Genomic DNA, 57147 nt, shown 5'->3' with positions numbered 1-57147 from the left:
CGGCGGCGGGAGGGGCGTCCGCACGGACCGCGGCCATGCGGGCCGACGTGGCCGGACGAGGGGCCGGCGGGGGCGGGTCAGGTGCCGCGGGGCTTGGCCCGGCGGGTGGGGGGCGCGGTGGCCGGGTCCTCCGGCCACGGGTGGCGGGGGTAGCGGCCGCGCAGCTCGCTGCGGACGGCGGGGTAGCCGGTGACCCAGAAGCCGGCCAGGTCGGCGGTGGTGGCGACCACCCGGGCGGCGGGGGAGAGCAGCTGCAGCCGCAGCGGCCGCCCGGCGACCACCGGGGCCGCCGCCCAGCCGAACACCTCCTGCACCCGCACCGACAGCGTCGGCACCTCGGGGTCGCCGTAGTCGACGCGGACCTTCGAGCCGGTGGGCACCTCGACCCGCTCGGGCACCAGCTCGTCGAGCCGGCCGGCCAGCTGCCACGGCAGCAGCGCGCGGAGTGCGGCGACGACGTCGACCCGGGCCAGGTCGCGGCGGCTGCGCGCGCCGGAGAGCGCGGGGCCCTGCGCCAGTGCGGCGAGCAGCGCGTCGTCGTCCACCGCCGGCCAGGGCTCGCCGAGCCCGGCGTGCGCGGCGGCCAGCCGCTCGCGGAGCGCCCGGGCGGCCGGGGTCCAGCTGAGCAGCGACAGGCCCTCGCGGCGCAGGCCCTCCGCCAGGGCGGCGGAGACCGCGGCCGGGTCGGGGTCGGACAGCGGCCGCTCGGCCAGCACGATCGCGCCCAGCCGGGTCAGCCGGGCGGCCACCACGTCGCCGTCCCGCCAGGTGACCTCCGGCCCCTCGGTGTGCGCGGCCGCGCCGGCCTCCAGCGCGGTCGCCTCGTCGACCGCGACCGCGGCGCGCACCCGGGCGTCCCGTCGCCCCGGCGCCCGGTCAGCCGCGGCGACGGCCAGCCACGGTGCCCCGCTCAGCGCGGTGCCCGGCGCGAGCTCCGCCCCCGTGCCCGCGGCCAGCAGGTAGGTGCGCTCGGTGCCCGGACGCCGCCGCGCCAGCCACTCGGGATGGGCCAGCCCGACCACCAGTCCGGCAGCGACGTCGTCGGGCAGTCGGGTGTCGGGGGAGTCCGGGGCGGCACGGGCAAGCCGGGTCACCTCGTCGCGCCAGCGTCCGTCGCGGGACCGCCGCACCTCACGCCACTCGGCGACCAGGTCGTCGCCGCGGGTCGGGAGGTCGGCCGACAGCAGCGCCACCACCTCCGCGGCCCGCCGCCGGCCGACCAGCGGCGCCCCGTCGAGCAGCGCGCGGGCCAGCCGGGGGTGCGCGCCGACCGCGGTCAGCGCCCGGCCGCGCGGGGTGACCCGGCCGTCGTCGTCCACCGCACCGAGCTGGCGCAGCGTCTCCCGCGCCACGGTGAGCGCAGCCGCCGGCGGGGCGTCGGGCAGCGCCAGGCCGGCACCGTCGGGAGTGCCCCAGACAGCCAGCTCGAGGGCCAGGCCGGTCAGGTCGGCGACGGCGACCTCCGGCTCGCCCGCGGCCGGCAGCCGGTCGTGCTCGGCGGCCGACCACAGCCGGTAGACCCGGCCGGGGGCCTCCCGGCCAGCCCGGCCGGCGCGCTGCACCGCCGATGCCCGGGAGACCCGGACCGTGACCAGGGCGCCGAGCCCGCGGGCCACGTCGAAGCGCGGCACCCGGGCGAGGCCGGCGTCCACGACGGTGCGCACCCCCGGCACGGTCAGGCTGGTCTCGGCGACGTCGGTGGAGAGCACCACCCGCCGCCGCGGCCCCGGCGTCAGCGCGGCGTCCTGCTGGTCGGCCGGCAGCCGGCCGTGCAGCGGGCGGACGTCGGCGTCGACCCCGGCGAGCAGCCCGGCCACCCGGCCGATCTCGTGGGCGCCGGGCAGGAACACCAGGACGTCGCCGGTGGTCTCGGCCAGCGCCCGGCGGGTGGTGCCGGCGACCGCGGTGAGCAGCCGCGGGTCGACCGCGCTGCCGTGCGGCGGGGCGACCGGCGGGCTCGGCGGGCACCACACCGGCTCGACGTCGTGCAGCGTGCCGGTGGCCGCCACGACCGGCGCGCCCCCCATCAGCCCGGCCAGCCGGGACGCCTCCGCGGTGGCCGACATCGCCAGCAGCTGCAGGTCCGGCCGCAGTGCGGCGCGCACGTCCAGGGCGAAGGCGAGCGCCAGGTCGGTGTCCAGCGACCGCTCGTGGCACTCGTCCAGCACCAGCACCGACACCCCGGTGAGCTCCGGGTCGGCCTGCAGCAGGCGGACCAGCAGCCCGGTGGTGACCACCTCCACCCGCGTGGCGGCGCTGCGCCGGCTCTCACCGCGCACGCGGTAGCCGACCGAGGCGCCCACCGGCTCACCCAGCAACGAGGCCATCCGGCGGGCAGCGGCCCGGACGGCGACCCGGCGCGGCTCGGCGACCAGCACGGTGCCCGGCACCCGGCCGGCCAGCGCGAGCGGCACCAGGGTGGTCTTGCCGGTGCCCGGCGGGGCGACCAGCACCGCACCACCGGAGCCGGTGAGCGCCGCGTCGAGCGAGGGCAGCACCCCGCGGACGGGCAGGTCGGCGCCAGGCGTCCCCGGGGGTGGCAGCACGGCGGCCAGTGTCGCCCGTCGCCCACCCGCCGCGCGCCGGGGGCTTGTCCGGCCCGGCGTGCGGGGCCAGGGTGGGCACCTGGGACGACGAGGTCCGGAGGTCCGCGTGGCGACGCACGGCGGCAGCAGCAACGGAAACCGCACCGGCTCGGGTGCACCGGCACCGCGCCCGCCCGACCGGGTGCGCAACGTGGCCCTGGTCGGCCGCGCCGGGGCGGGCAAGACCACCCTGGCCGAGGCGCTGGTGGCGGCCACCGGGGCACTGCCCCGCTCCGGCCGGGTGGAGGACGGCACCACGTGCCTGGACACCGACGAGGTCGAGGTCCGGCTCCAGCACTCGGTGTCGCTGGCCGCGGCGACGGTCGAACACGCCGGCCACCGGGTCACCCTGCTCGACACCCCGGGCGCCCCGGACTTCGTCGGCGAGCTGCGTGCGGCGCTGCGGGCCGCCGACGCCGCGCTGTTCGTCGTCTCCGCCGTCGCCGGGGTGGACGCCGGCACCGTGGCCCTGTGGGACGAGTGCCGCGCCGTCGGCCTGCCCCGGGCGGTCGTGGTCACCCAGGTCGACCGGCCACGCGCCGACGTCCCGGCTGTGGTGCGCAGCTGCCGGGAGCAGCTCGGCACCGGGGTGCACCCGCTGCACGTGCTGGACGCCGACGGTGGGCTCGGCTCGCTGCTGGAGCCGCGCCCCGGCGACCCCGAGCGCGACCGGCTGCGCGCCGAGCTGATCGAGGGGGTGATCGCCGAGAGCGAGGACGAGACGCTGATGGACCGCTACCTCGCCGGCGAGCCGATCGAGGTCGGCGACCTGGTCGCCGACCTGGAGACCGCGGTCGCCCGGGGTGACTTCCACCCGGTGCTCTGCGCCGCCGCGCCCACCGGGCTGGGGGTGCCGGAGCTGCTGGACCTGCTGGTCAGCGCCTTCCCCTCACCGCTGGAGCGGCCCTGCCCGCCGGTCGACCGGCCGGACGGACGGCCGGCCGGTCACCTGCCCTGCGACCCGTCCGGGCCGCTGGTCGCCGAGGTGGTGAAGACGACGACCGACCCCTACCTGGGCCGGATCTCGCTGGTGCGGGTCTTCTCCGGGACCCTGCGCCCCGACGTCCCGGTGCACGTCTCCGGCACCGGCTGGCGCGGTCAGCACACCGGTCAGCACGACCTCGACCGCCGGCCCCTGGACCACGAGTCCGACGAGCGGATCGGCGGCATCGCCTGCGTGCTGGGCAGCGTGCTGCGGCCGGTCGCCGAGTGCCCGGCCGGTGACCTGTGCGCGGTCGCCCGGCTGACCGGTGCGGAGACCGGCGACACCCTCTCCGACCCGGCGCACCCGCTGGTGGTGCCGCCGTGGTCGCTCCCGGAGCCGCAGCTGCCGATCGCGGTCGAGGCGGCCTCGCGCAGCGACGAGGACCGGCTGGCCGGCGCGCTCACCCGGCTGGCCGCGGAGGACCCGGCGGTGCGGGTGGAGCGGCGCGCCGACACCGGGCAGCTGCTGCTGTGGTGCGTGGGCGACGCGCACGCGGAGGTATTGCTGGACCGGCTGCGCGGCCGCCACGGCGTCGCCGTGCAGACCCCACCCGTGCAGGTGCCGATGGTCGAGACCCTCGCCGGCCCGGCCACCGTGACCGGGCGGCACGTCAAGCAGTCCGGCGGGCACGGGCAGTACGCCGTCGTCGTCCTGGAGGGCCGGCCGGGGCCGCCCGGGTCGGGGGTCACGTTCAGCCAGCGGGTGGTGGGCGGGGCGGTGCCGGCGCAGTTCCACGGCAGCGTGGAGAAGGGCGTCCGCGCCCAGGCCGCCCGTGGGGTGGCCGGCAACCGGCCGCTGGTCGACGTCGAGGTCGTGCTGGTCGACGGCAAGGCGCACTCGGTCGACTCCTCGGACGCCGCCTTCGCCGCCGCGGGCGCGCTGGCGGTGCGGGAGCTCGCCGCCGCGGCCGGCACCCGGGTGCTGGAACCGTGGTGCGCGGTGGAGGTGACGGTGCCCGCCGAGCACGTCGGCCCGGTGCTCGGTGACCTCGCCGGCCGGCGGGCCCGGGTGACCGGCAGCGTCGCCGACCCCGAGCGGGACGAGACGACGGTGTACGCCCAGGTGCCCGAGCGCGAGCTGCTGGACTACCCGCGGGCGTTGCGGTCGGTCTCGCACGGCAGCGGCCGGTTCACCCGTCGTCCGCTGGGCCACGAACCGGCGCCGGCCGCCGTCGTCGCCGACCTGCAGCCGGCATGACCGCACCGGCGGGCGGGTTGGCCCTGGGCACCACCTCCTGACCCCGGTGACCGTTGCGGTCTGCACCCAGCCTGCGGGTGGTCACCGACCCCGGTAGGCATGCCCCATGACGGTGATCGGCTTCCACAACTCCCACGAGCAGGTGCACCCCAGCGACCTGCTGCGCGCCGTGCAGCACGCCGAGCAGGTCGGCTTCACCGCCGCCATGTGCTCCGACCACCTCGAGCCCTGGAACGAGCGGCAGGGTCACTCCGGCTTCGCCTGGTCCTGGCTCGGGGCGGCGCTGGCCACCACGGGTCTGCCGTTCGGAGCGGTCAACGCCCCCGGGCAGCGCTACCACCCGGTGATCATCGCTCAGGCGATCGCCACCCTCGGCGCGATGTTCCCCGGCCGGTTCTGGGTCGCCCTGGGGTCGGGCGAGGCGATGAACGAGCACGTCACCGGGCACGTCTGGCCGAACAAGGAGCTGCGCGACGCCCGGCTGCGGGAGTGCGTCGACGTCATCCGGGCGCTGCTGGCCGGTGAGGAGGTCAGCCACGAGGGCCTGGTCACCGTCGACCGTGCCCGGATCTGGACGCTGCCCGAGCAGCAGCCGGCGCTGATCGCCCCCGCCGTCAGCGCGAGGACCGCCGCCCGGCACGCCGAGTGGGCCGACGGGCTGGTCACCATCAACCAGCCGCACGACGTGCTCCGCGAGGTGATCGCCGCCTACCGGGACGCCGGCGGCAAGGGCACGCTGACCATCCAGGTGCACGTCTCCTGGGACCCCGACCCCGACCGGGCGCTCGCCCTGGCCCACGACCAGTGGCGCAGCAACGTCTTCCCGCCGCCGCTGTGCTGGGACCTCGACACCACGCGCGCCTTCGACCAGGCCAGCGCGCACGTCCGGCCCGAGGACATGCACGACGCCGTCCGGATCTCCAGCGACCTCGGCCAGCACGCCGCCTGGATCGCCGAGTACGTCGACCTCGGGTTCGACCAGGTCTACCTGCACCACGTGCCCAAGGAGCAGCTGCCGTTCCTCGACGCGTTCGGTGAGCACGTGCTTCCGCAGCTCGACGTCACCGTGCCCGCCCCGGCCGTCGCCATCGACCCGCCCGGGCCGGCCGAGCCGCTGCGGCCGGGGCAGCAGCCGCAGCCCGCCGTCCTGCCCTGACCTCGCTCCACCCGCCCCGAGAAGAGGAGCGACATGCGCATCACCGACACGTCCGACCTGTGGTGGAAGAACGCCGTCGTCTACTGCCTGGACGTCGAGACGTTCATGGACTGGAACGGCGACGGCGTCGGCGACCTGGAGGGCCTGGCCCAGCGGCTGGACCACCTGGCCGACCTCGGCGTCACCTGCCTGTGGCTGATGCCCTTCAACCCGACCGCCGGGCGGGACGACGGCTACGACATCACCGACTACTACGGGGTCGACCCGCGGCTCGGCACGCACGGTGACCTGGTGGAGATGATCCGGACGGCGAAGGACCGCGGCATGCGGGTCATCGCCGACCTCGTGGTGAACCACACCTCCGACCAGCACCCGTGGTTCACCTCGGCCAAGGCCAGCAAGGACTCCCCGTACCGCGACTTCTACGTCTGGCGGGAGGAGGAGCCGCCGGACACCAGCGACCAGGTGGTCTTCCCCGACGCCGAGGGCGGCATCTGGACGCACAGCCCGGAGACCGACACGTGGTACCTGCACCGCTTCTACTCCGAGCAGCCCGACCTCGACGTCACCAACCCCCGGGTGCGGGACGAGATCGCCAAGATCATGGGCTTCTGGCTGGAGCTGGGCCTGTCCGGCTTCCGGGTGGACGCCGTGCCGTTCCTGCTGGAGACCGCCGGGGTGGACGACGACTCCGCCGCGCACTTCCCCGACCCGCACGAGTACCTGCGTGCGCTGCGCGCCTTCCTCGGCCGGCGCACCGGCTCCGGGGTGCTGCTGGGGGAGGTGAACCTGCCGTTCGAGCAGCAGGCGGAGTTCTTCGGCGGCCAGGACGGCGACGAGCTGACCATGCAGTTCGACTTCAACACGATGCAGCAGATGTACCTGTCGCTGGCCCGCTGCGACGCCGGGCCGCTGGCCGCCTCGCTGGCCGCCCGCCCGGAGATCTCCCCGGACAGCCAGTGGGGCACGTTCGTGCGCAACCACGACGAGCTGACCCTGGACAAGCTCGGCGACGACGAGCGCGCCGAGGTGTTCGCCGCGTTCGGCCCCGAGGAGGAGATGCAGGTCTACGACCGCGGCCTGATCCGCCGGCTGCCGCCGATGCTGGCCGGTGACCCGCGGCGGGTGCGGATGGTCTACAGCCTGCTGTTCTCCCTGCCCGGCACCCCGGTGCTGTTCTACGGCGAGGAGATCGGCATGGGGGAGGACCTCTCGGCCGGGAGCCGGCTGTCGGTGCGCACCCCGATGCAGTGGACCAGCGGCGCCAACGGCGGGTTCTCCGACGCCCCGGCCGACCAGCTGACCCGGCCGGTGGTCGACGGCGGGTTCGCCCCCGAGTTCGTCAACGTCGCCGACCAGCGCCGCGACCCGGACTCGCTGCTGTCGTTCATGAAGCTGCTCATCCGCCGCTATCGCGAGTCCCCGGAGCTGGGCTGGGGCGGCTTCCAGCTGCTGGAGCAGCCGCACGCCGCCGTCCTGGCGCACCTGTGCACCTGGGACGACGGTGCGCTGGTGGCCGTGCACAACCTGGGCGCCGAGCCGCTGACGGTGCCGATCACCGTGCCCGGCTGCGGTGCCTCCCACCGGCTGGAGGACCTGCTCGCCGCCGGCGCTGCCGCGCTCGCCGATGACGGCTCGGTCGAGCTGGCCCTGGAGGGTTACGGGTACCGCTGGCTGCGGGTGGTCGCCGACGGCAGCCGCCGGCTGCTGTGAGGCAGCGGACGGGTGGGGGAGACACGGACCACCCGTCCGCTGACTGTCCGGACGTGAGACGCCACGGTGGGTCACTCCCCGCCGGGGTCCCGCCGGTCCCACCCGCCACACCCGACCGCCTGCGGCGGTTCGTCGGAGGGGCGACCTAGCGTCCGCGCCGAGGTGATCGCACAGATGAGCGACGAGCAGGACGTGCCGGCGGCCGGATGGGTCGACCGCGACCGACGACGACCCGAGGACGGCACGACACAGACGACCCCGGCGGCGGCTCCGGCAGCGACGACGGCGGCTGCCACGGGGGCCACCGCGGCGGGGGCCGTGCCCGACCAGCGGAGCGCGGGCGGAGCGGCCGAGGACGCAGCGCCCCCGACCGACGGGCCGACGGAGGCGCCGCCCGGCGAACCGACGACCCGCGAGCCGGGGGCGGCTCCGGGCGCGGGAGCGCCGCCGGTCCCCGGCCCGGAGCACCCGGGCACGCCGTACCCGACCACGCCGGTCAACGTCGGCCGGCCCCGTCCGCGACCCAGGATGCCCCGCCCCGGCGACCCGCTGATCCGGATGGGCCCGTGGGCACCGGTGGCGGGCGCGGCCCTGGGCCTGCTCCTCGGCGTGGTCGTCGTGCTCTTCCTGGCCCCCGCGGTGGACACCTTCGACCAGCGGCTCTCCCTGGTCTTCGTCGTCCTGGGTCTGTCGCTGCTCGGCGCCGGCGGGACCCTGCTGGCCGACGAGGTGCGGCTGCTCCGTCGCGGTGCGCAGGCCGCCGAGGTGCGGGCGTCGAACGTCGGGGTGATCGCCGGCCTGCTCAACGGCCTCACGCCGGCCCGGCTGCTGATCACCGCCAGCGCGTTCGTGCTCCTGCTGTCGGCCTACGTCACCGGCGGCAGCTGACCTCGCTCGGTCGGCCATGCCCCCGCCGACCGAGCCTCCCGCCTCGCACCCGCCGACCGCTGCTCAGCGGTCGCTGTCGGCGGAGGGACGCAGCTGGTCCAGGGCGATCCGGCCGGCGACCAGGTCGTCGGCGACGTCGTCCACCACCCGGTCGGTGGCGAAGGCGTGCGCCTTGAGGACCGCCAGGGCGTCGACGGTGTCCAGCCCGAAGGCGACGTCCACCATCCCGGTGGCCTGCCAGACGCGGGCCCGGCGGAGTGCGTCGGGGCCGTCCCACCACCCGCGCCGACCCTCCACCGCCGGGGCGCCGAGCGCGGCGGCGACCATCGCCCGGGTCAGCGCGATGGTGACGTCGGCGACGTCCTCCCGGTCGGTGGCCGGCAGGGCGAGCGCGTCCCGGACGTAGAGGTCCAGCACGACCAGCGGCCCCAGCGGTGGCAGCAGCGGCACCGACAGGACCGCGGAGAAGGGCGTGTCGCCGATGAGGGCGCTGTGCAGCTCGGGCCAGTTGCGGGCCAGCTCGGCAGGGGTGAACGCGATCGCCGTGCCGTCGTCGTGCGCCCGCAGGGCGGGGCCGGCGCCGTGGGTGAACTGCAGCCGCTCGGCCAGGGCGGTCGTCGGGTCGCTGGCACCGATCGGTGTCCGCAGCCCGTCCTGGTCGTGGATGCTCAGCCCCGCCCCGTCGATCGGCAGCGCCGCCAGGCACGCCCGCGCCAGCCGGACCGCGAGCATCTCCGGCCCGCGCAGCTCCGGCGGGGGGAGCTGGTCGAGCGCCTGGACGAAGCGGTGCGCCGCGGAGCCGGGGCCGGGGCCGGTCATGGTGCCTCCTGTCGATGTGCGTGCCGCCGTCGGCACCCGGGTCACCCTGCCCGCCGTCGCGCCCGGGCACCACCGGGACCCGATCGACCCACCGGGGTGAGGCGGCCGACCGGACACGGCCGTCCGGGCCACCTGCGCACCGAGCCGATCAGCCGAACGCGTCCAGCCCCAGGTGGAGGGCCAACCCGAGGCCGGCGACGGCGATCACCCGGCGCAGCAGCGTCTGCGGCGCCCGGCGCACCACCCGCGGACCGAGCCGCCCGCCGACGAACAGCCCCACGGCCAGCGGCAGGGCAGCGAGCCAGGCCACGTCGGCGAAGACCGCGTAGCCCACGGCGGCCACCCCGTTGGCCAGCCCCAGCACGGCGTTGCGCAGCGCGTTGCTGCGGGCCAGGCCCTCCCCGGTGGTGAGCAGGTAGACCGCGAGCATCATCGTGCCGGCCGCGGCGCCGAAGTAGCCGCCGTAGATCGAGACGAGGAAGGTCACCGGCACCACCAGCCAGTGGTCGCGTTGCGGGCGCTCGGCCCGCAGCTGGGCACCGTCGGCGGCGAGCTCGGCGGGCGGTCGCTGCACCAGCAGCAGCAGCGAGGCGCTGGCGATCAGGAAGGGCACGACCCGCTCGAAGGCCCCTGCGGGGGTGAGCAGCAGCAGGACGGCGCCGGTCGCGCCGCCGAGCACTCCTGCGGTGCCGAGCCGGAGCAGCCGGTCCCGCTGCCCGGCGAGCTCGGGCCGGGAGGCGCTCACCGAGCCGACGCCGGTGAGCACCAGCGCCACCGTGTTGGTGACGTTGGCGGTGACCGGGGGGACGCCGGTGGCCAGCAGCGCCGGGTAGCTGAACAGCGAGGCGAGCCCGGCGATGCTGCCGATCAGGCCGGCGGCGAACCCGGCCGCCACCAGCAGTGCGACCTCGGCGACCGTCACCGGCGCAGCAGCACGGTGATGGCGACCAGGCCGAGCACCACGATGGCGGCGCGCAGCACCGTCGCGGGCAGCCGCCGCCCCAGCGTCGAGCCCACGTACCCGCCGACCAGCGAGCCGCCCGCGACGAGGCCGGCCGCCCGCCAGTCGACCCGGTCGGTGGCGACGACGACGTAGGCCAGCGCGGCGACCGCGTTCACGCCCAGGGTCAGCACGTTCTTGATCGCGTTCAGCCGCTGCAGCGGCTCCCGCAGCAGCAGCCCGAAGATGCCGATCTGCAGCACGCCCTGGCTGGCGGCGAAGTAGCCGCCGTAGCTGCCGGTGACGTAGGCGCCGGCGAACAGGGCGGCGACGCGGCCGCGGCCCAGCCGGACGGTGCCGTCGACCAGGTCGTCGCCGGTGCCCGCCCGGGCCCGTCGGGCGGCCAGCCGGCGCTGCAGCAGCGGCTGCACCGCGACCAGGACGACGGCCAGCGCCACCAGGCCCGGGACGATCGCCTCGAAGGCCGCCGCGGGCAGGTGCAGCAGGAGGAAGGCGCCGGTGAGCGCGCCCAGCACCGAGGCCGGGAACAGCCGCAGCAGCAGACCGCGCTGGCCGCGCAGCTCCCGCCGGTAGCCGATCGCGCCGGTCAGGTTGCCCGGCACCAGGCCCAGGGAGTTGCTGATCGTGGCGGTGACGGGCGGGAGGCCGACGGCCAGCAGCACCGGGAAGGTGACCAGGGTGCCCGAGCCGACGACGGCGTTGATCGAGCCGGCGGCCAGCCCGGCGGCGGCCACCGCGACCATCTCCCACCCGGTCATGCGGACATCGACGCGAGGGTGTCACAGGCCCCGCTGTGAGCCTGCACACCGCCGGGCGCCGAGGCGGGGCGGGCACGGGTCCGGGCAGCGGCGTGGCGGTCGGCGAGCTGCCCCGCCCCCGGTGCGCGGGCCGGCGGGGGCGAGCTGCCCGGCACCGGGCGCGGGGGTCAGGCGGGTGCGAGCTCGCCGGTGTCGGACCGGCGGCGGTTGTCCGCGAGCCAGGCGGCGAACTCGGCCAGCGGCCTCGGTGGCAGGTGGAGGTAGCCCTGCAGGCCCCCGATGCCGGCCTCCTGCAGGAAGGTCTGCTGCTCCACGGACTCCACGCCCTCGACCACCGTCTCCAGGCCCAGTCGGGTGGCCATCTGCACGATCGCCTGCACCACGGCCTGGTCGGCGGCCTGGGTGAGCACGCCGGCGACGAACGACCGGTCGATCTTGACGATGCTGATCGGCAGGCTGCGCAGCGTGGTCAGTGCCGAGTAGCCGGTGCCGAAGTCGTCGAGGGCGATGCCGACGCCCAGGTCGACGAGCTCGCGGAGGGTGGCGGAGACGACGGGGGAGTCGAGCACCGTCGTCTCGGTGACCTCGATGACCAGCTGCTCCGGCGGCAGCCCGGCGTCGGCCAGCGCCGTCCGCACCAGCTCCAGGAACCGCGGGTGCGCCAGCTGGGTGGGGGAGGCGTTGACGTGCACCGCGACCGGGGCGCCGTCGACGGACCAGCCGGCCGCGTCGCTGCAGGCCCTGCGCAGCACCCACTCGCCCAGCGCCACGATCGCGCCGGTCTCCTCGGCCAGCGGCAGGAAGGTGTCGGGCCCGAGCAGCCCGCGCAGCGGGTGCGCCCAGCGGACCAGCGCCTCGACGGCGGTGCAGCTGCCGTCGGTCGCCGACACGACCGGCTGGTAGGCGAGCACCAGCTCCTCGCCGTCGACGGCGGCGCGGAGCTCTGCCTCGGCGGCCTCGGCGTCGGCCACCTGCAGCAGGTCGGTGGAGAAGAACTGCACCCGGTTCTTGCCCGCCGCCTTCGCCGCGTACATGGCCAGGTCCGCACGGTGGACGACGAGGGTCTCGGTCGCCCCGGGCGGCACCCGGGTGGCGCCGACGCTGGCACCGATCCGGGCCAGTCCCTCGGCCAGCTGGACCGGGGTGGAGATCAGCTCGAGCACGCGCTGGCCGATCTGGCGAGCGTCGGCCTGACTGGCGCCGCGCAGCAGCAGGGCGAACTCGTCGCCGCCCAACCGGGCGCAGACGTCCGAGCGACGCAGGGTGGCGGTCAGCTGGGTGCCCAGGTGGGCGAGCAGCCGGTCGCCGGCCAGGTGCCCGAGGCTGTCGTTGACCACCTTGAAGTCGTCCAGGTCGAGGAAGAGCACCCACGACTCGGTCCCGGGCCGGGCCAGCGCCTCGTTCAACGCGGTGGAGAACGCCGACCGGTTCGCCAGGCCGGTGAGCCCGTCGGTCAGCGCGCGCGTCTCCAGTTCCTGGTGTGCCCGGCTGGTGCGCAGGGCCTGCGCCACCTGGTTGAGCATCGACTGGGCGGCCAGCACGGCCTCCCGGGGGACGGTCGGTGCGGCCCCCAGCAGCATGTGGCTGCCGGGCGAGTCGGGCATCGGCAGGCACAGCCACTCACCTCGGATGCCCGAGCTGAGCACCAGCGCCGCCGACGGTTCCACCGGCCGGACCTCGTCCGGGGCCAGCGCCGGGGGCACCAGGGTGCCGGGCAGGGCGGCGAGCGGCCGGAGGAAGCCGCCGGCGGAGCCGACGACGCGCAGCACGTCACCGTCGGTGTGCAGGACGGCGGCACGCAGACCGCAGACGCAGAACAGCCACCGGGTGTGCTCGACCAGGTCGGCAGGCCGGTGCACCCGGGCAGCGGCCCGGCGCAGCGGGGTGGCCGCCCGGTGCAGCAGCTCGGCTGCCTCAACTCTGCTCATCGGTGCCCGTCCTCGGACCTGGAGGTCGGTCCGCCGGTGCGGCGGCCCGTGTGTCGTCCCTGTCCCTTCGGACCGCCGGGCCCGCTGCTTGATCACCCATCCGGGTCGATCCGCAACGAGATCGGACGCGTGGCCACACCGCATCCGCCCGCATCGGCCCGGCAGGTGGAGGAGTGGCCCAGCGTGTCCGGCTGGCGGCTCCTCGGATGCCGATGAGCAGGCCGCGCGTGGACGTGTGACCCCAGCGTGTCTGGCTGGCGGCGCACGGGGCGCCGACGAGCGGGCGTGCGTGGACGAGCGGGCCTGTGGCGAGGAGAGTCCGACGGGTGAGCTGGGACCCGAGCTACCACTTCGTGACGACCTGGCGGGTGGCCGGCACCGTCGCCGAGGTGCGGGCGGTGCTCAGCGACAGCCCGTCGCTCCCTCGCTGGTGGCCGGCGGTCTACCTGGACGTGGTGCCCGTCGCGGACGGCGACCCCAACGGCGTCGGCCGGACGGTCGAGCTGGTCACCACCGGCTGGCTGCCCTACACACTGCGCTGGACGCTGCGGATCACCGAGACCATGACCGACACGGGCTTCGCGCTGGCCGCCACCGGTGACCTGGTCGGCACCGGCCGGTGGACGTTCACCCCGGACGGACCGGAGGTGGTCATCACCTACGACTGGCGGGTGGCGGCGGCCAAGCCGCTTCTCGCGCGGTCGAGCTGGCTGCTGCGCCCGGCGTTCGCGGCCAACCACCGGTGGGCCATGGCCCGCGGTGAGGAGAGCCTGGCGCTCGAGCTCCGCCGCCGGCGCGACCCGGCAGCCACCGTTCCGCCCCCACCCGGCCCGACCTTCCGCCGGCTCACGCGCGTGCCGCGACCTGGGCCCTGATCCCAGACTCCCGGCCTGACCAGCTCGTGCGAGGCTCCTGGGCGGGCGACGGCCCCTGGAGTACGCCATGACCCGGGATGTGGCTGGAGCCCTCATCGGCATCCCTGGGCGGGCCACGGTCTTGGCGGGCCACGGTCCTGACAGGTGACCGTCCGGGGAGGTGACCGTCTTGGGCGGGTGACCGTCCCGTCGGCCGGGGCCTCCCTGGGCATGGGCAAGTCGGTCCGAGGAGGTCCGTCCTGACAGGCTGTTCCCCGAGAAGGTCGGTGGGACCAGGACCGCAGCTAGAACGGTGGCGGTCGGTCGTCCGGAGGCGGTGGCTCTGGGATCAGCTGTCCCGGGGGCTCCGGAGGTGGTCGCCGGGAACCGGGTGGTCGGGTGGTGCGGGTGACCCCGGACGGGGTGGTGACGTGCAGCGCGCCGTCGCCGTCGAGGTGGAACCGCCAGCCGGGGGCGAAGGTCTTGAGCCGGTGGTGGGCGCGGCACAGGCAGCAAAGGTTGGTGCAGTCGGTGGCTCCGCCGCTGGCGTGGGCGGTGACGTGGTCGAGATCGGTCCAGCCGACGCGCTGGCCGCAGTTGGGGAACCGGCAGCGCTGGTCGCGGGCGGTGACGAACGCGCGTTGTCGGGCGGTGGGTGTGTAGCCGCTGGTCGCGGGTGGTGGCCCGAGCACCGGGCAGACGCATGAGGCGCCAGGGTGCTGGGGGCAGCCGCGGTGAGCCAGGCGGGCCAGCTCGGCGGGGGTCACGGTGGCCAGGAGCTGCCCGTTCGGGCCGGTGAGGGCGTAGGTGAGCGTGCCGCCGTCGGGGGTGGTGAGGCCGAGGGCGCCCACCCGGGTCAGGAGGTCGCGCAGGTGGGCGGCGGTGATCGGCAGCCCGTTGACCTCGCCGATGGTGCTGCTGGCGCCTTCCAGGGCGCTCAGGTCGGCGGTGATCGTCAGGTTCCCAGCGACCGATGGGAGCCCGGAGTCGGCTGGGCGGCGGATCAACGCCGAGAGGACGTGGGCGCGGAGGGCACCGATGGGGCGGGGATCTCCGTCGGCCTTGAGCATCGTGGCGAGCTGGTCGACCAGGTCGTGGCACTCCACGGCCTCGTCGGTGGGCAGGTCGGCCGCCAGGGTGGACCGCCCGTCGATCGGGGAGGGGTGCACCCGCACATCAGCGGTCTTCTCCGCCTCCGCGCGGAGCTCCTCGGCCGCGGCGGCGTCCAGCTGCAGCATCAGCTCGGTGGCGCGCTTTTCGAGCCGGGCCACCGACAGGTCGCCGGCTTCGGCCAGGAGCTGGTCCTCGATCTGGCCGGCGACGGTCGGACTGGTGTGGGCGAGGGTGTCGGCCAGCTGCTGGGCGCGGCGCTCGTCGAGGTCGCCGGCCTTCAGGGCCGCGAAGGTGGCCGGCAACTTCTGGGCCCAGGTCAACGCCCGGCGCAGCTTCACCGCGGCGGTGCCACGCCCGAGGTTCAGCACTGCCGAGAGCTCGCCGACGAAGAACTCGCTGATCTCGCCGTCAGCTGAGTCGTTGTTCCAACCCGACCGTGAGGCACCGGGCGAGTCAGCTGGTGGGTCGTTGCTGGCGGGGCGGTGGCCGGCCAGACCCAGGATCAGCTCGGCCTCTTCCGCGGCCAGCCTCGCCCGCTGCCGCTGCACGCTCCGTAGGCCGGCGGCCAGCCGTTCATCCGACCAGGCAGCGTGGTTCGGCGTGGTGTGCGGCGCGCCGACCCAGACGATGTCGATGACGCCACCGTGCGGGCCGGGTGGCACCGCGGTCGTCGTCATGCCCGGAACCTACGGGCGTGGTACGACAGTTCCGGGCCGTCCGACGACCCTGCGGAGTACCACCTCGGGGGAGACCGGCCGTCCTGGCGACGGTCGCCGCATCGACGAGGCAGTCCACTCCGCCGAGCCGGGCAGCCACGTCGGCGGAGCCGGGCAGCCACGTCGGCGAAGCCGGGCAGCCACGTCGGCGGAGGCGGGCAGCCACGTCGGCGGAGGCGGGCAGCCACGTCGGCGGAGGCGGGCAGCTACGTCGGCGAGCCGGCCGGACTCACCGACGGTCGGATTCCGCAGTCCGCGGCCCGCGTCGATGGGGCCGGCTGGACAGTCCGTTCCCCGACATCGGCTCGCGCGCCAGACCGGCCCCGGGGGACCCGCGAGTCCCGGTGGTCGGCGCAGGACGGCTCGGAGGTCAGTCGCGGCGGCCGGCGTCGAGGAGGCGCAGCACGAGCGCGCCCTCCTCGTCGGAGGCGTCCAGGTCGACCTCCGCGTCGAAGCCCCAGTCGTGGTCGCCGGCCGGGTCGTCGAGGATCTGCCGGACCCGCCAGAGTCGCGGCTCGCTCTTGTCGACCACGAGCAGCGCCGGCCCGCGGGCGTCGGCGCCGGTGCCCAGCTCGGCGTGCTCCGCGAAGTAGGCCTGCACCACCTCACCCCAGCGGTCGGCGTCCCAGCCCGCGGCGGAGTCCAGCTCGCCGAGGTCGTACCAGCGTCGCCGGGCGATGAGCTCGACCCGGCGGAACAGCGCGTTGCGGATCATCGCGGTGAAGGCCCGCTCGTTGCCGGTCAGCGGGCGGGGGCGGGCCGGCACGCTCACCGGGGCGTCCAGCGGCTGGTCGGCGCTGGTCAGCTGCTCCCACTCGTCCAGCAGCGAGGAGTCGACCTGGCGCACCAGCTCGCCCAGCCACTCGACGATGTCGGTGACCTCCTCGGTGCGGGCCTCGGTGGGGACGCCGGAGCGCAGCGCCTTGAACGCGTCGGACAGGTAGCGCAGCACCGCGCCCTCGGAGCGGGTCAGCCCGTAGTGGTTGACCAGCTCGCGGAAGGTCATCGCCTGCTCCCACATGTCCCGCACCACGGACTTCGGCGACAGCTGCGCGTCGCGCGCCCACGGGTTGCCGGCGGAGTAGACCTCGAACGCGTGGTCGAGCAGCTCCTCCAGCGGCTTGGGGTAGGTGACCTCCTCCAGGAGCTCCATCCGCTCCTCGTACTCGATGCCCTCGGCCTTCATCTGCGCCACGGCCTCGCCCTTGGCCTTGTTCAGCTGCGCGGCGATGATCTGGCGCGGGTCGTCCAGCGTCGCCTCGATCACCGAGACGACGTCCAGGGCGTAGGTGTCGTTGCCGTCGGCGTCCGGGCCGGGGGTGAGCAGCCCGATGGCGGCCAGCGCGAAGGTCGACAGCGGCTGGTTGAGCTGGAAGTCCGGCGGCAGGTCCAGGGTCAGCCGGTAGCGCCGGCCGTCGGGCTCGGGGACGTCGAGCCGCTCGATGACGCCGGCGGCGATCAGCGACCGGGCGATGCCGATGACCTCACGGACGTGCCGCAGCTGCCGCGCGCGGGGCTCGTGGTTGTCGGTGAGCAGGTGCCGCATCGCCGCCACCGGGTCACCCGGGCGGGCGAGCACGTTGAGCACCATGCCGGTCGAGACCCGGAAGTGGCTGGTCAGCGGTTCGGGGTCGGCGTTGATCAGCCGCTGCTGGGTGGACTCGCTCCACGGCACCATGCCCTCGGGCACCTTGCGGCGCACCAGCTTGCGGCGCTTCTTCGGGTCGTCGGCGACCTTGGCGAACTGCTTGAGGTTCTCCACCTCGTGCTCCGGCGCCTGGACGACGACGGTGCCGGCGGTGTCGTAGCCGGCCCGCCCGGCCCGGCCGGCGATCTGGTGGAACTCGCGGGCGTTGAGCAGCCGCATCCGGGTGCCGTCGTACTTGCTCAGCGCGGAGAACACCACGGTGCGGATCGGCACGTTGATGCCGACGCCGAGGGTGTCGGTGCCGCAGATGACCTTGAGCAGCCCGGCCTGGGCCAGCTGCTCCACCAGCCGCCGGTACTTGGGCAGCATGCCGGCGTGGTGCACGCCGATGCCGTGCCGCACCAGCCGGGACAGCGTCGTCCCGAAGGCCGAGGAGAACCGGAACCCGCCGATCATGTCGGCGATCGCCTGCTTCTCCTCCTTGGTGGAGACGTTGACGCTCATCAGCGCCTGGGCCCGCTCCAGCGCCGAGGCCTGGGTGAAGTGGACGACGTAGACCGGCGCCTGCTTCGTGTCCAGCAGCTCCTGGATCGTCTCGTGCATCGGGGTGGTCGCGTAGTAGTGGTGCAGCGGCACCGGGCGCTCGGCGCCCGCGACCAGCGCGGTGGGCCGGCCGGTGCGGCGGGTGAGGTCCTCGCGCAGTGCGGTGACGTCGCCGAGGGTCGCGCTCATGAGCAGGAACTGGGCCTTCGGCAGCTCGATCAGCGGCACCTGCCAGGCCCAGCCGCGGTCGGGGTCGCCGTAGAAGTGGAACTCGTCCATCACGACCAGGCCGATGTCGGCGTCCGGGCCCTCGCGCAGCGCGATGTTGGCCAGCACCTCGGCGGTGCAGGCGATGATCGGGGCGTCGGCGTTGACCGACGCGTCGCCGGTGAGCATCCCGACGTTCTGCGCGCCGAACACCCCGCACAGGGCGAAGAACTTCTCGCTCACCAGCGCCTTGATCGGGGCGGTGTAGAAGCTCACCTGGTCGTTGGCCAGCGCGGCGTACTGCGCGCCGGTGGCGACCAGGGACTTGCCCGAGCCGGTGGGGGTGGCGAGGACGACGTTCGCGCCGCTGACCAGCTCGATCAGCGCCTCCTCCTGCGCCGGGTACAGCACCGTCCCGCCCTCGGCGGCCCACTCCGCGAAGTGGGTGAACAGCGCGTCGGGGTCACCGGCGAGCGACTGCAGCTCGGTGAGGTCGTCCGGGTCGCCGATCAGCGACCGGACGCCGGGGGCGGGGAGCGCGGCAGCGGGGGAGTCGGCCGGAGTGGCGTCGGTACCGGCAGGAGAGAGCGTCATCGTGAGCCACAGCGTGCCTGACGCCGCAGACGTTCCCGCGTCGACGCCCGGCCCGAGCGGACGGCGGTCTCAGATAACGATCCGGACACAGGGCGTCGAGGAGTGCATGAGATGGACCGTTGGAGGAGACTGGGTGAACAGAAGGTGAACGAGAGGTGGATGGAACATGCGTACAGAGTGCCCTGAGTGCCGCTGGGTGTCGGTGGTCGACGGTTCTGGTCGGCGTCGGATGGAGATGCGCTGGAACGACCCCGGTGCCTCCGTGGTGAGCCTGCCCGGTGCCCGCGCCGGGATCAGCTCCCGGGCTGCCTGAGCGCCTCGGGTTCAGCGCCGTGACGCTCGGGTAGGCGGGGGCGACGCGGCACCGGGCCGGTGCGCAGGACGGCACCGGCTGCGTGAGCAGAGCGCCAGGGGTGCCGCGGCCGGACCACGCAGGAGGAGCACCGTGTCGTCACCCCGTCCCGAGTCCCAGCCCGAGCAGCAGCAGACCCCGCCCGGCACGCTCGGTGAGATGGACCCCAAGCCCGACCACGGCGAGGAGAGCTACCGCGGCTCCGGCAAGCTGACCGGGAAGCGCGCGGTCATCACCGGTGGCGACAGCGGCATCGGCCGCGCCGTCGCCATCGCCTTCGCCCGTGAGGGTGCCGACGTCCTGATCGCCTACCTCGACGAGCACGAGGACGCGCAGGAGACCGCGAAGCTCGTCGAGGACGCCGGCCGCAGGTGCGTGCTGGTGCCCGGCGACCTGGCCGACCGGGCGCACGCCAAGACGATCGTGCCCACGGCCCTCGAGGAGCTCGGCGGCATCGACGTCCTGGTCAACAACGCCGCGTTCCAGATGAGCCACGAGTCGCTGGACGAGATCAGCGACGACGAGTGGGACCACACCCTCGCGCTGAACCTGACCGCCATGTTCACGCTGATCCGCGATGCCGTGCCGCACATGCAGCCGGGCGCGGCGATCATCAACTCATCGTCGGTGAACTCCGACAACCCCAGCCCCACCCTGGCGCCCTACGCCATGACCAAGGCCGGCATCGCCAACTTCAGCGCGAGCATGGCCCAGCTGCTGGGGGAGAAGGGCATCCGGGTGAACAGCGTCGCCCCCGGGCCCGTCTGGACGCCGCTGATCCCCTCGACCATGCCGGCGGACAAGGTGGCCAGCTTCGGGGGCAACACCCCGCTGGGCCGCCCCGCGCAGCCGGCCGAGCTGGCCCCGGTCTACGTGCTGCTGGCCAGCGACGAGGCGAGCTACGTCTCCGGCGCCCGGGTCGCGGTCACCGGCGGACGCCCGATCCTCTGACGGCAGACCCCGTCCCACTGCTGCTCCCGGGCCGGGCAGTGGGACGGGGTCGCTGGGCACCTGCGTGGCGGGCGTGGACACCGGGCCCGGCGGGCGCTACCGGACGGCGCGGGCGATCGCGGCGACGTCGTCGGGTCGCACCCGGCAGCAGCCGCCCACCAGCCGGGCACCGGCGGTCAGCCAGCCGCCGACGTCGCCCACCCCGGGAGAGCCGGTCCACGAGCGGGTGGCCGCGTCCCAGACCTCGCCGCTGTTGGGGTAGGCCACCCCGGGCCGTCCCGATGCGGCGGCCGCGGTGACCGCGACCGGTACGCCGGCGGGGTCGGTGCAGTTGACCCCGACCGCGACCACCGCGTCGACGTCCCGGGCCATCGCGCAGACGTCGTCCAGCCGCTCGCCGCGCCGGGTGCGTGCGACGCCGTCCGCGCCGATGACCGCGGTCAGCGAGAGCCAGGCCGGCACGCCGAGCCCGTCGAGCTCGGCGAGCAGCGCCTCGACCTCGGCGGCGGCGGGCAGCGTCTCGCAGGCCAGCACGTCGGCGCCGGCCTCGGCCAGCACGGCCAGTCGCGGCCGGTGGAAGGCCCGCAGCCGGTCGACCGTCACGCCGTCCATGTAGTCGCCGGTGTACTCCGAGCCGTCGGCCAGGAACGCGCCGTACGGGCCGACGGAGCCGGCCACCCAGCCGTCCCGGCCGGCCCGGGCCAGCCCGTCGCGGGCCAGCACCACCGATCGGGTCATCAGCGCCCGGGCCTCGGCGGCGTCGATGCCGGCGGCGGCGAAGCCGGGGACGGTGGCCTGGTAGCTGGCGGTGGTGAGCACCTGGGCGCCGGCGGTGGCGAAGGCGGCGTGCGCGGCGACGACCGCTGCCGGGTCGTCGCGCAGCAGCCGCGCCGACCACAGCGCCGAGGTCACGTCGTGCCCGCGGGACTCGAGTTCGGTGGACAGCCCGCCGTCGAGGACGACGGGCCCGTCGGCCAGCGCGGAGGCGAGGGTGGTCATCCCCCGATGGTCCTCCGGGTCAGTGCGCGGACCGGCCCCGGCGGTCGGCGGCCACGAACGCCACGGCGACGGCCAGCGGCGCCGCAGCGGCGACGCCGGTCACGGCGAGCACGTCGGCCACGTCGGCCGTCGCGGCGGGGGAGGAGGAGAGCAGTGCCCAGCCGACCGCGGCCAGCGGCACGGTGACCAGGCCGGTGCCCAGCGCCAGCCGGACCCGGGCGGCGCGCCCGGCCCGGGACGCCAGTACGCCGGCCAGCACGGCCGGGACGACCGGCACCAGGCAGCGCACCAGCGTGTCGGTGGGGCGCTGGCCGGTTCCGGCGAAGGAGGCCAGCGACAGGTCGGCGGCCACCGTGACCAGCGCGGCGCCGGCCAGCAGCGCCCACCACAGCCGGGCGGCCGCTGCGCCGAGCACCTGGGCGGGCCGGGTCGCCCGGCCGGCGGCCCAGACGCAGAGCGCCGTGCACAGGAGCAGGAAGGTGACCAGCGACTGCGGGACGTCGGTGACCCCACCGGCGTTCCGGCCCGGCAACGGCCAGGGCTGGCGGGCCAGCAGCACGAGCAGGACGGTGAGCCCGGCCCCGGTGGCGACCATCGCGGCCGGCCGGAGGGAGGAGCGGGACCCGGTCTCCGCGGCCACCCGCGCGTCGAGCTCCTCGGCCCGGCGCAGCAGGTCGGCCATCACCGTCCCGGCGGCCGGCTCGTCGTGCGTGCGGCGCTCGTCGACCCGCTCGGCGCCGGCCGGCGCGACGGGCGCGACGTGGTTGTCGGTCACCAGGTGCAGCCGGGTGGAGGCGTCCTGTGTCACTCCCCGAGCGTCACACGCAGTGACCGCTTCGGCGAGGCGAGCGGGCGGCGTTCACCGCACCGGGCGACGGAGCGCCACCGGCGGCCCCGCCGGTTCACCCGGTCGAGCCCACCGGGGACCCGGACGGGGGAGCCGGGAGCCCACGCCGGGCGCCCGGACGGAGGCCGCGGGGTGGTCAGGCGGAAGACGGCGCGGCGCCGCGGGTGCGGGGTGCGCGGGTCAGCGCCCAGGCGATCAGGAACGGCACCACCCCGAACAGGACGGCGGTGTACAGCCCGCCGGCGACGGTGCCGAGGCCGTGGTCGCTGTCGGCCAGCGGCCGGCCCAGCGCGAACAGCGGCAGCACGACCACCGCCAGGCCCAGCGTGGCCCGCCGGTGCGCCCCCGGGCCCTGGCGGCGGGCGACCAGCCCCACCAGCAGGGTGGGCAGGGAGGTGAACGCCCAGTCGAACACCGGGATGACCGGGCCCTCGTCGCCGAGCGCGGCCAGGTACAGGTCGTTCCAGATCAGCGCGAGGGCAGAGACGGCGGCCAGCCCCCACCAGACGGCGGCGGTCGGCGCCGCCAGCCGGTGCGGGCGGGCGAGCACCGCCGCGACGGCCAGGCAGACCACCGCCGTGCCGGCCAGCAGCGCCAGCAGCGACGCCGGGACGGCGGCGACCTGCCAGCCGGAGGTGGTCCGCCGCGGCGCCGGCCACTCCCGGCTGCCGGCGAGCACGGCCAGCACGGTGAGCAGCGCCGCCACGCCGCCCAGCGTCGCCGAGCTGGTACCGGACGATCTCGGCTCGGGAGCGGTCATGGCGGGGAGCGTGCCACGACGATGGGCGGATGTCGGTCGTCGACGCCCGGGCGATCCGGGAGACTGTGCCGGTGCCCGGGGACGACGCGTTCGGTGACCTGCCGGTGGGCGACCGCCTGGTCGTCCCGGCCGGGGCGCTGTCGTGGCGGTTCTCCCGGTCGTCGGGGCCCGGCGGGCAGGGGGTCAACACCGCCGACTCCCGGGTCGAGCTCGCCGTGTCCCCGCTGCAGCTGCCCGGGCTCACCGAGACCCAGCGCCGCCGGCTGGTCGAGCGGCTGGGCGACCGGCTGGTCGACGGCGTGCTGACCATCGCCGCCAGCGAGCACCGCCAGCAGCTGCGCAACCGGGAGGCGGCCCGGGCCCGGCTGGCCGCCGTGCTGCGCGCCGCGATCGCGCCGCCGCCGCCGTCCCGGCGGAAGACCAAGCCCTCCCGCGGGTCGCAGGAGCGGCGGATCAAGGCGAAGAAGCAGCGCGGGGAGACCAAGCGGCTGCGCGGCCGCTGGGACTGAGCGCCGGGCGACCCGGCGCGGCAGCAGCCGGTGCGCCGACCGCGGGCTGAGGCGTCAGCGGCGGCGGGCGACGCGGGTGCCGACCAGCACGCCCATCAGCGTCCAGGAGGAGCCCACGCCGACGCCGGCCAGCACCACCCAGAAGGGCACCCGCATCTCGTCGGTCGCCACCTGCACCAGTCGCTGCTCGGTCTGCTGCTCCATGGCCGAGAGCCTGGCCGAGCCGGCGCCGGCCCGCCAGCCCCTCCGCGGCCGGGCAGCCGCACCGCCGTCCTCCGGTGGGTGTGCGACGGACGGAACGCGACCTTGACCCGGGCGTCCTCACCGGGAAACCGGCGCGCACCAGGCTCGGGTCGTGCCCACCGGCACCCGTCCCACCGCCCGACCCGGAGGAGGACCACCGGCGTGAAGAGCACCCCGCGCTTCCTGAACGGCGTCTACCCGATCACCGGCGAGGGGCTGGGCAAGCCCGGCCCGCTCGACCCGGCGCTGCGCTACCGGGTACCCGAGGGGAGGACGGCGCAGGCGCTGTACTTCCGTGGCGGCAACTCCACCGACGAGCTGGTCTACCTGCTGCTGGTGCGCGACGGCGAGCCGATGCGCTGGTTCCCGGTCGGTGCTAAGGGCGACTGCCACGTGCCGCTGCGGGTGGTGGAGGACCTCGACGGCGGCACCGTCGTCGAGCTGCACGCCGCCGCGCCGCTGGGCGTGACCGGCGAGCTCGTGGTCGACCTGGGGCTGGTGGAGGTCTGATGGCGCCGCGGACGGACCACCAGGTGCTGGGCGGGCGGCCCGAGGGCCTGAGCACGCTGCACTTCGCGATGGACGAGGCCGACGGGTTCGACACCCGGCAGCGGCTGGTCGTGGTCGGCACCGGCATGGCCGGGGCCCGGGTGGTCGAGGAGGTGCTCGAGCGCGGCGGGGGCGAGCAGTTCGCCATCACCGTGTTCGGCGAGGAGCCGCACGGCACCTACAACCGGATCCGGCTCAGCCACGTGCTGGCCGGCGAGGAGCACGAGGACGACATCGTGCTCAACAGCCACGACTGGTACGCCGACCAGGGCGTGACCCTGCGCGCCGGCGTCCGGGTCGACCGGGTCGACACCCACGCCAAGGTCGTGCACGCCGCCGACGGGACGACGACCCCCTACGACCAACTGGTGCTCGCCACCGGCAGCCGCTCGTTCATCCCACCGATGACCGGGCTGTACACCGACGACGAGCAGCTGCTGCCCGGTGTCCTCGGGTTCCGCACCATCGACGACACCCGGGCGATGCTGGCCGCCGCGGCCGAGCACGGTCGTGCCGTGGTGGTCGGCGGCGGGCTGCTCGGGCTGGAGGCGGCGCGGGCGCTGCAGGGGCACGGGCTCCAGGTCGAGGTGGTGCACGCCGGCACGCACCTGATGAACCAGCAGCTCTCCGCGGAGGCGGGGGCGGTCCTGGAGAGCAGCGTGAGGTCCCTCGGCATCGGCGTCCACCTGGCCACCCGCACCACCGAGGTCATCGGCCCGGACCGGGTGCGGGGCGTCGTCCTGGCCGACGGCCGGACCCTGGACGCCGACCTGCTGGTGGTCGCCGCCGGCATCCGCCCGGTCACCGAGGTCGCGCTGCGCAGCGGCCTGGAGGTCGAGCGGGGGATCGTCGTGGACGACCAGCTGCGCACCGACGCCCCCGACGTGCACGCCGTCGGGGAGTGCGCCCAGCACCGCGGTGAGCTCTACGGCCTGGTGGCCCCGGTCTGGGAGCAGGCCCGGGTGCTCGCCGACGTGCTCACCGGCGCCGACCCGGACGCCGAGTACCACGGCTCCCGGACGGCGACGAAGCTCAAGGTGGCCGGGGTCGACGTCGCCACCATGGGGGTGAGCCGGCCGGAGCGGGACACCGACGAGTTCCTCGTCATCTCCGAGCCGCGGCGCGGGGTGCACCTGTCGGTCGTCGTCCGGGACGACGCGCTGATCGGGGCCACGCTGCTCGGCGACACCCGCAAGGTCGCCTTCCTGACCCAGGCCTTCGACCGCGGGACGCCGTTGCCGGCCGAGCGGATCCGGCTGCTGGTCGACCTCTCCGACGGGGCCGCCGAGGTGGGCGTGGCCGAGCTGCCCGGGGACTCGCAGGTCTGCAACTGCAACGGGGTGACCAAGCAGGGCATCTGCGACGCGGTGGCCGGCGGGTGCGGCAGCGTCGGCGCGGTCATGGACGCCACCCGGGCCGGCAAGGGCTGCGGCTCGTGCAAGGGCCTGGTCAGGCAGGTCGTGGAGTGGGCCGCCGACGGCGCCGTCACCGAGGACCCGGCCGCCTCCTGGTACGTCCCCGGCATCCCGCTGGCGAAGCCGGCGCTGATCGCCGAGATCCGCGCCCGGGACCTGCGGTCGGTGTCGGCCGTCTTCGCCGCGCTCGCGCCGGGCGGGGCCGAGGACGCGAAGTCGAAGATGGGCCTCACCTCGCTGCTGCGCACGGTCTGGGGCGCGGAGTACGAGCAGGAGAACGACGCCAAGTTCATCAACGACCGGGTGCACGCCAACATCCAGCGCGACGGCACCTTCTCGGTCGTCCCCCAGATGAAGGGCGGGGTGACGACGGCCGCCCAGCTGCGCAGGATCGCCGACGTCGCCGAGAAGTACGAGGTCCCGATGATCAAGGTGACCGGCGGCCAGCGGATCGACCTGCTCGGGGTCCGCAAGGAGGACCTGCCCGACATGTGGGCCGACCTGGGCATGCCCTCCGGCTACGCCTACGGCAAGAGCATGCGCACGGTGAAGACCTGCGTGGGCAGCGACTTCTGCCGGTTCGGGCTGGGCGACTCCACCCAGCTGGGCATCGACCTGGAGACCCGCTTCCAGGGCATCGAGAGCCCGGCGAAGATCAAGATGGCGGTGGTCGGCTGCCCGCGGAACTGCGCCGAGGCCTACGTCAAGGACGTCGGCGTGGTCGCGGTCGGCGGCGGCCGGTGGGAGGTGTACGTCGGCGGCGCGGCCGGGGCCAGCGTGCGCAAGGGCGACCTGCTGGCCACCGTCGACTCGCCGGAGGCGGTGATGCGGGTGGCCGGCCGGTTCGTGCAGTACTACCGGGAGAACGCCAACTGGCTGGAACGCACCTACGACTTCGTGCCCCGGGTGGGCCTGGCGCAGGTGCAGGCAGTGGTGCTGGACGGCAGCCCGGAGGTGCTCGCCGAGCTGGACGCCGGCCTGCAGCGCTCGATCGACGCCTACACCGACCCGTGGGGCCAGGACGGCGCTCGACCGGCGACGCCCGGCCAGTTCCGCACCGCGCTGCCCTTGGTCGACCTGCCGCAGGTGCCGGTCCGATGAGCCTCACCCGCGAGCAGGTCACCGCCCCGGTCACCGCCCCGGTCACCGCCGATCGGCCCAGCGGCAGCTCGGGCGTCGCCCACGTGGTCGGCTGGGTGGACGACGTCCCGCTGGGGGAGGGGCGGGCGTTCGTCGCCGGCGACACCCAGGTCGCGGTGTTCCGGCTGCGCGACGGGTCGCTGCACGCCACCCAGGCGGCCTGTCCGCACGCCGGCGGACCGCTGGCCGACGGGCAGACCGACGCCGACGTGCTGGTCTGCCCGCTGCACCTGTTCGCCTACCGGTGGTCCGACGGCGGCTCGACCGGCACCGCCGACCCGGTGCGGCGCTACCCCGTGCACGTCGACTCAGGCCGGCTCGTCGTCACCGTGTGACGGCGACGCCCCGGGCGGTACGACGGCGCCGCACTGCGCAACGCCGGGGAGGGTGTTCAGGGGTGCATCCGGGCGCCCTTGAGGACCTTGTCGACGGCGTTCCTCGGGCCGTGGACGGCCAGCCCGACCAGGTCCAGGGCCGCACCGCGCACCGCCTGCACGGCTGCCCGGTTCTCCGCGTCGCCGCCGGTGGCGAACAGGTCGGCGGTGAACACCGACGTCGGCAGCCCGCGGGCCAGCGCCTTCTCCCGGGCGCCGGTCAGCAGCTGCGCGGGGCCGGTGAGCACCAGGACGGGCTGGCGGAACATCGCCAGGTACGCCGTCCCGTCGGCGTCCTCGTACGGCCGGCCGATCAGCTCGGGCACCGCCGCGGCGATGGCGCTGGACAGGAAGGCGGTCACGTTCAGCTCCTGCCACGGCAGCAGCCCCTCCCGCAGCAGGACGGCGATCTTGGTGGGCCACGGCGGGCCCGGCTCCTCCACGGCAGGCAGCGTCTCCATGCCCGGCAGCATCGCGCCGGGCAGCCGGCCGGGGCTTGTACGTTCCTGACGTGAGCGAGGAGGTGGCCGAGGTGGTGGCCTGGCGCCCCGCGGTGCCGGGGCTGACCGAGGTCTTCCACGCCCGCTTCACCGACCACGTCTACCCGGCGCACACCCACGAGGCGTGGACGCTGCTCCTCGTCGACGACGGCGCGGTCCGCTACGACCTCGACCGGCACGCCCACGGCGCCTCACCGGCGGCGGTGACCCTGCTGCCGCCGGGCGTGCCGCACGACGGGCGGTCCCAGTCGCCCGGGGGCTTCCGCAAGCGCGTGCTGTACCTGGAGCCGGAGACGCTGGGCGCCCACCGGGTGGGCCGCGCCGTGGACTCCCCGGCGCTGACCGACCCGGTGCTGCGGGCGCGGATCTCCCAGCTGCACGCCGCGCTCGCACCGCACACCGAGGCGCTGGAGGCGGAGAGCCGGCTGGCGTTCGTGCTCGAGCGGCTCCGCCAGCACCTCGACCGCGCCCTCCCCCGGGCCCCCGTCGTCCGCGCCGACCGGCTGGCAGACCGGCTGCGTGACCTGCTGGACGCCCGGCTCACCGAGGGCGTGTCGCTGGAGGCGGTGGCCGCGGACCTCGGTGTGCACCCCACCCACCTGGTGCGGGCCTTCACCGCCCGGCACGGGCTGCCGCCGCACCGCTACCTGACCGGCCGGCGGGTCGACCGGGCCCGCCGGATGCTCCTGGCGGGCGCGCCGCCGGCGGAGGTGGCGACGGCGGTCGGCTTCTACGACCAGGCCCACCTGACCCGGCACGTCCGCCGGATGATCGGGACGACGCCGGCGGCCTACGCGCGGTCGGCGACCGGCTCGGCGGCCTGAGGTCCGGCGCCACCGCCGTGGCCTCGTGGTCGCCGTGGTCGCCGGAGCGGGGCGTCGGCCGCCGCCCCGGTCACGCGCGTGGCACCGTGGCCCGCGCCTCGGCGGGGCCACCGCACTCGGTCGAGCCGCCCACCCGTACCCAGTCCAGGTCCAGCTCGGCGACGGTCAGCACCGCACCGTCGACGGCGAGCACCGTGGCGGTCACCGAGTCCGGCGCGGCCATCTCGAACGAGACGGTCGTGTCGCCGCGGGCCAGTGGCCGGGTGTGGGTGTCGGGTCCGTCGTCCGGCGTGCCGAGCACGAGACCGCACGGGGTCGGGCAGTCCACCCGGACCGCGTGCGCCGCCGGCCGGTCGGCGCCGAGCTCGATGGTCAGGGTGTTGGACCAGGCGACCGCCGGGCAGGCACCGGCCCCGGCGCCCCACCGGCTCGCGAGGAGCACGACCAGCACCAGACCGACGACGAACGCGGCCAGCCCCCTCACGGCGCGCTGACCGAGGCGGGGAGCCGGTCGAGCGGGCGCAGCGGTGGGGGACGGCGGCGCCGTGGCGCCGTGCCGCGGGCCCGGGCCTCCTCGGCCAGCTGCCGTGCGGCGATCACCGACGCCGGCTCGGGGCTCGTCACGTCAGTCCCAGCCGGCCGTGGCGCTGATCGACTCCAGGCCGTCGTACCCCAGCGGCTCGGTGCGTCCCAGCGAGGTGCCGTCAGCGGTCAGGAACTCCGCCGCGGCCACGTCGTCAGGTGCCGGCACCACCGCGGCGCCGCCGGTCAGCGGGACCTCGGTGGCCCGGGCGCCCGACCCGTCCACCAGCCAGGCGCTCGCGGCGGAGGCCGGACCGACCAGCACCAGCTGGTGCTCCAGCTCGGCCCCGCCTCCGGAGGCGCCCGCGCAGTCCAGCAGGAACAGCTGCTCGGCCGGCGGCGTGCCGGCCGGCCGGAGGTCGGCGCCGCACCAGGTGCTGCCGGTGGCCCCCTCCTCGCCCATCTGCTGGCTGAGCAGCGCCTCCAGGTAGACCGCTCCCGACGGCAGGGTCGCGCTGAGCAGCTGCAGCCGACCGGGCGGGCCGGTCACCGCCGGGACGTCGCCGGCCCAGACCACGGCCAGGTCGAGCTCCTCGGCCGGCAGCCCGGTGATCCGCAGGACGTGGTCGACCCCGCCGGACAGCACCGACCGGGCGCTCGCGGGACCGGGTTCGCCGCGCAGCCAGTCGACCGGCACGTCGGGGGCGGACGACGGCCAGGCCGAGCGGAACGCCGTGGGCATCGCGGTGACCAGCTCGACGCCGTCCCGGAGCACCCGGTAGCGCAGCGCCTCGTCGTAGGTGCCCGCGGCCGGCCCGGGCGCCAGCACGGCCACCCCGCCGGGTGCGTCGACCGACTCGAACGAGCGGCTGACCGTGCCGTCGGCGGCCACCTCCGGCCGTCGCGACACCTCGACCTCGTCGCCCGGGGCGGCGACGACCACCAGCGCGCCGGTCGCCGCGTCCGACAGCGCCAGCGGGGTGCCGAGGTCGATGCCGCCCAGCAGCCCGGCCGGCTGCAGCTGGTCCGGTGCGGCACCGGTCGGGCCGGTGAACCACGCGGCCGCCAGACCGGAGACCGGGCCGGCCGGCTCGGAGCCGATCGTGTCCTCCGCGACCAGCAGCGCCCAGCGGCCACCGGGCACGTCCCCGGCGAAGACCACCCGCCGGCTGTCCAGGGAGGGCTCGGTCAGGGCCGTGGGCCGGGCCGGGTCGTCGGCCTCGGTCCAGGGCAGCTGCCGCACGGCCGCCACGAACGCGGCGTCCCCGGCCAGCGAGCCGCGGGCCGGCCCGGCCAGGACGTCGGCCGCCGCGGCCGCCGCCTCCGGACCGGCCGCATCGGCGCCGACGGCGGTGGCCGGCTCGGCCGACGGTGCACCGTCCAGCACGGTGGCGGTCAGCACGACCAGGCCGGCCACCGCGGCCGCGACCGCCGCCGTCCCCAGCGCCTGCCGGCGCTGGCTGCGGTGCCGGGCCGCGACCACCGCGGCCAGCCGCTCGCGCGGAGGGGGAGCGGTGTGCTCGGCCAGCCGGGTCAGCCGGGTGCGCAGCTCGACGTCGTCCATCACGCGCCCTCCTCGGCGCCGGCCAGCACGGGGCCGGTGAGCGCGGCGCGCAGCCGCTGGAGCCCGCGGGCGGTCTGGGTGTTCACGGTGCTGGCCGAGCAGCCCATCGCGTCGGCGGTCTGCTGCTCGGAGAGGTCGGCGTAGTAGCGCAGCACGACGGCGGTGCGCATGCGCGGGGGCAGGGCGCGCAGTGCGGTCCGCAGCTCCTCGTCGTCCTCCGGGACCGACGGCGCGGCCCGGTCGGGCAGCGTCTCGACGACCTGCTCGGTGGTCGACAGCCGGCGCCGCCAGCTGGTGTGCGTGGTCACCAGCACCCGACGCACGTAGGCGGTCGGTTCGCCGGAGCGGGTGATCCGCCCCCAGTGCCGGTAGCTCTTCAGCAGGGCGGTCTGCACCAGGTCCTCCGCATGGCCGCGGTCGCCGGCGAGCAGGACCGCCAGCCGCAGCAGAGCAGGCTGTTCCCGGGACACGAAGTCCTCGAAGCCCGTCCGGTCCACGTCCTGGGTCCCCTCTCGCCGTCCGTCACCCCGTACACGCGATGGGACGCCCAGCGGACCCACAGCGACGGTCACGAACGGGTCACGATCGGCGGGACGACGCTGTCCTCCCGCAGCAACGGCTGCCCTCCTGCACCAACGCTGGTGCGGGAGGACAGTCTTCGATCAAGTGCCCTGATCGATGCTGCGGCGGCGCGAGGGGGTCAGGTAGGTGGGAGCTCGAGGTCGGCGAGGGCCGCGGTGACGTCGTCCTCGCGGACGAAGTCCAGCGCGAGGAGGCGGTGCACCAGGACGCCGCGGCGGGTCAGCCGCAGGTCGGCCGGGCGCAGCTTCGGCCGCACCGCGCCGGGGCGGGAGGCGACCAGCGGCGGGTCGAGCAGGCCGGCCTGCTGCAGGTCGGTGAGGTCCTCGCGGGCGCCCCAGGCCCGCCAGCTGCGCGGCTCGTCCTCCAGTGCGCCCACCGGCAGCGGAGCCCGGTCGCGCCGGCCGACGGCGGCCAGGAACACCAGCTGCCGCCAGCTGCACGACTCGGCAAGCTGCAGCGCGCGGGCGGCCAGCGCCACGTCGACGTCGGGGGAGACCACGACCTCGGCCACCAGGTAGCCCAGGTGCCGCACCCGCCGCTCCTCGGTGGTCGCCCGGGCGGCCTGGACGACGTCCTCGACCAGCCGCTCGGCGGCCGACCGGGACGCGGTGCTCACGCTGAAGAAGCCGTCGCCGCGGACGGCGCGGCCCTGGGCGGAGCGGGTGACCGACAGCTCGGCGACGAAGGCCAGCACGGCGCCGGCCCGGGCGCGCTCCCAGGTCAGCGGCAGCTCGGCGGCCGCGGCGGCGGCGTCGCGGAGCACCGAGGCGATCCGCTCGTCCAGCCGCAGCGGGCTGTCCTCGGGGGCGAACAGCAGGCCGGCGACGGCGCGGCTCATCGACCCGGCGACCAGCTCACCGGTCTCGACCAGGTCCCGGCCGGGTGCGTGCTCGTTGCCCAGGGAGTCCCTCACGCGGCGATCATGGCCCGCAGCGGCCGGGGACGCACGTGGCCGCCGGGGCTCCTCACCACAGCGGGGCAGCCGGTACGCCCCTGCCCGCGGCCCGGCGGCGCTACGGTCCCCGGGCATGACCGAGCGACGGGTGCTGCCGGTGCTGCTCCGCGGCTGGGACGACGCCCGGACCAGGCTGGACCACCGGCTGAGCGGGCTGGGCGACGCCGAGTACCTGGACGAGCCGGTGCGCGGCGCCTGGTCGGTGCGTCCCGGTGCGGACGGCGTCTGGCGGGCGGACCTGGCCGACCCGGCACCGGACCCGCCGCCGGTGACCACGATCGCCTGGCGGCTGTGGCACCTGGCCGCGGGCTGCCTGGCCACCTACCTGGCCGACTCCCCGGCCGGCCACCCGCTGGCCGTGACCGGGCGCGACTGGCACGGCGACGCCGCGACGGCGCTGCGCGACCTGGACGTCGCGGCGACCGCGTTCCGGTCGGCGATGGCCGAGCTGGGGGGAGGACGGCGTCTGGCGGCCGCTGGGGCCGGCGTGGGGCCCCTACGCCGAGGACAGCTGGGCCGACCTGCTGGTGCACGCCACCGACGAGCTGGCCCACCACGGCGCCGAGATCGCCCTGCTGCGCGACCTCCACCGCTGGCGCTGACGCCACCGAGGCGGCCCTCCCCGGTGGGGAGGACCGCCTCGGCGGGTGACCGGTCAGCGGGTGCCGACCGGCTCGTTCTCGACCGGCAGGCTCATCGTGTCGGGCACCAGCGGGGCCGGCGTCCGCGGGGCCGCGGTGCGGGCGTGGGTGGCGTAGAGGGTCAGCCCGACGAAGGTGACCCCGCCGACCAGGTTGCCGAGCACCGTGGGGATCTCGTTCCAGACCAGGTAGTCGCCGACGGAGAAGTCACCGCCGAGCAGCAGGCCGGAGGGGAACAGGAACATGTTCACGATGGAGTGCTCGAAGCCCATGTAGAAGAACAGCAGGATGGGCATCCACATCGCGATGACCTTGCCCGAGACCGAGGTGGACATCATCGCGGCGACCACGCCGGTGGAGACCATCCAGTTGCACAGCACCGCGCGGATGAACAGGGTCAGCATCCCGGCCGCGCCGTGGTCGGCGTAGCCCACCGTGCGACCCTCACCGATCGTGCCGATCGCCTGGCCCACCTCGTTCGGTGGCATGGAGAACGCGAAGGTGAAGATCACCGCCATCATCACCGCGACGGTGAAGGCGCCGGCGAAGTTGCCGGTGAACACCAGACCCCAGTTGCGCAGCATGCCGCGCACGGTGACCCCGCGGCGCCGGTCGAACAGCGCCAGCGGCACCAGGGTGAACACCCCGGTCAGCAGGTCGAAGCCGAGCAGGTAGAGCAGACAGAAGCCGACCGGGAAGAGCAGGGCCCCGACGATCGGCTGGCCGGTCTGCACGGTGACCGTGACGGCGAACGCCGCGGCCAGCGCCAGGATCGCCCCGGCCATGAACGCGCGGATCAGGGTGTCCCGGGTGGCCATGAAGACCTTGGCCTCACCCGCGTCGATCATCTTGGTGACGAAGTCCTTCGGGGTCACGTACGACATGCGCGTGCTCCTTCGTTGCGGGGGAACGGGGGGAGGGACGTCGGGGTGCGCCGGGGCGCGGTCACCAGCGGTAGTCCAGGAACTTGCCGTCGAGGGTGATGACCACCCGGTCGCCGTCCGGGTCGGGACGGCGGGCGATGTCGACCTTGAAGTTGATCGCGCTCATGATCCCGTCGCCGAACTCCTCGTGGACCAGCTCCTTGAGCGCCGGGCCGTAGACCGACAGCGCCTCCAGCAGGCGGTACACGGTGGGGTCGGCCATCGCGGCCGGGTCGCTGCCGCGGTAGGGCTGCAGCTGCAGGCTCTCCGCGACGGCGTCGTCCAGCTCGAGCAGCCGGCACACCGCCTCGGCCTGGTCGCGGGTCATCGGGTGCTGGCCGAGCAGGGCGGCGGTGGTCCAGACCAGCGGTGCGCCGATCTCCTCGGCCAGCCGGGCCCAGGTCAGCCCACGCCGGATCCGGGCCGCGACGACCAGGTCGGCGGCGTCGGCCTTGGGCAGGATCGGGGTCATCGAGCTCCTCGTGCGCGGACGGCGGCGCGCCGGCCCCCGGGTCCGACCGGGACGTCGCCTGGTCGGCTCCGCGGAGCGGCATCGCCGGACCCCTCGGGTGAGGGGGTCGGCCGAACGCTAGGGAGCGGGCATGTCGGTCACGGCTCGCCGGCGTGACCCTTGCGGAACATGCGCCTCACCACGGCGGCCGTGCGCCGGTGAGGCCCGGTGCGGGCCTCAGAGGGCCAGGCGGTACCCGCGCTTGACCACGGTCTCCACGACCGGTGCGCCCAGTGCGGCGCGCAGCCGGGTCACCGCCATCTCCACCGCGTGGGCGTCACTGCCGCCGGAGAGCTCGGTGAGCAGGTCCGGCCGGGAGACGACGACGCCGGGCCGGCGGGCCAGCGCCCGCAGCACCGCCATCGGGCCGGGCGGGAGCTCGACCAGCCGACCGTCCAGGACGGCGGCGTGCCCGCGCACCTGCAGGGTGTGCGGCCCCAGCTGCAGCACCGGGTGCCGGGCCGGGAGCGCGGAGACGACCTCACGGGCCAGGGCACCGAGGCGGGCGCGTTCGGGCTGGACGGTGCGGATGCCGACCGCCTCCAGCGGGCCGGCGGTCACCGGGCCGACGGCGACCGGCAGCACGGCGTCGGCGAAGGCGGCCAGCACCCCGGCGCGCACGCCCTCCTCGCCGGCCACCTGCAGCAGGCTGGCCGCGGCCGGCGCGCTGGTGAAGGTGACCGCGTCGACGCCGCGGGCGGCGACCACCGCCACCAGCCGGCGCAGCGGGGCGGTGTCCTCGGGCAGCACCCAGCGGTAGACCGGCACGGTCAGCACGTCGGCCCCCGCCCGGCGCAGGCCGGCGACGAGGTCGGGCAGCGGGTCACCGTGCAGCTGGACGGCGACCCGCCGCCCCTCGATCGGTCCCTCGGCCCCGGACAGCAGGTGCTCCAGCACCTCCGCGGAGCTCTCCGACTCCGGTGACCAGGCGTCCACCAGACCCGCGCCGCGGATGGCGCCGCGGGCCTTGGGGCCCCGGGCCAGCACCCGGGCGTCCTGCAGGTGCTCGCGCAGCGGGAGGTCCCAGGCCTCGGCCGCCTCGAGCCAGCCGCGGAAGCCGACGCCGGTGGTGGCGACGACCAGGTCCACCGGCTCGGCGAGCACCTCGCGGGTGGCCGAGACGAGGTCGGCGTCGTCGGACAGCGGCACGATCCGGATCGCCGGGGCGTGGACCACCCGGGCGCCACGCCGGTCCAGCAGCGCGCCGAGCTCCTCGCTGCGCCGGGCGGCGGTGACCGCGACGGTGTAGCCGGCCAGCGGCAGCAGCTCGGCGGCCGGGGGATCGGCGGCCGGGGCCTGCGCAGCCGCCGGGGCGGCGTCGACCGAGCTGTCCAGCGGGAGGTCGGGCGAGCTGTCGGTCACCGGTCCATGGTGCGTCCTCGGTGTTCCGGGCGTGTGACGGCCGGGTCGACGCGTCGTGCCCGAGCCGGTGGCCGCGTCCGCGTTCGTGCCCCGTCAGTCCAGCCGGGTGAACGACCCCGGCGCGTCCGGGACGGCCGGTGCGCCGTCGACCCGCAGGTCGGCCCGGGCCCGGGTGTCCTCGGCGGCGAACACGGCGGCCTCCTCGGCCTGCCAGCGCAGCCACTGCGCTCGCAGCGCCACGCCGTCGCGGTCCAGCCCCCGGCGCAGCCGCAGCCCGGCCGGCGCCTCGACCCAGACCCGCAGGGTGGTGGACCGGTCCCACGAGCGCGGGGCGCTGCCGCAGCCCTCGACCACCAGGGCCGGCGCGACCGGGACGACCGTCGCCTCGGCGGCGAACACCTCCCGGGACCAGTCGTAGCGGTGGTAGGCGCCCGGCCGGCCCGACCGCAGCGGCTCCAGCACGCCCTCGGCCAACCGCTCGGTCGCACCGGCCATGGTCCAGCCGGCGTAGACGTCGTCCATGTGCACCAGGGGCGCCGCCAGCGCCGCGGCCAGCCGGTCCCCGAAGGTCGTCTTGCCCGACCCCGCGGGGCCGTCGACGCAGACCAGCCGGGTGGCCCCCAGCCGGGGCGTCGAGGCGAGCACGCCGGTCGCGAGCGCGGCGAAGGTGCCGCCGTCCGCCGCTCCCACCTGCACACCTGCACTCTGCCAGCGGGTGCGTGCAGGATGGGCACGTGCCTGCCGACCCCGCGCCCGCCCCGGTCTCCGCCGTCCCGCGCCGGCTGCGGCTGATCACCGCGCTGATGGCCGCCGGTCTCGTGCTCGCGATGACCGTGGTCGCCGTCCTGCTCAAGGAGTCGACCACCGGCGTCGTCTCCTTCCAGACCGTCGACCAGGTGGCGATGGTCGGCCTGGGCATCGCCCTCGGCGCCGGGCTGATGCTGCTGGGCCGGTCCCGGGTCGACGCCGACGCCGACGGGGTCCGGGTGCGCAACGTCCTGATGAACCACGAGCTGCCCTGGTCGGCGGTGCGGGCGGTGCGCTTCGACCAGCACTCGCCGTGGGCGTCCCTGCTGCTGACCAACGGCGACGAGCTGGCCGTCTCCGCCGTCCAGGCCGCCGACGGGGCCCGGGCACTGACCGCCGTCCGCGGGCTCCGGGCGCTGCTGGCCGACCACCAGGCGCGGCACGCCGTCCCGGAACCGGACCTGCTGTACCCCGACTGACGGCCCGAGGGACGACGCCGCACCCCCGGGAATGACGGGAGGCACCCCGGCGCTGTACAGTGAGCGCGCCTCCCCCCGCTACATCGAGGCGCGTGAACCACGATGGTCGGGCCCGACAGGGTCAGGCCGTCTACCAAAGAGGAGCCCGCTCCCACCTGGCGCCGTCACAGGCGCCCAGGTCCCCGGTTCGCGGTGACCGGCACGTCCGGCCACCGCCGCTGCGCAGCACCCTGCCCCGGGTGACGGACAGCGTCCGGCGAGTGGGCCCCGTGAGCAACTGCTCACGGGGCCTTTTCCGTCGGTGCCCCGGGTGGGCTGACGAGCTCCTCCCCGCAGCAGCAGAGGAGAGGCCATCACCGAGCCCCGCATCAACGACCGCATCCGCGTCCCCGAGGTCCGCCTGGTCGGGCCCGAGGGCGAGCAGGTCGGCGTCGTGTCGATCAACGAGGCGCTGCGCCTGGCGCAGGACTCCGAGCTCGACCTGGTCGAGGTCGCCCCCATGGCGCGGCCGCCGGTCGTCAAGCTCATGGACTACGGCAAGTTCAAGTACGAGGCCGCCCAGAAGGCCCGCGAGGCCCGGCGGAACCAGGCGCTCACCGTCATCAAGGAGATGCGGCTGCGCCTGAAGATCGACCCGCACGACTACGAGACCAAGAAGGGCCACGTCGAGCGCTTCCTCAAGGGCGGCGACAAGGTCAAGATCACCGTGATGTTCCGCGGTCGCGAGCAGTCCCGCCCGGAGATGGGCTACAAGCTGCTCCAGCGGCTCGCCGGCGACGTCGCCGACCTCGGGGTGGTCGAGTCCAACCCGAAGCAGGACGGCCGGAACATGGTCATGGTGATCGCGCCGCACCGGAACCAGGCGGCGACCGACGCGGCGCGGCGGAGTGCCAAGCAGGAGAAGCAGGACGCCAACGAGGCACCGGCGGAGCAGGCACCTCCCGCCTGAGCGGTCAGCACCACCCAGACGCACCCGGCGCCGGGCAGCACTGTGCTGCGCGGCGCCGGGCAGACACGAACAGGACGCAGAGATGCCGAAGAACAAGACGCACAAGGGCACTGCCAAGCGCATCCGCGTGACGGGCACCGGGAAGCTGGTGGGCGAGCACCAGAACAACCAGCACAAGTTCGAGGCCAAGTCCTCCTCCCGGAAGCGCCGCATCAGCGGCACCGGTGTGCTGTCGAAGGCCGACACCCCCCGGATGAAGAAGCTCCTCGGTCTCTGACCGCCCCTTACCTGACGAGCAGAACGGAGCTCTCACGTGGCACGCGTGAAGCGGGCGGTCAACGCCCAGAAGAAGCGTCGTACGACCCTCGAGGCAGCCAGCGGTTACCGCGGCCAGCGCTCGCGGCTGTACCGCAAGGCCAAGGAGCAGATCCTCCACTCGGCCACCTACAACTACCGCGACCGCAAGGTCCGCAAGGGTGACTTCCGCAAGCTGTGGATCACCCGGATCAACGCGGCCGCGCGGCAGAACGACATGACCTACAACCGCTTCATGCAGGGCCTCAAGCTGGCCGGCATCGAGCTGGACCGTCGTGTCCTCGCCGAGCTCGCCGTGAACGAGCCCGCCACCTTCGCCTCGCTGGTGGAGTCCGCCCGGGCCGCGCTCGTCGCGAACCCCGAGGCGACCGGCGCCCAGGCAGCCTGATCCTGGACGCACCTGCCTCCGGGCAGGAGCGCCCCGCCCGGTGACCTCCCAGCAGGACGCGGGCAGCACGACCTGGCGACGCCGTCGCCGGTGGGTCCGAGACCTGCCGGCGGCGGCGTCGCCGTCTGTCCGCCCCCGTCCCGAGAGGTCACCCGTGCCCGATCTGCTGACCGAGCGCTCCGCGCGGGTCGCCGCTGCCCGCAAGCTGACCCGGCGCAGCGGCCGGGACGACGCCGGTGCCTTCCTCGCCGAGGGGCGCCAGGCGGTCGGTGAGGCGCTGGCCGAGGCCGCGACCGACCCGGCCGCCGTCCGGGAGCTGTTCGTCACCGAGGCCGCCGCGGCCACCCACCGTGACCTCCTGGCCGGGGCCCGGGTGCCGGTGCACCTGGTCACCGAGCGGGCCGCGGCTTCGCTGTCGGAGACGGTCACCCCCCAGGGGCTGGTCGCCGTCTGCGCGCTGCGCGACGTGCCGGCGCAGACCCTCGTCGCCGACCCGCCGCGGCTGGCGGTGGCGTTCGCCGAGCTCAACGACCCGGGCAACGCCGGGACGGTGCTGCGCACCGCCGACGCGTGCGGCGCCGGAGCGGTGGTGTTCGGCGCCGGCTCCACCGACCCGTACCACGGCAAGGTCGTGCGCAGCAGCGCCGGCAGCCTGTTCCACGTCGACGTGGTGCGCAGCACGCCGCTGGCCGAGCTCGTGCCGCAGCTGCAGGCCGCGGGGGTGACGGTGCTGGCCGCCGACGGCGGGGGAGAGGTCGCCCTGGACGCCGCCGGGGACGAGGGCCTCCTGGCCGCGCCGGTGCTCTGGTTGTTCGGCAACGAGGCCCGGGGCCTGGACCCGCAGCTGGCCGCCGCGGCCGACGCCCGGGTGCGGATCCCGATGCGCGGCCGGGCCGAGAGCCTGAACCTGTCGGTCGCCGCCTCGATCTGCCTCTACGTCACCCAGCTCGCGCAGTAGCTGGAGGCCCCTCCTCCCCACCCCTCGCGAGCTCGTCGCGGGACGCTGCGGCGCGGCCGACCGCGGGGACTACACGCCTGCGTCGGCGGGGTGCTTGCTGGCGTACATCCGGGCGTCGGCCCGGTGCAGCAGCTGGCCGAACTCGGCGCCGTCCTCGGGGTGCACGCTGACCCCGATGCTGGCCGACACCTGCACCGGCTCCCCGCCCAGCAGCACCGGCTCGGCGATCGCGGCGCACAGTTGCCCGACCACCAGCCAGGCCTCGGCCAGCGCAGTGGCCGGGTCGAGCCCGGGCAGGCCGACCAGGAACTCGTCACCGCCCAGCCGGGCGAGCAGGTCGCCGCGGCGCAGCCGGGCCCGCAGCCGGTCGGCGACCACCTGCAGCAGCTCGTCGCCGGCCGCGTGCCCGCGGGCGTCGTTCACCGCCTTGAAGCCGTCCAGGTCGAGGAACAGCAGCGCCACGGCGTCCCCGGCCAGCCGGGCCTGCCACAGCGCCGCCTCCATCCGCTCCTCGAACCGGCGCCGGTTGGGCAGCCCGGTGAGCGGGTCGGTGTAGGCGAGCTCCTCGATCTGGGCCAGGTGGCGCCGGGTGCGGTCGCGCTCCTGCAGCAGTTCTCGCTCGACCGTGACCCGGGCCGTGACGTCGGTCTGCACCCCGATGTACTGCACGACGGCCCCGCCGGCGTCCCGCACCGGCGCCAGGTGGATCTCGTTCCACCACGGCTCCCGGTCCGGTCCCCGGTGGTTGAGCAGCGTGGCCCGGAACTCCGCCCCCTCCCGGATGGCGGCCCGCATCCGAGCCACCACGCCCGGGTCGGTGTCCGGGCCCTGCAGGAAGCGGCAGTTGCGGCCCAGCACCTGGGCGGCGCTCAGCCCGGCGAGCTGCTCGAACGCGGCGTTGACGTAGAGCAGCGGCTGGTCGGGCGCGGTCATGTCGGCGATGGCGACGCCGCTGGTCGTGGCGGCCAGCGCGCGGTGCAGCAGCACCTCCTCGACGGTCCCGCCGTCGGGCGCCACGGTCAGGACGGCGGCAGGGGGGCCGGCGTCGGCGTCCGCCGGGCCGGCCGGCGCCGACTGCGCGGCGACGCGGGCCACCAGCGCGATGCCGGCCCGCTCCACGGTGCGGCGGTCGTAGGTCAGCGCGTACTCGTACCGCCGCTGCCGGTCGGGGCCCCCGTCGCCCAGGTCCCGGGCCAGCAGTGCGGCGCTGAAGTGCGGGCTGAGCACCACGACGTCCCACTCGCCGCGCACCGGGTCGGTGGGCGCCAGGTCGGCCCCCCGGACGCCGGGCACCGGCTCGACGGGCAGGTCCTCACCGAGGGCGGCGACGAAGCCGGTGCGGGCGACCAGGTCGCGGTAGCGCAGCGACGTGGCCGGGGTGAAGTGCCGGGCCTCCTGGAAGGTGGCCGCCACGACGCAGGTCTCGCCGAGCCGCATCGCCTGCCGTTCCAGGTGCTTGCTCAGCTCGATCAGCAGCGCCTTGGGCGCGGTGCGCAGCTGCGTGCCCGCGGGCAGGCAGCCGAACGGGCTGTCGAGGGTGTCCACGGAGCGCGGCTCCGCGCGGGGCAGGTCGAGGGAACCGACGGGTCGGTCGGGCACCGCCGTGGGGCCGGGCCGGCCGAAGTACCACCCCTGGCCGAGGCTCGCGCCCAAGGCCGAGGCCATGGCCAGGTGCTCCTCGTCCTCGATGCCCTCGGCCAGCACCAGCGCGCCGGTCCGCTCGGCGTAGCCGTTGACCGCGTTCATGATCTCGGCGACCGCCGGGCCGGGGCGCTGCTGCACCAGCCGCAGGTCCAGCTTCACCACGTCGGGGCGCAGCAGCGGCATGAACGCCAGCGACATCGACTCCGCGCCGACGTCGTCCAGGGCCACGCCCCAGCCGACCTCCCGCACCCGCTCGACCGCGCGCAGCAGGTCGGCGGGGCGGGTGGCCAGTGCCCGCTCGGTGATCTCCACGACGACCCGGAGGCCCGCCGGCGCGGTGGTCGCGATGGCCAGCAGCTCGTCCAGTGGTGCCGACTCGAGCACCTCGGGCTCGACGTTGACGAACACCGTGAGCGGCGCTCGCAGGTCGGCCGCGACGGCGCCGCGCAGCGCGGCCGAGCGGCACAGCCGGTCCAGCTCGGCCAGCCGGCCGGCGGCACGCGCAGCGGCGAAGAGGGCGTCGGGGGTGTGCAGCGGTCCCTGCGGCCCGCGGGCGAGCGCCTCGTAGGCGACCACGCGGCCGGTGTCCAGCTCGACGATGGGCTGGTAGACGCTGTGCACGGCGGCGGTGTGCAGCACCTCGTCGATCGTGGCGAGGGCCGGCTGGGTGGAGGTCACCTCGCGAGGATCGGCACGTCACCGGCCCGGCGTGCGTCGTCCAGGGGCGAGCCCACCCGTGGGGGTGAGCCCCTGCGGCGGAACCGGGGCGCGGTGACGGCGGTGCGCCGGGCAGAATGGCCTCCCGTGTCTGGCGCCAACGACCCCTACGACCCCAAGCAGGTCGCCGCGCTGTCCGCGGAGGCCCTCGACGCCGCTGTCCAGGCGGCGGCCGAGGCGTTCACCGGGGCGGGTGACCTGGAGGCGCTCGCCGCCGTCCGGCCGGCCCACCTGGGCGACCGCGCCCCGGTGCTCCTGGCCCGGCGTGAGCTCGGTGCACTGCCACCGGCCGCCCGATCGGACGCCGGGAAGCGGGTCAACGCCGCCCGCGTCGCGGTCACCGAGGCCTACGCCGCCCGGCTGGCCGAGCTCGAGGCGGAGCGCGACGCCCGGGTGCTCGCCGAGGAGCGGGTCGACGTCACGCTGCCCTGGGACCGCGCGCCGCGCGGTGCCCGGCACCCGCTCACCACGTTGACCGACCGGATCGCCGACGTCTTCGTCGCGATGGGCTACGAGGTCGCCGAGGGCCCGGAGCTCGAGGCCGAGTGGCTGAACTTCGACGCGCTCAACATCAGCACCGACCACCCGGCGCGGTCGATGATGGACACCTTCTTCGTCGCGCCGGAGGACTCGGGCCTGGTGCTGCGCACGCACACCAGCCCGGTCCAGGCGCGCACCATGCTCGAGCGCCAGCCCCCGATCTACGTCATCGCGCCGGGCCGGGTGTACCGGACCGACGAGCTGGACGCCACGCACACCCCGGTCTTCCACCAGGTCGAGGGCCTCGCCGTCGACCGCGGGCTGACCATGGCCCACCTGCGCGGCACGCTGGACCACCTGGCCCGCCAGCTGTTCGGCGCCGACGCGGTGACCCGCTGGCGGCCCTCCTACTTCCCGTTCACCGAGCCCTCGGCGGAGTTCGACGTGTGGTTCCCCGAGCACCGCGACGGGCCGCGATGGGTGGAGTGGGGCGGCTGCGGGATGGTGAACCCGCGGGTGCTGCGCGCCTGCGGCATCGACCCCGACGAGTACACCGGCTTCGCCTTCGGCATGGGCATCGAGCGGGCCCTGCAGTTCCGCCACGAGGTGGGCGACATGCGCGACATCGTCGAGGGCGATGTCCGGTTCACGCGAGCATTCGGAGTTGAGCAGTAGTGCGCGTTCCCATCGGCTGGCTGGCCGAGCACGTCGACCTGCCCGCGGGCACCACGGTCGAGGAGCTGGACACCGCGTTCGTCCGGCTCGGCCTGGAGGTCGAGGAGGTGCACCGCCCGCCGGTGACCACCGGGCCCCTGGTGGTCGGCCGGGTGCTGGAGATCGAGGAGCTGACCGGCTTCAAGAAGCCGATCCGGTACTGCCAGGTCGACGTCGGCGAGGAGGCTCCGCGCGGCATCGTCTGCGGTGCCCGCAACTTCGCCGTCGGTGACCTGGTGGTCGCCGCGCTGCCCGGCGCCGTGCTGCCCGGCGACTTCGCCATCGCCGCCCGGACGACCTACGACCACGTCTCCGACGGGATGATCTGCTCGGTCCGCGAGCTGGGCATCGGCGAGGACCACGCCGGCATCCTCGTGCTGGGGCAGGAGGGGTTCACCCCGGGCACCCCGGCCGCCGGCGTCCTCGGCCTGGACGACGTGGTCATCGAGCTCAACGTGACCCCCGACCGCGGCTACTGCCTGGCCATGCGCGGCATCGCCCGGGAGATGGGCACCGGCCTCGGCGTCGACTGGCGCGACCCCGGTGCGGCCACCCCGCCCGCCTGGTCCGGTCAGCCGGCCTGGCAGGTCCAGGTCGCCGACCCGACCCGGTGCGACCGGTTCTCCGTGCTGGCGATGGAGGGCCTGGACCCGACCCGGCCGAGCCCGTGGTGGATGCGCCGCCGGCTGGCCCAGTCCGGCATCCGCAGCATCTCGCTGGCCGTCGACGTGACCAACTACGTGATGCTCGAGCTCGGGCAGCCGATGCACGCCTTCGACCGGGACACCGTCACCGGCCCGATCGTCGTCCGCCCGGCCGCGCCGGGGGAGCGGCTGACCACGCTGGACGGCGTCGACCGCGCGCTGGACGCCGACGACCTGCTGGTCACCGACGGCTCCGGCGCGATCGGCCTGGCCGGGGTCATGGGCGGCGCGTCGACCGAGATCAGCGACTCGACGACCGCGGTGCTGCTGGAGGCGGCGCACTGGGAGCCCACCGGCATCGCCCGCACCGTCCGCCGGCACAAGCTGCCCAGTGAGGCGGCCAAGCGGTTCGAGCGGGGCACCGACCCGGAGATGACCGTCGTCGCGCTGGCCCGCGCGGCGGCGCTGCTGGCCGAGTACGGCGGCGCCCGGGTCGTCGGCAGCCCGGTGGACGTCGACACCCGCGGCCCCCGGCCGGTGATCCCGCTGGACGCCGGACGTCCGTCCCGGGTCTCCGGGGTCGCCTACCCGGACTCGCAGGTGATCGACGCGCTGACCGCGGTGGGCGCCTCGGTCGACGCCGACGGTGCGCTGCTGCAGGTCACCCCGCCGTCCTGGCGCCCGGACCTGACCGACCCGGCCGACCTGGTCGAGGAGGTCGTGCGGCTGGCCGGCTACGACGACATCCCGTCGGTGCTGCCCGACGTGCCCCCGGGCCGCGGGCTCACCGACCGCCAGCGTCGCCGGCGCAGCATCGGCCGGGCGCTGGCCGAGGCCGGCTACGTCGAGGCCCCGGCCTACCCGTTCGTCGGCACGCCGGTGCTCGACGCGCTCGGCATCCCCGCCGACGACCCCCGCCGCGCGGTGGTCGTGGTGCGCAACCCGCTGTCGGAGCAGGAGCCGGCGCTGCGCACGACGCTGCTGCCCGGTCTGCTCGGCTCGCTGGCCCGCAACCTGGCCCGCGGCCAGCGCGACGTGGCGCTCTTCGAGCACGGCTCGGTCTTCCCCGGCGACCACCGCGCCCCCGCGCCGATCCCGGGCGTGGCCGGCCGGCCGGACGACGCGACGCTGGCCGCCCTGCTCGGCGCGGTGCCGGAGCAGCCCTGGCACGTCGCCGTGGCGCTCACCGGCAACCGCGAGCCGCGCGGCTGGTGGGGGCCGGGGCGGCCGGTCGACTGGGCCGACGCGGTGCAGGCGGCCCGGGTGGTCGCGGCGACCGCCGGGGTCGAGCTGACCGTGCGCGCCGGTGACCTGGCGCCCTGGCACCCGGGGCGCTGCGCGCAGCTGCTGGTCGGCGACCGGGTGGTCGGCCACGCCGGCGAGCTGCACCCGCGGGTGGTCGCCGCACTCGAGCTCCCGGCGCGCACCTGCGCCATGGAGCTGGACGTCGACGCGCTCCCACCGGCGCCGGTGCAGACCGGCCCGCACGTGTCCACCTTCCCGCCGGTGCTGGTCGACCTGGCGCTGGTGGTCCCGGACGACGTGCCGGCCGCGGCGGTCGACGCGGCGGTCCGGGAGGGGGCGGGGGAGCTGCTGGAGTCGCTGCGGCTCTTCGACGTCTACACCGGCTCGTCGGTGCCGGCCGGGTCGAAGTCGCTGGCCTACGCGCTGACCCTGCGGGCCCCGGACCGCACGCTGACCGGCGAGGACGCCAACGTGGCGCGGGACGCTGCCGCGGCGCTGGCCGCCGAGCGGACGGGAGCGGTCGTCCGTGCGTGAGGACCCCGTCCTCCTCACCACCCGCAAGCTCGCGGCGAGCCTCTGGACGGGGCCGTGCTGACGGGGACGGTGGCGCTGGTCACCGGGGCCTCGGCCGGGATCGGCCGGTACCTGGCGCAGGGGCTGGCCGAACGGGGCGCGACGGTGGCCGGGCTGGCCCGCTCCGCCGACCGGCTGCACGCGGCGATGGACGAGGTCGCCGCGGCCACCGGTGCCCGCACGCTGGCCGTGGCCGCCGACGTCACCGACCCCGCCGCCGTCCAGGACGCCGTCGCCCGGGTGGCCGGCGAGCTCGGGCCGGTCACGCTGCTGGTCAACAACGCCGGCCTGATCGACGCCGCCGAGGTGCCGCTGTGGGAGGCCGACCCGGACCAGTGGTGGCAGGTCGTGGAGAGCCAGGTGCGCGGGCCGTTCCTGGTCTCCCGCGCGGTGGTCCCCGGCATGATCGCCGCCGGTGGGGGCCGGGTCATCGGGCTGGCCAGCGGCCTGGGCACCCGGGGGAGTGACGTCTACAGCGCCTACTCGGCCGGCAAGACCGCGCAGATGCGGATCACCGAGGGCATCGACCTGGCCGGCGCCGCGCACGGGGTGCGGGCCTTCGACCTGGCGCCCGGGGTGATCGACACCGCGATGACCCGGGCGATGCCGATGCACGCCGGGCGCACCGAGTGGACCCGCCCGGAGGACGTCGTGGCGCTGGCCGTGGCGATCGCCGCCGGCGAGCTAGACCAGTGGTCCGGCCGCTTCTTCCGGGCCGGCGCCGACGACCTCGACGTGCTGCGGGCCACCACGCCGGAGGGCGCCGCCCGGCAGCTCCGGCTGCGCCCGTACGGGGCCGACGACCCGATCGGCTGAGCGGTCAGCAGACCGCCGCGAACAGCGTCGCCGCGCCGGCCACCTCGAGCATCCGCCGGACGGTGCGGGAGGGCCGGCGGAGCTCGGGCAGCCGCCCGGCCCGGCGCGCCTGATCGGTCTCCCGCACCAGCAGCCGCAGCGCGCGGCCGTCGAGGAAGGTCGCGGCGGACAGGTCGACGGCCCCCGCCTCCCGGGTGCGGGGGCCGCCGGCGTCCCAGGCGTCGACCACGGAGTCGTCGACCTCGCCGCGCAGGGTGAGCACGACCACGCCGTCCTCCTCGACCAGGTCGATCCCGCCGGGCTGCTGCTGGGCGTCGGTCATGCCGGTGTCCCTCCTCCTGCCCGGCGTCGTCAGCCGGACCGAGGCGGACTCTGCCCGACCCTGCTGACAGGAAGCTGTGCGTCGCCGGGTCCTGCCCTGGCCAGGTCGGGCCGTCCCGCCGCCGACGGGGGGCGGGTCAGAGCACGGTGGCCAGTGCGCGCGGCGCGATGTCGACCGACACCGGGGTGTCCGGGGCCAGCTCCACCAGCTCGCCGTCCAGCTGGAGCGGCATGGGCGCGAGCGGGGTGAACGCGTAGTGGGTGGCGCTGGGCTGCGGCCCCAGCCCGCGGGTGGCCGCCCGCACCGCGGTGGCCAGCACCCGCAGCTTGCCGGTCCGCTCCTGGGTGATCACCTCGAAGCGCCCGTCGTCGGGTGCGGCGCCGTCGCTCAGCGTCGCGTACTTGGCCATCTGGGAGATGTTGGCGAACAGCAGGCTGTCGACCGTGCGCTCCTGGCCGTCCTCCAGCCGGATGGGGAACGGCCGGAACCGCCAGAACCCGCGGACCACCGAGACCAGCTCCCGCCACGACCCCTTGCCGCCCTCCTCCAGGTCGACGGCCACCACGGGGGTGATGCCGACGCCGATGTAGGAGTGGGCCCAGCGGGTCTGCGCGGTGGCGCCGCTGCCGAGGGTGAGCCGGAGCAGGTCGATCCGCTGGACGTCCCCGGCCACGATGGCGTCGGCCAGGTGGTGCGCCCGCGTCGTCCGGCGGTGGTCGTTGGCGTTGCCGGCGGCCCGGACGGCGCAGACGGCCCGGTCGTTGCCGGCCTCGACCACCCCGTTGACGACCTCGTTGTAGCCGCCGTCGCCGCTCACCGAGACCAGCAACGGGCACCCGGCGGCCGCGACCTCGCGGGCGATCTCGCGGGCGTGCCCGGCGCGCTGGGTCGGGCGCAGCTCCACGGGCACGGCCGGCAGCCGCTGGACCAGCTCGGTGCGCAGCTCCTCGGCCGACTGCGGGGCGTTGCCGGTGCTGTGCGGGTTGAAGACGATCACGATCCGGTCGAACGGGCTCACGGGTGGCCTCTCCTCGGGTGCGGGCCGGCGGGCGACGGGCCGAGAGCCCGCTGTTCACTGCCCAGCCCACGGCCCGGGCACGCACGACCCCGGCACTGCACGGTCATGCACACTCCGGTATGGTCATGCACTGTGAGTCAACAGACGTGGACGGTCGGGGTCACCGGCGCCACCGGGTACGCGGGCGGTGAGGTGTGCCGGCTGCTGGCCGGGCACCCGCACCTCCGGCTGACCGGGGTGCACGCCAACTCGAGCGCCGGCCGACGCCTGGGCGAGCTGCAGCCGCACCTGCTGCCCTACGCGGAGATGGTCGTCCAGCCCAGCGACGCCGCGGACCTCGCCGGCTACGACGTGGTGGTGCTGGCCCTGCCGCACGGGGAGTCCGCGGCCATCGCCGCCCAGCTCCCGGACGACGTCCTGGTCATCGACTGCGGCGCCGACCACCGGCTGAACGACCCGGCCGCCTGGGCGCGCTGGTACGGGGGTGAGCACGCCGGCTCCTGGCCCTACGGCCTGCCCGAGCTGCCCGGTCAGCGGGACGAGCTGGCCGGCGCGCGGCGGATCGCCGTCCCGGGCTGCTACCCGACGTCGGTCACCCTGGCGCTGGCGCCGGCCCTCGCCGCCGGCCTGGTCACCCCGGACGTCGTCGTGGTCGCCGCCAGCGGCACCAGCGGCGCGGGCAAGTCGGCCAAGACCCACCTGCTCGGCAGCGAGGTGATGGGCTCGGTGAGCGCCTACGGCGTCGGCGGCGTGCACCGGCACACCCCGGAGATGGTGCAGAACCTGTCACAGGCGGCCGGTACTGATGTGCGGGTGAGCTTCACCCCGACCCTCGTGCCGATGAGCCGGGGCATCCTGGCCACCTGCTCGGCCCCGCTGGCCGACGGCGTGGACGGCGACGCGGTCCGGGCCGCCTACACGAAGGCCTACGCCGACGAGCCGTTCGTCCACCTGCTGCCCGAGGGGCAGTGGCCGACCACCGCCGCGGTGCTGGGCGCCAACACCGTCGCGCTGCAGGTGGCGGTCGACCCCGACGCCGGCCGGCTGGTCGTGGTCGCCGCCGTCGACAACCTGACCAAGGGCACCGCCGGCGCCGCGCTGCAGTGCGCCAACCTGGCCCTCGGTCTCCCCGAGACCACCGGCCTCCCGCTCGTGGGGGTCGCCCCGTGACCGTCACCGCCCCCCAGGGCTTCCGGGCCGCCGGGGTCGCCGCCGGGCTGAAGTCCAGCGGCGACCGGGACGTCGCCCTGGTCGTCAACGACGGCCCGGACGACGCGGCGGCCGCCGTGTTCACCACCAACCGCTTCCCGGCCGCGCCGGTGCTCTGGAGCCGGCAGGTGCTCGCCGACCAGCGGCTGCGCGCGGTGGTGCTCAACTCCGGCGGCGCGAACGCCTGCACCGGGCCCGACGGCTTCGGCGACACCCACGCCACCGCCGAGCACGCCGCCGGTCTGCTGGGGCTCGGCGCCATCGACGTGGCGGTGGCCTCCACCGGCCTGATCGGCGTCCGGCTGCCGATGGAGCAGCTGCTCGCCGGGGTCACCGAGGCAGCCGGGGGGCTCTCGGCCGAGGGCGGCCCCGACGCCGCCCGCGCGATCATGACCACCGACACCGTGCCGAAGACGACGACCCAGGCCGGGGACGGCTGGACCGTCGGCGGGATGGCGAAGGGCGCGGGCATGCTCGCCCCGTCGCTGGCCACGATGCTGGTCGTGCTCACCACCGACGCCGTCGTCGCCCCGGACGTGCTGCAGCGCGCGCTGCGGGTGGCCACCAGCGTGAGCGTGGAACGGGTCGACTCCGACGGCTGCCTGTCCACCAACGACACCGTCATCGCGATGGCCAACGGCGCCAGCGGCGTGACCCCGTCCGAGGGCGAGCTGACCGCGGCCCTGACCGCGGCGGCCACCGACCTGGCGATGCAGCTGCTGGCCGACGCCGAGGGCTCGACCAAGGAGATCGCGATCACCGTCCGGAACGCCGCGTCGGTGCAGGACGCGCTGACCGCCGGCCGGGCCTGCGCCCGCAACAACCTGCTCAAGACGGCGCTGTTCGGCAACGACCCCAACTGGGGGCGGGTGCTGGCGGCGATCGGCACCACCGACGCCGCCTTCGAGCCCGACCAGGTCGACGTGACCATCAACGGGGTCACCGTCTGCCGCGGCGGTGCCATCGGCGACCCGCGCGAGGGCGTCGACCTCACCGGCCGGGCCATCACCATCGACGTCGACCTCCGGGCCGGCACCGAGCAGGCCACGATCTGGACCAACGACCTGTCCCTCGCCTACGTGCACGAGAACTCGGCCTACTCGACATGACGAGCCACACCCCGGGCCCGGCCCAGGACCCCACCCCGCCCGACCTCGCCCCTGACCAGGTGGCGCCCGCCGGTGTCGCCGGCCAGCAGGACCCGACGCCGCCGGACGTCCCGGTCGACGAGACCCCGCCGCGCCGGTCGATCGGCACCCACCGGGTGATGCGGGTCAACGACCCCGAGGGCGACGCCCGCAAGGTCGCCGTCCTCACCGGGGCGCTGCCCTGGCTGCGCGAGTTCCACGGCAACGTCGTGGTGGTCAAGTACGGCGGCCACGCGATGGTCGACGAGGACTGCCGCCGGGCCTTCGCCGAGGACATGGTCTTCCTGCGGACCTGCGGCATCCTCCCGGTGGTCGTGCACGGCGGCGGGCCGCAGATCAGCGGCATGCTCAACCGGCTGGGCATCGCGAGTGAGTTCCGCGGCGGGCTGCGGGTGACCACCGAGGAGACGATCGAGGTCGTCCGGATGGTGCTCACCGGCCAGGTGGGCCCGGAGGTGGTCGGCCTGATCAACTCGCACGGCCCACTGGCCGTCGGGCTCTCCGGCGAGGACGGCGGGCTGTTCACCGCCGAGCGCACCCACGCCATCGTCGACGGCGAGCCGGTGGACGTCGGGCTGGTCGGCGACGTCGTCGCCGTCGACCCCGCCCCGGTCACCGCGCTGCTGGCGGCGGGGAAGATCCCGGTCGTCGCGACGGTGGCCCCGGACGCCGACGGCCAGGTGCACAACGTCAACGCCGACACCGCCGCCGCCGCGCTCGCCGTGGCGCTGGGCGCGGTGAAGCTCGTGGTGCTCACCGACGTCGAGGGCCTCTACGCCAACTGGCCCGACCGCGACTCGCTGGTGGAGCAGATCGACGCCACCGAGCTCGCCGAGATCCTGCCCCAGCTGGACGCCGGGATGATCCCGAAGATGGCCGCCTGCCTGCGGGCGGTCGAGGGCGGGGTGAAGCGGGCGACCGTCGTCGACGGCCGGCTGCCGCACGCCCTGCTGCTGGAGATGTTCACCACCGAGGGCACCGGCACGATGGTCGTGCCTGCCGAGTCGACACCGGAGGGAGTGGCAGCACCGTGACGCACACCGAGGAGCTGGCCACCCGCTGGTCGGCCGTGATGATGGGCAACTACAAGACCCCGCCGGTGGCCCTGGCCCGTGGGGCGGGCGCCACCGTCTGGGACGTCGACGGCCGCGAGTACACCGACCTGCTCGGCGGGATCGCGACGACGATCCTGGGCCACGCCCACCCGGCGGTGGTGCACGCGATCACCGCCCAGGCGCAGCTGCTGGGCCACGTGTCGAACCTGGCGATGCACGAGCCCGGCGTGCTGCTGGCCGAGCGGCTGCTGGAGCTGACCGGGCGCTCGGGGCGGGTGTTCTTCTGCAACTCCGGCGCCGAGGCCAACGAGGCCGCCTTCAAGATCAGCCGGCTGACCGGCCGGCCCGAGGTGGTCACCGCGATCGGCTCGTTCCACGGCCGCACCATGGGCTCCCTCGCCCTCACCGGCCAGCCGGGCAAGGCCGCCGCCTTCGCCCCGCTGCCCGGCGGCGTCCGGCACGTCCCCTACGGCGACGCCGACGCCCTGCAGCTCACCGACGCCACGGCGATGGTGCTGCTGGAGCCGATGCTGGGGGAGGGGGGCGTGCTGCCCGCCCCAGCCGGCTACCTGGCGGCCGCGGCTGCTGCCGCCCGCGACGCCGGCGCCCTGTTCGCCGTCGACGAGGTGCAGACCGGCACGGGCCGCACCGGGCACTGGTTCGCCCACCAGGCCGACGGGCTGCAGCCCGACGTGATCACCCTGGCGAAGGCCCTCGGCGGTGGCCTCCCGCTGGGCGCGACGCTGGCCTTCGGCCCGGCGGCCGAGCTGCTGACCGCCGGCTCGCACGGCTCCACGTTCGGCGGCAACCCGATCGCGGCCGCCGCCGCCCTCGCGGTGCTCGACACCCTCCGCGACGAGGGGCTGCTCGAGCGGGCCAAGGAGATCGAGCACCGGGTCACCGCCGGGATCGAGGCGCTCGGCCACCCGGGCATCAGCGGCGTGCGCGGCCAGGGAGCGCTGCTGGGCGTCGTCCTCACCGCGCCGGTCGCCGCCGCGGTCGAGGCGCGCCTGCGCGCCGCCGGCTTCCTGACCAACGGGGTGGCCGCCGACGTCGTCCGGCTCGCCCCACCACTGGTCGTCACCGACGCCCAGCTCGACGCCTTCGTCGCGGCCCTCCCGGCCGCCCTCGACGCCGCCCTCCAGGAGAGCGACCAGTGATCCGGCACTTCACCAAGGACGACGACCTCACCCCGGCCGAGCAGGCCGAGGTGCTCGCACTGGCCGCGCAGCTCAAGGCCGGCCGGCACACCGCCGAGGCGCCCACGCCGCTGCGCGCGCCCAACGGCGCCCCGAAGCCGGTGGCCGTGCTCTTCGACAAGCCCTCCACCCGCACCCGGGTCAGCTTCTCCGTCGGGATCACCGAGCTCGGTGGCTTCCCGCTGGTCGTCGACGCCGGGGCCAGCCAGCTCGGCCGTGGTGAGTCGGTCGAGGACACCACCCGGGTGCTCGACCGGCAGGTCGCCGCGATCGTCTGGCGCACCTTCGGCCAGGACCGGCTGGAGACGATGGCCGCGACCAGCCGGGTGCCGGTGGTCAACGCGCTCACCGACGAGTACCACCCGTGCCAGATCCTGGCCGACCTGCAGACGGTGCAGGAGCGCCACGGCCGGCTGGCCGGGCTGACCTTCAGCTACCTCGGTGACGGGGCCAACAACATGGCCCACTCCTACCTGCTCGGCGGCGCCCTGGCCGGCATGCACGTGCGGATCGGCTCACCGGAGGCCTTCCAGCCCGACCCCGCCGTGCTGAAGCGGGCCACGGAGATCGCCACGGACACCGGTGGCTCGGTGCAGTGGACCGCCGACCCGGCCGCGGCCGCCGACGGGGCCGACGTGCTGGTCACCGACACCTGGGTCTCCATGGGCCAGGAGGACGAGTACGCCACCCGGATCGCGCCGTTCGAGCCCTACTCCGTCGACCAGGCGGCGCTGGCCCGGGCCGCCGACGACGCCGTCGTCCTGCACTGCCTGCCCGCCTACCGCGGCAAGGAGATCGCCGCCGAGGTGATCGACGGGCCGCAGAGCGCGGTGTGGGACGAGGCGGAGAACCGGCTGCACGCCCAGAAGGCGCTGCTGGCCTGGCTGCTGGAGCGGTCGGCGTGAGAGCTGCCCTCGCGGGGCGCGCGTGACGACCGCGCTCACCCGCCAGGCGCGGCACGCCCGGATCGTCGAGCTGATCACCGCCGGGCCGGTCACCTCGCAGACCCAGCTGGCCCGGCTGCTGGCCGAGTCCGGCGTCGAGGTCACCCAGGCGACGCTGTCCCGGGACCTCGAGGAGCTCGGCGCGGTGAAGCTGCGCGGGTCCGACGGAGCGCCGGCGTCCTACGTGCTGCCGCCGGAGAACGCCCCGCTGCGCCCGGCCCAGTCCGCGCCGGCCCGGCTGACCCGGCTGCTGGCCGACCTGCTCACCAGCGCCGAGGGCAGTGCCAACCTCGCCGTCGTCCGCACCCCGCCGGGCGCCGCCCAGTTCCTGGCCTCGGCGCTGGACAAGGTGGGCCTCCCCGACGTGCTGGGCACCATCGCCGGGGACGACACTCTGCTGGTCGTCTCCCGCGCCCCCGACGGGGGCGCGGCGCTGGCCGACCGGCTCCGCGCGCTCGCCGAGCGCGCGCCGGCGGCCCCCCACGACCCCGACCTGACCGACGACGGAGAAGAGAGCACACCGTGACGGAGTCGAACGGCGCCAGCCACACCCGCCTGTGGGGCGGCCGGTTCGGCGGCGGGCCCTCCCCGGCGATGGCCGCGCTGTCCAAGTCCACCGACGTCGACTGGCGGCTGGCGCCCTACGACCTGGCCGGCTCCCGGGCGCACGCGCGGGTGCTGCAGCGGGCCGGTCTGCTCACCGTCGACGAGCTGGCCAAGATGATCGGCGCGCTCACCGAGCTGTCCGCCGAGGTCGCCGACGGCACCTTCACGCCGATCGAGGCCGACGAGGACGTGCACGAGGCGCTCGAGCGCGGCCTGCTCGAGAAGCTGGGCGCCCTGGGCGGCAAGCTGCGCGCCGGCCGCAGCCGCAACGACCAGGTGGCCACCGACCTGCGGCTCTACCTGCGGCACAACGTCCGCCGCCTGGTCGGCGAGCTCGCTTCGCTGGAGTACGCGCTGATCGGGCTGGCGCTGCGCTACCGGGACGTCGCCGCGCCGGGCATGACGCACCTGCAGCACGCCCAGCCGGTCCTGATCGCCCACCAGCTGCTCGCCCACGCCCACTCGCTGTCCCGCGACGTCGACCGGCTGCTGGACTGGGACAAGCGCGCCGCGGTCAGCCCGCTGGGCTCCGGGGCGCTGGCCGGCTCCTCGCTGCCGCTGGACCCCGACGGCGTCGCCGCCGAGCTCGGGTTCGACCGCGCGGCGGACAACAGCATCGACGCGGTCAGCGACCGCGACTTCGCCGCGGAGTTCTGCTTCGCCGCGGCGCTGATCGGCGTCCACCTCTCCCGGCTGGGGGAGGAGGTCGTGCTCTGGACGTCGACCGAGTTCGGCTGGGCCAAGCTGGACGACGCCTGGGCGACCGGGTCGTCGATCATGCCGCAGAAGAAGAACCCCGACATCGCCGAGCTGGCCCGCGGCAAGGCCGGCCGGTTCGTGGGCAACCTGACCGGCCTGCTCACCATGCTCAAGGGCCTGCCGCTGGCCTACGACCGCGACCTCCAGGAGGACAAGGAGCCGGTCTTCGACTCCGTCGAGCAGCTGCTCCTCCTGCTGCCCGCGGTCACCGGCATGATCGCCACCCTGACGTTGCGGCCCGAGGTCATGGAGGCGGCTGCCCCGCAGGGCTTCGCGCTGGCCACCGACGTCGCCGAGTGGCTGGTGTCCACCGGTGTCCCGTTCCGGTCCGCCCACGAGATCAGCGGCGCGATGGTCGCCTTCTGCGAGGAGGCCGGGCTCGAGCTCGACGAGCTGGACGACGAGCAACTGGCCGGCATCGACGACCGCCTCACGCCCGAGGTGCGCAGCGTGCTGCACGTCGAGGGGGCGCTGGCCGCACGCGGTGCCCGGGGGGGTACTGCGCCCGAGCGCGTCGCCGAGCAGCTGACGTCGCTCGCGGAGCTGGCCAAGCACCACTCCGACTGGGCCGTGCACTCGCCGGTGGCGGCGGCGCTCTGACGTCCCGGGAGCACCGCATGACCGACGCCGTGCCGTCCGGGCCCGGGCCGCTCGTCGCCGAGGAGGAGCTGCTCGGGCCGGTCGACGAGGTGGCCCGGGCGCTGCTGGGCTGCTGGGTGGTCACCGACCGGCCCGAGGGGCAGGTGGCGCTGCGGCTCACCGAGGTCGAGGCGTACTCCGGGCAGGGTGAGGACCCTGCCTCGCACGCCCACCGGGGCCCGACGCCGCGGGCGGAGATCATGTTCGGCCCGCCCGGGCGGCTCTACGTCTACTTCAGCTACGGCGTGCACTGGTGCGCCAACGTCGTCGTCGGACCGGCCGGGCGCGGGTCCGCGGTGCTGATGCGCGCCGGGGAGGTCGTGGCGGGGGAGCCGGTGGCCCGGTCCCGCCGTCCGGCCGCCCGGGTGGCGCGGGACCTGGCCCGCGGCCCGGCCCGCCTCACCCAGGCGCTCGCGATCGGCCCCGACGACCGCGGCACGGACCTCCTCGACCCGGCGTCGTCGGTGCGGCTGCACACCGGGGCACCTCCGACGCTGGTCTCGACCGGTCCCCGAGTGGGGATCAGCGTGGCGACCGAGCTGCCGTGGCGCTTCTGGGAGACCGACGCGGCCTCGGTGAGCGTCTTCCGGGCAGGCGGGAAGCCGCGGCGGGGGAGTGCCAGGCAGGATGGGCGACCGTGACGTCTGCGCCTCCCGGGATCGACGGGCCCTCCGTGATCGATGAACTGCACCGCCGTGGGCTGATCGCCCAGAGCACCGACGAGGACGCCTTGCGCGCACACCTCGCCGAGGGCCCGGTCACCTACTACTGCGGCTTCGACCCCACCGCGGCGAGCCTGCACGTCGGGCACCTGATCCAGTTCATGGTGCTCCGGGCGCTGCAGCGGGCCGGGCACCAGCCCATCGTGCTCGTCGGCGGGGCGACCGGGCTGATCGGTGACCCCCGCCCGTCGTCCGAGCGGCAGCTGAACGACCCGGCGCAGGTGGCGAGCTGGGTCGACCGCATCCGCCGGCGGGTGGCGCCCTTCCTCGACCAGCCGGCGGCCGAGCAGGGGCTCCGGGCACCGATCTACGTGGACAACCTGGAGTGGACCTCGCCGTTGTCGGCGATCGACTTCCTCCGCGACCTGGGGAAGCACTTCCGGGTCAACCGGATGCTGGCGAAGGAGGCGGTGTCGGCCCGGCTCAACTCCGACGCCGGGATCAGCTACACCGAGTTCAGCTACCAGATCCTGCAGGCCAACGACTTCCGGGAGCTGTTCCGGCGGCACGGCTGCACGTTGCAGAGCGGCGGCTCCGACCAGTGGGGCAACATCACCGCCGGCACGGACCTGGTCCGCCGCACCGAGGGCGCCTCGGCGCACGCGCTGGCGACCCCGCTGATCACCACCGCCGACGGCAAGAAGATCGGCAAGACCGAGGGCGCAACCATCTGGCTCGACCCCGAGCACACCAGCCCCTACGCGTTCTTCCAGTACTGGCTCAACATCGACGACGTCGACGCCCGGGCCTGGCTCCCGTTGTTCTCCGAGCGCCCCGCCGACGAGGTGGCCGCGCTGGTGCGGGAGTCGGAGGAACGCCCCGCCTCCCGGGCACCGCAGCGTGCCCTGGCCGAGGAGCTGACCCGGCTGGTGCACGGGCCTCAGGAGCTCGCGCAGGCGGAGGCCGCGGGCAGGGCGCTGTTCGGACGGGCCGAGCTGACCGAACTGGACCCGCAGACGCTGGCCGCGGCGCTCACCGAGGCCGGTGCGGTCGAGGTCGACGACCCGGCGGTGCCCGTGGCCACCCTGTTGCAGCAGACGGGCCTGGCGTCGTCGCTCTCCGACGCGCGCCGCACGGTCAAGGAGGGCGGCGCATACGTCAACAACGTGCGGGTCACCGACGCCGACACCGTGCCGGCGCCGGGGGACTGGCTCCCCGGTGGCTGGCTGGTGCTCCGCAAGGGCAAGCGTTCGGTGGCCGGCGTGCACTGCGCGGGGGCGGCGACAGCCGCCTGACCTGGGCGGTTCCCGGCTCGTCGGACCTGCCGCCCCGGCGTGTGAACGCCAGGTGACGGGGACGTCTCAGGCAGGTGGCGCGCGTCACCCGGCCCGGGTTTGACACGTCCCGCGGAGCCACGTAACTTTCTCTCTGCGCCGGGAACGACCGCGAGGCCGGGCCCGGGCGCCGAAGCGAGACAACACAAGCCGGAGACGACGACCTGAGAGGGTCTGGTTCGCCGCGCGTCCGCTCCTTGAGAACTCAACAGCGTGCCGAAAGTCAGTGCCAAGTATCAAAACCCCCATTCGGCGTCTTCGGATGTCGTTGGGTTCCTTTGGTTGATTGAACGAGAGTGCCAACTCTTGGTCTCAGCCGCGATCAAATCATCTACGGAGAGTTTGATCCTGGCTCAGGACGAACGCTGGCGGCGTGCTTAACACATGCAAGTCGA

52 protein-coding genes, 1 rRNA gene and 1 pseudogene are annotated in these 57147 nt (G+C 75.5%); 30 read left to right on the top strand and 24 right to left on the bottom strand.

Annotated elements, in window-relative coordinates:
- Positions 1-77: 77 nt before the first annotated feature.
- Positions 78-2546 carry an ATP-dependent helicase HrpB gene (hrpB, locus tag ACJTNH_RS02855; protein ID WP_458172758.1) on the bottom strand — a complete coding sequence of 823 codons (2469 nt, stop codon included), beginning with the start codon at positions 2544-2546 and terminating at the stop codon, positions 78-80.
- 106 nt (positions 2547-2652) lie between these two features.
- On the opposite strand from hrpB, the gene ACJTNH_RS02850 reads away from it, so the two are divergent.
- The 4 genes from ACJTNH_RS02850 to ACJTNH_RS02835 all read left to right on the top strand — a co-directional run bounded on the left by ACJTNH_RS02850 (position 2653) and on the right by ACJTNH_RS02835 (position 8524).
- Positions 2653-4767: an elongation factor G-like protein EF-G2 gene (locus ACJTNH_RS02850; protein ID WP_458172757.1), complete on the top strand. Its 2115-nt coding sequence runs from the start codon at positions 2653-2655 to the stop codon at positions 4765-4767.
- A 106-nt stretch (positions 4768-4873) separates the two neighbouring features.
- Positions 4874-5923, top strand: coding sequence for a TIGR03885 family FMN-dependent LLM class oxidoreductase (locus tag ACJTNH_RS02845; protein ID WP_458172756.1), 1050 nt, complete (start codon positions 4874-4876; stop codon positions 5921-5923).
- A gap of 33 nt (positions 5924-5956) precedes the next feature.
- Positions 5957-7636, top strand: coding sequence for an alpha-amylase family protein (locus tag ACJTNH_RS02840; protein WP_458172755.1), 1680 nt, complete (start codon positions 5957-5959; stop codon positions 7634-7636).
- A gap of 528 nt (positions 7637-8164) precedes the next feature.
- Complete coding sequence (locus ACJTNH_RS02835) at positions 8165-8524, top strand: hypothetical protein (protein WP_458172754.1); 360 nt, start codon at positions 8165-8167, stop codon at positions 8522-8524.
- Between the two features lie 63 nt (positions 8525-8587).
- Here ACJTNH_RS02835 and ACJTNH_RS02830 read toward each other — a convergent pair whose 3' ends face one another.
- The 4 genes from ACJTNH_RS02830 to ACJTNH_RS02815 form a co-directional block, all read right to left on the bottom strand.
- Positions 8588-9343: a hypothetical protein gene (locus ACJTNH_RS02830; RefSeq protein WP_458172753.1), complete on the bottom strand. Its 756-nt coding sequence runs from the start codon at positions 9341-9343 to the stop codon at positions 8588-8590.
- Positions 9344-9491: 148 nt separating this feature from the next.
- A complete protein-coding gene (locus ACJTNH_RS02825) occupies positions 9492-10265 on the bottom strand; it encodes a sulfite exporter TauE/SafE family protein (protein WP_458172752.1) in 774 nt (257 codons plus the stop codon).
- Positions 10262-11062 (bottom strand): sulfite exporter TauE/SafE family protein, encoded by an 801-nt coding sequence (locus ACJTNH_RS02820; RefSeq protein ID WP_458172751.1) that lies wholly within the window; start codon positions 11060-11062, stop codon positions 10262-10264. The genes ACJTNH_RS02825 and ACJTNH_RS02820 overlap by 4 nt, the downstream gene beginning before the upstream one ends.
- A gap of 167 nt (positions 11063-11229) precedes the next feature.
- Complete coding sequence (locus tag ACJTNH_RS02815) at positions 11230-12990, bottom strand: putative bifunctional diguanylate cyclase/phosphodiesterase (protein WP_458172750.1); 1761 nt, start codon at positions 12988-12990, stop codon at positions 11230-11232.
- 326 nt (positions 12991-13316) lie between these two features.
- On the opposite strand from ACJTNH_RS02815, the gene ACJTNH_RS02810 reads away from it, so the two are divergent.
- The gene (locus ACJTNH_RS02810) at positions 13317-13865 is read left to right on the top strand and encodes an SRPBCC family protein (RefSeq protein ID WP_458172749.1); all 549 of its coding nucleotides are present in this window, start codon (positions 13317-13319) and stop codon (positions 13863-13865) included.
- Positions 13866-14149: 284 nt separating this feature from the next.
- On the opposite strand, the gene ACJTNH_RS02805 is transcribed toward ACJTNH_RS02810, so the two are convergent.
- Positions 14150-15634 (bottom strand): DUF222 domain-containing protein, encoded by a 1485-nt coding sequence (locus tag ACJTNH_RS02805; protein ID WP_458172748.1) that lies wholly within the window; start codon positions 15632-15634, stop codon positions 14150-14152.
- Positions 15635-16043: 409 nt separating this feature from the next.
- A complete protein-coding gene (locus ACJTNH_RS02800) occupies positions 16044-18665 on the bottom strand; it encodes a DEAD/DEAH box helicase (RefSeq protein ID WP_458172747.1) in 2622 nt (873 codons plus the stop codon).
- A 445-nt stretch (positions 18666-19110) separates the two neighbouring features.
- Here ACJTNH_RS02800 and ACJTNH_RS02795 point away from each other — a divergent pair, with 445 nt between their 5' ends.
- A complete protein-coding gene (locus ACJTNH_RS02795) occupies positions 19111-19968 on the top strand; it encodes an SDR family oxidoreductase (RefSeq protein ID WP_458172746.1) in 858 nt (285 codons plus the stop codon).
- 96 nt (positions 19969-20064) lie between these two features.
- On the opposite strand, the gene mmuM is transcribed toward ACJTNH_RS02795, so the two are convergent.
- From mmuM to ACJTNH_RS02780, 3 genes are all read right to left on the bottom strand, one after another.
- Positions 20065-20967 carry a homocysteine S-methyltransferase gene (gene mmuM / locus ACJTNH_RS02790; protein WP_458172745.1) on the bottom strand — a complete coding sequence of 301 codons (903 nt, stop codon included), beginning with the start codon at positions 20965-20967 and terminating at the stop codon, positions 20065-20067.
- A 19-nt stretch (positions 20968-20986) separates the two neighbouring features.
- Positions 20987-21775, bottom strand: a complete 789-nt coding sequence (locus tag ACJTNH_RS02785; RefSeq protein ID WP_458172744.1) for a hypothetical protein — start codon at positions 21773-21775, stop codon at positions 20987-20989.
- A gap of 175 nt (positions 21776-21950) precedes the next feature.
- The gene (locus ACJTNH_RS02780) at positions 21951-22574 is read right to left on the bottom strand and encodes a hypothetical protein (protein ID WP_458172743.1); all 624 of its coding nucleotides are present in this window, start codon (positions 22572-22574) and stop codon (positions 21951-21953) included.
- 29 nt (positions 22575-22603) lie between these two features.
- On the opposite strand from ACJTNH_RS02780, the gene arfB reads away from it, so the two are divergent.
- Positions 22604-23083: an alternative ribosome rescue aminoacyl-tRNA hydrolase ArfB gene (gene arfB / locus ACJTNH_RS02775; protein ID WP_458172742.1), complete on the top strand. Its 480-nt coding sequence runs from the start codon at positions 22604-22606 to the stop codon at positions 23081-23083.
- Between the two features lie 54 nt (positions 23084-23137).
- Here arfB and ACJTNH_RS02770 read toward each other — a convergent pair whose 3' ends face one another.
- Positions 23138-23287: a hypothetical protein gene (locus ACJTNH_RS02770; protein WP_458172741.1), complete on the bottom strand. Its 150-nt coding sequence runs from the start codon at positions 23285-23287 to the stop codon at positions 23138-23140.
- A gap of 201 nt (positions 23288-23488) precedes the next feature.
- Between ACJTNH_RS02770 and ACJTNH_RS02765 the strand changes: the two genes are divergently transcribed.
- The 3 genes from ACJTNH_RS02765 to ACJTNH_RS02755 are packed head-to-tail and all read left to right on the top strand — an operon-like array spanning position 23489 to position 26765.
- Positions 23489-23836, top strand: a complete 348-nt coding sequence (locus tag ACJTNH_RS02765) for a hypothetical protein (RefSeq protein WP_458172740.1) — start codon at positions 23489-23491, stop codon at positions 23834-23836.
- The gene (nirB, locus tag ACJTNH_RS02760) at positions 23836-26391 is read left to right on the top strand and encodes a nitrite reductase large subunit NirB (protein ID WP_458172739.1); all 2556 of its coding nucleotides are present in this window, start codon (positions 23836-23838) and stop codon (positions 26389-26391) included. Before ACJTNH_RS02765 ends, nirB begins: the two co-directional genes overlap by 1 nt.
- The gene (locus ACJTNH_RS02755; protein ID WP_458172738.1) at positions 26388-26765 is read left to right on the top strand and encodes a Rieske (2Fe-2S) protein; all 378 of its coding nucleotides are present in this window, start codon (positions 26388-26390) and stop codon (positions 26763-26765) included. The genes nirB and ACJTNH_RS02755 overlap by 4 nt, the downstream gene beginning before the upstream one ends.
- Before the next feature lie 56 nt (positions 26766-26821).
- Here ACJTNH_RS02755 and ACJTNH_RS02750 read toward each other — a convergent pair whose 3' ends face one another.
- Entirely contained in the window at positions 26822-27265 is a 444-nt protein-coding gene (locus ACJTNH_RS02750) for a DUF2000 family protein (protein WP_458172737.1), read from the bottom strand.
- Positions 27266-27315: 50 nt separating this feature from the next.
- Here ACJTNH_RS02750 and ACJTNH_RS02745 point away from each other — a divergent pair, with 50 nt between their 5' ends.
- Positions 27316-28128, top strand: a complete 813-nt coding sequence (locus tag ACJTNH_RS02745; protein WP_458172736.1) for a helix-turn-helix domain-containing protein — start codon at positions 27316-27318, stop codon at positions 28126-28128.
- Between the two features lie 70 nt (positions 28129-28198).
- On the opposite strand, the gene ACJTNH_RS02740 is transcribed toward ACJTNH_RS02745, so the two are convergent.
- From ACJTNH_RS02740 to ACJTNH_RS02720, 5 genes are all read right to left on the bottom strand, one after another.
- Complete coding sequence (locus tag ACJTNH_RS02740) at positions 28199-28612, bottom strand: hypothetical protein (protein ID WP_458172735.1); 414 nt, start codon at positions 28610-28612, stop codon at positions 28199-28201.
- The gene (locus ACJTNH_RS02735) at positions 28609-28752 is read right to left on the bottom strand and encodes a hypothetical protein (protein WP_458172734.1); all 144 of its coding nucleotides are present in this window, start codon (positions 28750-28752) and stop codon (positions 28609-28611) included. Before ACJTNH_RS02735 ends, ACJTNH_RS02740 begins: the two co-directional genes overlap by 4 nt.
- Before the next feature lies 1 nt (position 28753).
- Positions 28754-30214, bottom strand: a complete 1461-nt coding sequence (locus tag ACJTNH_RS02730) for a hypothetical protein (RefSeq protein WP_458172733.1) — start codon at positions 30212-30214, stop codon at positions 28754-28756.
- Entirely contained in the window at positions 30214-30711 is a 498-nt protein-coding gene (locus ACJTNH_RS02725; protein ID WP_458172732.1) for a SigE family RNA polymerase sigma factor, read from the bottom strand. Before ACJTNH_RS02725 ends, ACJTNH_RS02730 begins: the two co-directional genes overlap by 1 nt.
- Positions 30712-30914: 203 nt before the next feature.
- Positions 30915-31709: a hypothetical protein gene (locus tag ACJTNH_RS02720; protein WP_458172731.1), complete on the bottom strand. Its 795-nt coding sequence runs from the start codon at positions 31707-31709 to the stop codon at positions 30915-30917.
- A 115-nt stretch (positions 31710-31824) separates the two neighbouring features.
- Here ACJTNH_RS02720 and ACJTNH_RS02715 point away from each other — a divergent pair.
- Positions 31825-32226: pseudogene (locus tag ACJTNH_RS02715) on the top strand (DinB family protein); the annotation flags it as partial.
- 180 nt (positions 32227-32406) lie between these two features.
- Here the strand turns inward: ACJTNH_RS02715 and ACJTNH_RS02710 are convergent.
- The 4 genes from ACJTNH_RS02710 to ACJTNH_RS02695 form a co-directional block, all read right to left on the bottom strand.
- Entirely contained in the window at positions 32407-33276 is an 870-nt protein-coding gene (locus ACJTNH_RS02710; RefSeq protein ID WP_458172730.1) for a formate/nitrite transporter family protein, read from the bottom strand.
- A gap of 61 nt (positions 33277-33337) precedes the next feature.
- Complete coding sequence (gene cynS / locus ACJTNH_RS02705) at positions 33338-33787, bottom strand: cyanase (RefSeq protein ID WP_458172729.1); 450 nt, start codon at positions 33785-33787, stop codon at positions 33338-33340.
- Between the two features lie 216 nt (positions 33788-34003).
- A complete protein-coding gene (locus ACJTNH_RS02700) occupies positions 34004-35188 on the bottom strand; it encodes a uroporphyrinogen-III synthase (protein ID WP_458172728.1) in 1185 nt (394 codons plus the stop codon).
- Positions 35189-35281: 93 nt separating this feature from the next.
- Positions 35282-35884 (bottom strand): uridine kinase, encoded by a 603-nt coding sequence (locus ACJTNH_RS02695; protein ID WP_458172727.1) that lies wholly within the window; start codon positions 35882-35884, stop codon positions 35282-35284.
- A 38-nt stretch (positions 35885-35922) separates the two neighbouring features.
- Here ACJTNH_RS02695 and ACJTNH_RS02690 point away from each other — a divergent pair, with 38 nt between their 5' ends.
- From ACJTNH_RS02690 to ACJTNH_RS02670, 5 genes are all read left to right on the top strand, one after another.
- A complete protein-coding gene (locus ACJTNH_RS02690; RefSeq protein ID WP_458172726.1) occupies positions 35923-36414 on the top strand; it encodes a PH domain-containing protein in 492 nt (163 codons plus the stop codon).
- Between the two features lie 352 nt (positions 36415-36766).
- Complete coding sequence (gene infC, locus ACJTNH_RS02685) at positions 36767-37363, top strand: translation initiation factor IF-3 (protein ID WP_458172917.1); 597 nt, start codon at positions 36767-36769, stop codon at positions 37361-37363.
- An 82-nt stretch (positions 37364-37445) separates the two neighbouring features.
- Complete coding sequence (gene rpmI, locus ACJTNH_RS02680) at positions 37446-37640, top strand: 50S ribosomal protein L35 (RefSeq protein WP_222196142.1); 195 nt, start codon at positions 37446-37448, stop codon at positions 37638-37640.
- A gap of 36 nt (positions 37641-37676) precedes the next feature.
- Positions 37677-38066, top strand: a complete 390-nt coding sequence (gene rplT, locus ACJTNH_RS02675; RefSeq protein WP_458172725.1) for a 50S ribosomal protein L20 — start codon at positions 37677-37679, stop codon at positions 38064-38066.
- Positions 38067-38220: 154 nt separating this feature from the next.
- Entirely contained in the window at positions 38221-39024 is an 804-nt protein-coding gene (locus ACJTNH_RS02670) for a TrmH family RNA methyltransferase (protein ID WP_458172724.1), read from the top strand.
- Positions 39025-39093: 69 nt separating this feature from the next.
- Here ACJTNH_RS02670 and ACJTNH_RS02665 read toward each other — a convergent pair whose 3' ends face one another.
- Positions 39094-41346, bottom strand: a complete 2253-nt coding sequence (locus ACJTNH_RS02665; protein WP_458172723.1) for a diguanylate cyclase domain-containing protein — start codon at positions 41344-41346, stop codon at positions 39094-39096.
- A 126-nt stretch (positions 41347-41472) separates the two neighbouring features.
- Between ACJTNH_RS02665 and pheS the strand changes: the two genes are divergently transcribed.
- Genes pheS through ACJTNH_RS02650 form a run of 3 tightly spaced genes read left to right on the top strand, consistent with a single transcriptional unit; the run spans position 41473 to position 45857 of the window.
- A complete protein-coding gene (pheS, locus tag ACJTNH_RS02660) occupies positions 41473-42540 on the top strand; it encodes a phenylalanine--tRNA ligase subunit alpha (protein ID WP_458172722.1) in 1068 nt (355 codons plus the stop codon).
- On the top strand, positions 42540-45002 hold the full coding sequence (gene pheT, locus ACJTNH_RS02655; RefSeq protein ID WP_458172721.1) for a phenylalanine--tRNA ligase subunit beta: 2463 nt from the start codon (positions 42540-42542) through the stop codon (positions 45000-45002). The genes pheS and pheT overlap by 1 nt, the downstream gene beginning before the upstream one ends.
- A gap of 54 nt (positions 45003-45056) precedes the next feature.
- Positions 45057-45857 (top strand): SDR family NAD(P)-dependent oxidoreductase, encoded by an 801-nt coding sequence (locus ACJTNH_RS02650; RefSeq protein ID WP_458172720.1) that lies wholly within the window; start codon positions 45057-45059, stop codon positions 45855-45857.
- Positions 45858-45861: 4 nt separating this feature from the next.
- On the opposite strand, the gene ACJTNH_RS02645 is transcribed toward ACJTNH_RS02650, so the two are convergent.
- A complete protein-coding gene (locus ACJTNH_RS02645; RefSeq protein ID WP_458172719.1) occupies positions 45862-46179 on the bottom strand; it encodes an STAS domain-containing protein in 318 nt (105 codons plus the stop codon).
- Positions 46180-46315: 136 nt separating this feature from the next.
- Positions 46316-47197: a diacylglycerol/lipid kinase family protein gene (locus ACJTNH_RS02640; protein ID WP_458172718.1), complete on the bottom strand. Its 882-nt coding sequence runs from the start codon at positions 47195-47197 to the stop codon at positions 46316-46318.
- Between the two features lie 132 nt (positions 47198-47329).
- Here ACJTNH_RS02640 and argC point away from each other — a divergent pair, with 132 nt between their 5' ends.
- The 10 genes from argC to ACJTNH_RS02590 form a co-directional block, all read left to right on the top strand.
- Positions 47330-48367, top strand: coding sequence for an N-acetyl-gamma-glutamyl-phosphate reductase (gene argC / locus ACJTNH_RS02635; protein WP_458172717.1), 1038 nt, complete (start codon positions 47330-47332; stop codon positions 48365-48367).
- On the top strand, positions 48364-49515 hold the full coding sequence (gene argJ, locus ACJTNH_RS02630) for a bifunctional glutamate N-acetyltransferase/amino-acid acetyltransferase ArgJ (RefSeq protein ID WP_458172716.1): 1152 nt from the start codon (positions 48364-48366) through the stop codon (positions 49513-49515). Before argC ends, argJ begins: the two co-directional genes overlap by 4 nt.
- The gene (gene argB / locus ACJTNH_RS02625) at positions 49512-50588 is read left to right on the top strand and encodes an acetylglutamate kinase (protein ID WP_458172715.1); all 1077 of its coding nucleotides are present in this window, start codon (positions 49512-49514) and stop codon (positions 50586-50588) included. The genes argJ and argB overlap by 4 nt, the downstream gene beginning before the upstream one ends.
- On the top strand, positions 50585-51769 hold the full coding sequence (locus ACJTNH_RS02620) for an acetylornithine transaminase (RefSeq protein ID WP_458172714.1): 1185 nt from the start codon (positions 50585-50587) through the stop codon (positions 51767-51769). The genes argB and ACJTNH_RS02620 overlap by 4 nt, the downstream gene beginning before the upstream one ends.
- On the top strand, positions 51766-52713 hold the full coding sequence (gene argF / locus ACJTNH_RS02615; protein WP_458172713.1) for an ornithine carbamoyltransferase: 948 nt from the start codon (positions 51766-51768) through the stop codon (positions 52711-52713). Before ACJTNH_RS02620 ends, argF begins: the two co-directional genes overlap by 4 nt.
- Positions 52714-52735: 22 nt before the next feature.
- Positions 52736-53278, top strand: a complete 543-nt coding sequence (locus ACJTNH_RS02610) for an arginine repressor (RefSeq protein ID WP_458172712.1) — start codon at positions 52736-52738, stop codon at positions 53276-53278.
- The gene (argH, locus tag ACJTNH_RS02605; RefSeq protein WP_458172711.1) at positions 53275-54717 is read left to right on the top strand and encodes an argininosuccinate lyase; all 1443 of its coding nucleotides are present in this window, start codon (positions 53275-53277) and stop codon (positions 54715-54717) included. The genes ACJTNH_RS02610 and argH overlap by 4 nt, the downstream gene beginning before the upstream one ends.
- Before the next feature lie 17 nt (positions 54718-54734).
- Positions 54735-55397 (top strand): DNA-3-methyladenine glycosylase, encoded by a 663-nt coding sequence (locus ACJTNH_RS02600; RefSeq protein WP_458172710.1) that lies wholly within the window; start codon positions 54735-54737, stop codon positions 55395-55397.
- 32 nt (positions 55398-55429) lie between these two features.
- A complete protein-coding gene (gene tyrS, locus ACJTNH_RS02595; protein ID WP_458172709.1) occupies positions 55430-56713 on the top strand; it encodes a tyrosine--tRNA ligase in 1284 nt (427 codons plus the stop codon).
- Positions 56714-57082: 369 nt separating this feature from the next.
- A 16S ribosomal RNA gene (locus tag ACJTNH_RS02590) occupies positions 57083-57147 on the top strand; the annotation flags it as partial.

This window comes from Modestobacter lacusdianchii (assembly GCF_054177765.1).
Note: the sequence above shows the minus strand (reverse complement) of the source record. Positions and strands in the feature narration are given on the sequence as shown.

Excerpts from the sequence above, each read along its gene's own strand:
- ACJTNH_RS02845 (WP_458172756.1), top strand. The coding sequence starts at position 4,874 with ATGACGGTGATCGGCTTCCACAACTCCCACGAGCAGGTGCACCCCAGC.
- ACJTNH_RS02750 (WP_458172737.1), bottom strand. The coding sequence starts at position 27,265 with ATGGAGACGCTGCCTGCCGTGGAGGAGCCGGGCCCGCCGTGGCCCACC.
- ACJTNH_RS02780 (WP_458172743.1), bottom strand. The coding sequence starts at position 22,574 with ATGACCGCTCCCGAGCCGAGATCGTCCGGTACCAGCTCGGCGACGCTG.
- mmuM (WP_458172745.1), bottom strand. The coding sequence starts at position 20,967 with ATGACCACCCTCGCCTCCGCGCTGGCCGACGGGCCCGTCGTCCTCGAC.
- argB (WP_458172715.1), top strand. The coding sequence starts at position 49,512 with ATGACGAGCCACACCCCGGGCCCGGCCCAGGACCCCACCCCGCCCGAC.
- nirB (WP_458172739.1), top strand. The coding sequence starts at position 23,836 with ATGGCGCCGCGGACGGACCACCAGGTGCTGGGCGGGCGGCCCGAGGGC.
- ACJTNH_RS02830 (WP_458172753.1), bottom strand. The coding sequence starts at position 9,343 with ATGACCGGCCCCGGCCCCGGCTCCGCGGCGCACCGCTTCGTCCAGGCG.
- ACJTNH_RS02820 (WP_458172751.1), bottom strand. The coding sequence starts at position 11,062 with ATGACCGGGTGGGAGATGGTCGCGGTGGCCGCCGCCGGGCTGGCCGCC.
- ACJTNH_RS02805 (WP_458172748.1), bottom strand. The coding sequence starts at position 15,634 with ATGACGACGACCGCGGTGCCACCCGGCCCGCACGGTGGCGTCATCGAC.
- ACJTNH_RS02600 (WP_458172710.1), top strand. The coding sequence starts at position 54,735 with ATGACCGACGCCGTGCCGTCCGGGCCCGGGCCGCTCGTCGCCGAGGAG.
- ACJTNH_RS02710 (WP_458172730.1), bottom strand. The coding sequence starts at position 33,276 with ATGTCGTACGTGACCCCGAAGGACTTCGTCACCAAGATGATCGACGCG.
- ACJTNH_RS02835 (WP_458172754.1), top strand. The coding sequence starts at position 8,165 with ATGCCCCGCCCCGGCGACCCGCTGATCCGGATGGGCCCGTGGGCACCG.
- ACJTNH_RS02770 (WP_458172741.1), bottom strand. The coding sequence starts at position 23,287 with ATGGAGCAGCAGACCGAGCAGCGACTGGTGCAGGTGGCGACCGACGAG.
- ACJTNH_RS02645 (WP_458172719.1), bottom strand. The coding sequence starts at position 46,179 with ATGACCGACGCCCAGCAGCAGCCCGGCGGGATCGACCTGGTCGAGGAG.
- arfB (WP_458172742.1), top strand. The coding sequence starts at position 22,604 with ATGTCGGTCGTCGACGCCCGGGCGATCCGGGAGACTGTGCCGGTGCCC.
- ACJTNH_RS02755 (WP_458172738.1), top strand. The coding sequence starts at position 26,388 with ATGAGCCTCACCCGCGAGCAGGTCACCGCCCCGGTCACCGCCCCGGTC.
- ACJTNH_RS02800 (WP_458172747.1), bottom strand. The coding sequence starts at position 18,665 with ATGACGCTCTCTCCTGCCGGTACCGACGCCACTCCGGCCGACTCCCCC.
- ACJTNH_RS02730 (WP_458172733.1), bottom strand. The coding sequence starts at position 30,214 with ATGGACGACGTCGAGCTGCGCACCCGGCTGACCCGGCTGGCCGAGCAC.
- cynS (WP_458172729.1), bottom strand. The coding sequence starts at position 33,787 with ATGACCCCGATCCTGCCCAAGGCCGACGCCGCCGACCTGGTCGTCGCG.
- ACJTNH_RS02815 (WP_458172750.1), bottom strand. The coding sequence starts at position 12,990 with ATGAGCAGAGTTGAGGCAGCCGAGCTGCTGCACCGGGCGGCCACCCCG.
- rpmI (WP_222196142.1), top strand. The coding sequence starts at position 37,446 with ATGCCGAAGAACAAGACGCACAAGGGCACTGCCAAGCGCATCCGCGTG.
- ACJTNH_RS02840 (WP_458172755.1), top strand. The coding sequence starts at position 5,957 with ATGCGCATCACCGACACGTCCGACCTGTGGTGGAAGAACGCCGTCGTC.